The sequence below is a fragment of the Sulfitobacter sp. M05 genome (assembly GCF_029285175.1).
Lineage (GTDB): Bacteria > Pseudomonadota > Alphaproteobacteria > Rhodobacterales > Rhodobacteraceae > Sulfitobacter.
Genome location: NZ_JABEDH010000007.1, coordinates 1 through 57,671, shown reverse-complemented (window position 1 = coordinate 57,671; position 57,671 = coordinate 1). Strand labels below are relative to the sequence as shown.

The 57,671-nt window shown below is 55.9% G+C and carries 55 protein-coding genes and 4 pseudogenes; 22 read left to right on the top strand and 37 right to left on the bottom strand.

Translation table 11 applies throughout. From position 1 onward, the window contains the following. Positions 1-303: 303 nt before the first annotated feature. The 4 genes from HKX44_RS18380 to HKX44_RS18365 form a co-directional block, all read right to left on the bottom strand. A complete protein-coding gene (locus tag HKX44_RS18380; RefSeq protein WP_276152831.1) occupies positions 304-642 on the bottom strand; it encodes a single-stranded DNA-binding protein in 339 nt (112 codons plus the stop codon). Between the two features lie 26 nt (positions 643-668). Further along, positions 669-1,103 carry a thermonuclease family protein gene (locus tag HKX44_RS18375; RefSeq protein WP_276152830.1) on the bottom strand — a complete coding sequence of 145 codons (435 nt, stop codon included), beginning with the start codon at positions 1,101-1,103 and terminating at the stop codon, positions 669-671. Next, positions 1,088-1,537: a hypothetical protein gene (locus tag HKX44_RS18370; RefSeq protein ID WP_276152829.1), complete on the bottom strand. Its 450-nt coding sequence runs from the start codon at positions 1,535-1,537 to the stop codon at positions 1,088-1,090. The genes HKX44_RS18375 and HKX44_RS18370 overlap by 16 nt, the downstream gene beginning before the upstream one ends. Positions 1,538-1,654: 117 nt before the next feature. After that, positions 1,655-1,864, bottom strand: coding sequence for a hypothetical protein (locus HKX44_RS18365; protein WP_276152828.1), 210 nt, complete (start codon positions 1,862-1,864; stop codon positions 1,655-1,657). Positions 1,865-2,904: 1,040 nt separating this feature from the next. On the opposite strand from HKX44_RS18365, the gene HKX44_RS18360 reads away from it, so the two are divergent. Continuing rightward, entirely contained in the window at positions 2,905-4,185 is a 1,281-nt protein-coding gene (locus HKX44_RS18360) for a hypothetical protein (protein WP_276152827.1), read from the top strand. 1,068 nt (positions 4,186-5,253) lie between these two features. Here the strand turns inward: HKX44_RS18360 and HKX44_RS18355 are convergent. From HKX44_RS18355 to HKX44_RS18345, 3 genes are all read right to left on the bottom strand, one after another. Further along, complete coding sequence (locus tag HKX44_RS18355; protein ID WP_276152826.1) at positions 5,254-5,733, bottom strand: hypothetical protein; 480 nt, start codon at positions 5,731-5,733, stop codon at positions 5,254-5,256. 18 nt (positions 5,734-5,751) lie between these two features. Beyond that, entirely contained in the window at positions 5,752-6,060 is a 309-nt protein-coding gene (locus HKX44_RS18350; protein ID WP_276152825.1) for a hypothetical protein, read from the bottom strand. Between the two features lie 254 nt (positions 6,061-6,314). Continuing rightward, entirely contained in the window at positions 6,315-7,775 is a 1,461-nt protein-coding gene (locus HKX44_RS18345) for an endonuclease/exonuclease/phosphatase family protein (protein WP_276152824.1), read from the bottom strand. A 282-nt stretch (positions 7,776-8,057) separates the two neighbouring features. Here HKX44_RS18345 and HKX44_RS18340 point away from each other — a divergent pair, with 282 nt between their 5' ends. The 4 genes from HKX44_RS18340 to HKX44_RS18325 all read left to right on the top strand — a co-directional run bounded on the left by HKX44_RS18340 (position 8,058) and on the right by HKX44_RS18325 (position 12,293). Next, complete coding sequence (locus tag HKX44_RS18340; protein ID WP_276152823.1) at positions 8,058-8,966, top strand: tyrosine-type recombinase/integrase; 909 nt, start codon at positions 8,058-8,060, stop codon at positions 8,964-8,966. Between the two features lie 351 nt (positions 8,967-9,317). Next, positions 9,318-10,115: a substrate-binding domain-containing protein gene (locus tag HKX44_RS18335; protein ID WP_276152822.1), complete on the top strand. Its 798-nt coding sequence runs from the start codon at positions 9,318-9,320 to the stop codon at positions 10,113-10,115. 117 nt (positions 10,116-10,232) lie between these two features. After that, complete coding sequence (locus tag HKX44_RS18330; protein ID WP_276152821.1) at positions 10,233-11,528, top strand: sulfite oxidase; 1,296 nt, start codon at positions 10,233-10,235, stop codon at positions 11,526-11,528. A 54-nt stretch (positions 11,529-11,582) separates the two neighbouring features. Further along, complete coding sequence (locus HKX44_RS18325) at positions 11,583-12,293, top strand: cytochrome c family protein (RefSeq protein ID WP_276152820.1); 711 nt, start codon at positions 11,583-11,585, stop codon at positions 12,291-12,293. A gap of 55 nt (positions 12,294-12,348) precedes the next feature. On the opposite strand, the gene HKX44_RS18320 is transcribed toward HKX44_RS18325, so the two are convergent. The 3 genes from HKX44_RS18320 to HKX44_RS18310 all read right to left on the bottom strand — a co-directional run bounded on the left by HKX44_RS18320 (position 12,349) and on the right by HKX44_RS18310 (position 15,520). Continuing rightward, positions 12,349-13,062, bottom strand: a complete 714-nt coding sequence (locus HKX44_RS18320; protein WP_276152819.1) for a hypothetical protein — start codon at positions 13,060-13,062, stop codon at positions 12,349-12,351. Continuing rightward, positions 13,059-13,559, bottom strand: coding sequence for an RNA polymerase sigma factor (locus HKX44_RS18315; RefSeq protein ID WP_134015205.1), 501 nt, complete (start codon positions 13,557-13,559; stop codon positions 13,059-13,061). The genes HKX44_RS18320 and HKX44_RS18315 overlap by 4 nt, the downstream gene beginning before the upstream one ends. Before the next feature lie 509 nt (positions 13,560-14,068). Beyond that, positions 14,069-15,520 carry a GIY-YIG nuclease family protein gene (locus HKX44_RS18310; protein ID WP_276152818.1) on the bottom strand — a complete coding sequence of 484 codons (1,452 nt, stop codon included), beginning with the start codon at positions 15,518-15,520 and terminating at the stop codon, positions 14,069-14,071. Between the two features lie 446 nt (positions 15,521-15,966). On the opposite strand from HKX44_RS18310, the gene HKX44_RS18305 reads away from it, so the two are divergent. Next, complete coding sequence (locus tag HKX44_RS18305; RefSeq protein ID WP_276152817.1) at positions 15,967-17,376, top strand: hypothetical protein; 1,410 nt, start codon at positions 15,967-15,969, stop codon at positions 17,374-17,376. A gap of 284 nt (positions 17,377-17,660) precedes the next feature. On the opposite strand, the gene HKX44_RS18300 is transcribed toward HKX44_RS18305, so the two are convergent. The 5 genes from HKX44_RS18300 to HKX44_RS18280 all read right to left on the bottom strand — a co-directional run bounded on the left by HKX44_RS18300 (position 17,661) and on the right by HKX44_RS18280 (position 23,740). Beyond that, positions 17,661-18,734: a DUF3800 domain-containing protein gene (locus tag HKX44_RS18300; protein WP_276152816.1), complete on the bottom strand. Its 1,074-nt coding sequence runs from the start codon at positions 18,732-18,734 to the stop codon at positions 17,661-17,663. 153 nt (positions 18,735-18,887) lie between these two features. Further along, positions 18,888-19,994: a hypothetical protein gene (locus HKX44_RS18295; RefSeq protein ID WP_276152815.1), complete on the bottom strand. Its 1,107-nt coding sequence runs from the start codon at positions 19,992-19,994 to the stop codon at positions 18,888-18,890. Between the two features lie 140 nt (positions 19,995-20,134). After that, a complete protein-coding gene (locus HKX44_RS18290) occupies positions 20,135-22,063 on the bottom strand; it encodes an AAA family ATPase (protein ID WP_276152814.1) in 1,929 nt (642 codons plus the stop codon). 1 nt (position 22,064) lies between these two features. After that, the gene (locus HKX44_RS18285; protein WP_276152813.1) at positions 22,065-22,568 is read right to left on the bottom strand and encodes an ABC-three component system middle component 5; all 504 of its coding nucleotides are present in this window, start codon (positions 22,566-22,568) and stop codon (positions 22,065-22,067) included. Further along, on the bottom strand, positions 22,565-23,740 hold the full coding sequence (locus HKX44_RS18280; protein ID WP_276152812.1) for an ABC-three component system protein: 1,176 nt from the start codon (positions 23,738-23,740) through the stop codon (positions 22,565-22,567). Before HKX44_RS18280 ends, HKX44_RS18285 begins: the two co-directional genes overlap by 4 nt. A gap of 273 nt (positions 23,741-24,013) precedes the next feature. Between HKX44_RS18280 and HKX44_RS18275 the strand changes: the two genes are divergently transcribed. Further along, positions 24,014-24,610: a DUF6088 family protein gene (locus HKX44_RS18275; protein WP_276152811.1), complete on the top strand. Its 597-nt coding sequence runs from the start codon at positions 24,014-24,016 to the stop codon at positions 24,608-24,610. Positions 24,611-25,701: 1,091 nt separating this feature from the next. Here the strand turns inward: HKX44_RS18275 and HKX44_RS18270 are convergent. From HKX44_RS18270 to HKX44_RS18190, 17 genes are all read right to left on the bottom strand, one after another. Continuing rightward, positions 25,702-26,559, bottom strand: a complete 858-nt coding sequence (locus tag HKX44_RS18270) for a TniB family NTP-binding protein (protein WP_276153154.1) — start codon at positions 26,557-26,559, stop codon at positions 25,702-25,704. Continuing rightward, the gene (locus tag HKX44_RS18265) at positions 26,537-28,192 is read right to left on the bottom strand and encodes a transposase family protein (RefSeq protein ID WP_276153245.1); all 1,656 of its coding nucleotides are present in this window, start codon (positions 28,190-28,192) and stop codon (positions 26,537-26,539) included. Before HKX44_RS18265 ends, HKX44_RS18270 begins: the two co-directional genes overlap by 23 nt. 121 nt (positions 28,193-28,313) lie before the next feature. Further along, the gene (locus HKX44_RS18260) at positions 28,314-28,556 is read right to left on the bottom strand and encodes a hypothetical protein (protein WP_276152807.1); all 243 of its coding nucleotides are present in this window, start codon (positions 28,554-28,556) and stop codon (positions 28,314-28,316) included. Continuing rightward, complete coding sequence (locus HKX44_RS18255) at positions 28,553-29,518, bottom strand: glutathione S-transferase family protein (RefSeq protein ID WP_276152806.1); 966 nt, start codon at positions 29,516-29,518, stop codon at positions 28,553-28,555. The genes HKX44_RS18260 and HKX44_RS18255 overlap by 4 nt, the downstream gene beginning before the upstream one ends. A gap of 5 nt (positions 29,519-29,523) precedes the next feature. Continuing rightward, positions 29,524-30,393: a VOC family protein gene (locus tag HKX44_RS18250; protein WP_276152805.1), complete on the bottom strand. Its 870-nt coding sequence runs from the start codon at positions 30,391-30,393 to the stop codon at positions 29,524-29,526. A gap of 90 nt (positions 30,394-30,483) precedes the next feature. Further along, positions 30,484-31,266, bottom strand: a complete 783-nt coding sequence (locus tag HKX44_RS18245) for a (S)-acetoin forming diacetyl reductase (protein ID WP_276152804.1) — start codon at positions 31,264-31,266, stop codon at positions 30,484-30,486. 88 nt (positions 31,267-31,354) lie between these two features. Then, positions 31,355-31,798, bottom strand: a complete 444-nt coding sequence (locus HKX44_RS18240) for a DoxX family protein (RefSeq protein WP_276152803.1) — start codon at positions 31,796-31,798, stop codon at positions 31,355-31,357. Between the two features lie 123 nt (positions 31,799-31,921). Next, entirely contained in the window at positions 31,922-32,533 is a 612-nt protein-coding gene (locus HKX44_RS18235) for an ester cyclase (protein WP_276152802.1), read from the bottom strand. 38 nt (positions 32,534-32,571) lie between these two features. Continuing rightward, positions 32,572-33,204 carry an NADPH-dependent F420 reductase gene (locus HKX44_RS18230; protein ID WP_346348190.1) on the bottom strand — a complete coding sequence of 211 codons (633 nt, stop codon included), beginning with the start codon at positions 33,202-33,204 and terminating at the stop codon, positions 32,572-32,574. 102 nt (positions 33,205-33,306) lie between these two features. Next, positions 33,307-34,233, bottom strand: a complete 927-nt coding sequence (locus HKX44_RS18225; protein ID WP_276152800.1) for a LysR family transcriptional regulator — start codon at positions 34,231-34,233, stop codon at positions 33,307-33,309. A 119-nt stretch (positions 34,234-34,352) separates the two neighbouring features. Further along, positions 34,353-35,351, bottom strand: coding sequence for an NADP-dependent oxidoreductase (locus tag HKX44_RS18220; protein WP_276152799.1), 999 nt, complete (start codon positions 35,349-35,351; stop codon positions 34,353-34,355). A gap of 78 nt (positions 35,352-35,429) precedes the next feature. Beyond that, on the bottom strand, positions 35,430-35,804 hold the full coding sequence (locus tag HKX44_RS18215; RefSeq protein WP_276152798.1) for a hypothetical protein: 375 nt from the start codon (positions 35,802-35,804) through the stop codon (positions 35,430-35,432). Further along, positions 35,801-36,001: a hypothetical protein gene (locus HKX44_RS18210; protein ID WP_276152797.1), complete on the bottom strand. Its 201-nt coding sequence runs from the start codon at positions 35,999-36,001 to the stop codon at positions 35,801-35,803. Before HKX44_RS18210 ends, HKX44_RS18215 begins: the two co-directional genes overlap by 4 nt. 116 nt (positions 36,002-36,117) lie before the next feature. Beyond that, the gene (locus HKX44_RS18205) at positions 36,118-36,471 is read right to left on the bottom strand and encodes an antibiotic biosynthesis monooxygenase (RefSeq protein ID WP_276152796.1); all 354 of its coding nucleotides are present in this window, start codon (positions 36,469-36,471) and stop codon (positions 36,118-36,120) included. Between the two features lie 200 nt (positions 36,472-36,671). After that, positions 36,672-37,316 carry a glutaredoxin 2 gene (grxB, locus tag HKX44_RS18200; RefSeq protein ID WP_276152795.1) on the bottom strand — a complete coding sequence of 215 codons (645 nt, stop codon included), beginning with the start codon at positions 37,314-37,316 and terminating at the stop codon, positions 36,672-36,674. Positions 37,317-37,403: 87 nt separating this feature from the next. Further along, positions 37,404-38,384: an alpha/beta hydrolase gene (locus HKX44_RS18195; RefSeq protein ID WP_276152794.1), complete on the bottom strand. Its 981-nt coding sequence runs from the start codon at positions 38,382-38,384 to the stop codon at positions 37,404-37,406. A 53-nt stretch (positions 38,385-38,437) separates the two neighbouring features. Further along, positions 38,438-38,617, bottom strand: a complete 180-nt coding sequence (locus HKX44_RS18190) for a 4-oxalocrotonate tautomerase family protein (protein WP_276152793.1) — start codon at positions 38,615-38,617, stop codon at positions 38,438-38,440. 114 nt (positions 38,618-38,731) lie between these two features. Here HKX44_RS18190 and HKX44_RS18185 point away from each other — a divergent pair, with 114 nt between their 5' ends. After that, complete coding sequence (locus HKX44_RS18185; RefSeq protein ID WP_276152792.1) at positions 38,732-39,640, top strand: LysR family transcriptional regulator; 909 nt, start codon at positions 38,732-38,734, stop codon at positions 39,638-39,640. 91 nt (positions 39,641-39,731) lie between these two features. Here the strand turns inward: HKX44_RS18185 and HKX44_RS18180 are convergent, their stop codons facing one another. The 3 genes and pseudogenes from HKX44_RS18180 to HKX44_RS18170 all read right to left on the bottom strand — a co-directional run. Continuing rightward, positions 39,732-39,899: a GMC oxidoreductase gene (locus HKX44_RS18180; protein ID WP_276152791.1), complete on the bottom strand. Its 168-nt coding sequence runs from the start codon at positions 39,897-39,899 to the stop codon at positions 39,732-39,734. Next, entirely contained in the window at positions 39,860-40,303 is a 444-nt protein-coding gene (locus tag HKX44_RS18175; protein WP_276156038.1) for a LysR substrate-binding domain-containing protein, read from the bottom strand. Before HKX44_RS18175 ends, HKX44_RS18180 begins: the two co-directional genes overlap by 40 nt. Continuing rightward, a pseudogene (locus HKX44_RS18170) lies at positions 40,292-40,414 on the bottom strand (LysR family transcriptional regulator); the annotation flags it as partial. The gene HKX44_RS18175 and the pseudogene HKX44_RS18170, both read right to left, overlap by 12 nt. 326 nt (positions 40,415-40,740) lie before the next feature. On the opposite strand from HKX44_RS18170, the pseudogene HKX44_RS18165 reads away from it, so the two are divergent. Continuing rightward, positions 40,741-41,731, top strand: a pseudogene (locus tag HKX44_RS18165) (IS481 family transposase). Between the two features lie 4 nt (positions 41,732-41,735). Here the strand turns inward: HKX44_RS18165 and HKX44_RS18160 are convergent. Beyond that, a complete protein-coding gene (locus HKX44_RS18160) occupies positions 41,736-42,551 on the bottom strand; it encodes an IclR family transcriptional regulator (RefSeq protein ID WP_276152790.1) in 816 nt (271 codons plus the stop codon). Continuing rightward, on the bottom strand, positions 42,544-42,951 hold the full coding sequence (locus tag HKX44_RS18155) for an acyl-CoA thioesterase (RefSeq protein WP_276152789.1): 408 nt from the start codon (positions 42,949-42,951) through the stop codon (positions 42,544-42,546). Before HKX44_RS18155 ends, HKX44_RS18160 begins: the two co-directional genes overlap by 8 nt. Positions 42,952-43,037: 86 nt before the next feature. Here HKX44_RS18155 and HKX44_RS18150 point away from each other — a divergent pair, with 86 nt between their 5' ends. The 13 genes and pseudogenes from HKX44_RS18150 to HKX44_RS18090 form a co-directional block, all read left to right on the top strand. Continuing rightward, positions 43,038-44,180 carry an FAD-dependent monooxygenase gene (locus tag HKX44_RS18150; RefSeq protein WP_276152788.1) on the top strand — a complete coding sequence of 381 codons (1,143 nt, stop codon included), beginning with the start codon at positions 43,038-43,040 and terminating at the stop codon, positions 44,178-44,180. A gap of 324 nt (positions 44,181-44,504) precedes the next feature. Further along, positions 44,505-45,245, top strand: a pseudogene (locus tag HKX44_RS18145) (FAD-dependent monooxygenase); the annotation flags it as partial. Positions 45,246-45,392: 147 nt separating this feature from the next. Next, complete coding sequence (locus HKX44_RS18140) at positions 45,393-47,033, top strand: benzoate-CoA ligase family protein (RefSeq protein ID WP_276152883.1); 1,641 nt, start codon at positions 45,393-45,395, stop codon at positions 47,031-47,033. Next, a complete protein-coding gene (locus tag HKX44_RS18135; RefSeq protein ID WP_276152787.1) occupies positions 47,030-48,031 on the top strand; it encodes a TAXI family TRAP transporter solute-binding subunit in 1,002 nt (333 codons plus the stop codon). Before HKX44_RS18140 ends, HKX44_RS18135 begins: the two co-directional genes overlap by 4 nt. 114 nt (positions 48,032-48,145) lie before the next feature. After that, positions 48,146-50,053, top strand: a complete 1,908-nt coding sequence (locus HKX44_RS18130; RefSeq protein ID WP_276152882.1) for a TRAP transporter fused permease subunit — start codon at positions 48,146-48,148, stop codon at positions 50,051-50,053. Positions 50,054-50,088: 35 nt separating this feature from the next. Continuing rightward, complete coding sequence (locus HKX44_RS18125; protein ID WP_276152786.1) at positions 50,089-50,787, top strand: fumarylacetoacetate hydrolase family protein; 699 nt, start codon at positions 50,089-50,091, stop codon at positions 50,785-50,787. Positions 50,788-50,811: 24 nt separating this feature from the next. Further along, positions 50,812-51,636 (top strand): universal stress protein, encoded by an 825-nt coding sequence (locus HKX44_RS18120; RefSeq protein WP_276152785.1) that lies wholly within the window; start codon positions 50,812-50,814, stop codon positions 51,634-51,636. Between the two features lie 11 nt (positions 51,637-51,647). Then, a complete protein-coding gene (gene maiA, locus HKX44_RS18115; RefSeq protein WP_276152784.1) occupies positions 51,648-52,292 on the top strand; it encodes a maleylacetoacetate isomerase in 645 nt (214 codons plus the stop codon). Between the two features lie 23 nt (positions 52,293-52,315). Then, positions 52,316-53,392: a cupin domain-containing protein gene (locus HKX44_RS18110; protein ID WP_276153244.1), complete on the top strand. Its 1,077-nt coding sequence runs from the start codon at positions 52,316-52,318 to the stop codon at positions 53,390-53,392. Continuing rightward, positions 53,392-53,952: a maleylpyruvate isomerase N-terminal domain-containing protein gene (locus HKX44_RS18105; protein ID WP_276152782.1), complete on the top strand. Its 561-nt coding sequence runs from the start codon at positions 53,392-53,394 to the stop codon at positions 53,950-53,952. Before HKX44_RS18110 ends, HKX44_RS18105 begins: the two co-directional genes overlap by 1 nt. Positions 53,953-54,161: 209 nt before the next feature. Next, positions 54,162-55,694, top strand: coding sequence for an IS21 family transposase (istA, locus tag HKX44_RS18100; protein ID WP_276152781.1), 1,533 nt, complete (start codon positions 54,162-54,164; stop codon positions 55,692-55,694). After that, entirely contained in the window at positions 55,684-56,481 is a 798-nt protein-coding gene (istB, locus tag HKX44_RS18095; RefSeq protein ID WP_276152780.1) for an IS21-like element helper ATPase IstB, read from the top strand. The genes istA and istB overlap by 11 nt, the downstream gene beginning before the upstream one ends. Before the next feature lie 234 nt (positions 56,482-56,715). Beyond that, positions 56,716-57,671: pseudogene (locus tag HKX44_RS18090) on the top strand (IS481 family transposase); the annotation flags it as partial.

Sequence of the window (57,671 nt, the reverse complement as noted above, 5' to 3'; positions counted from 1 at the left end):
AGATCTTGGCCCCGTGCAAAGGCCCCTGGCGATTAGCGCCGCCTTGCTTCGCCGCTTGGTGCCCGATCGCGCTGACGCCGGAGACTTGCCATCTCCACCGGAAACAACTGGTCTGCGAAAATGGTGCTCCGACGGTGCCTTTGGTCACACGCCAAATTGTTTGAATGGGGGGATCGGTGTCGCGTCGCATGCTCCACCAGCTCTGGGCTGACCCACATCCCGGCAAACACCGGATGGTGCCGACCCTGAAGTCGGCTAGGCAACCACCTTCGGGGTCGTTTGATTATGCTATCAGGGGTCCGTTCAAGAGTCGGTGGGACCTTCGATGTGCTTGTGCAAAAGATCAAACCGCTGGATGACCAAATCCACGGCACGTCTTTTGGCGTCAGCATCATCCGTGAATGTACCGGTGCGGACATAGCCTTGGAAATGAACGAGATCGCCGGGGGTCAGGTGTTCTACAAGATCCGTTCGAAGGCTGTCCTTGAAACAAACAATGGTGTTCCATGCCGGTCGTTCCGGGCTGCGCGGCAGGGACTTCTGGCTGTCCAGGGTATGAAACACCGTCAGTACAAGCGCTTTTTCGTAAGGTTTGATGGTGCCGATGCGCACGATGGCGTCCCATGTGAAGGAACCGCTCATCGCTCATGCCTCACCGATTATGCCCATCACCGACACCATGGCGACGGGCCGCGCTGTCCAAAAGGCACTGCAAGCCCGGCGGCCACCATGGCGGGTCCAACTTCGCCTTCCCGAACCAATAGCGTCGCGAGATGGCGGCCATATCGGTCCTGCCCGTCATAGGTGATCCGGACTAAACCGGTGTTGAGGAGCCGGGTGAGCTCGAACGTTCCGGATTGCGCTAGTTGGCGTTCATTGACGCAATGCCCTTCAACCTCGGGTGCGTCGATGTCGAGCAGGCGAATTTTGATCCCCTGATACCAAAGCGTGTCACCGTCAACGACGCAAGTGATGCGGCGCTCGTACGGGTGACATTCCTGCCAGAGGACTTTGCTGTTGTCCGCTATGGCCGAGACAGGCCGGATCACGTCTGAGACTAATAACAAAGCCAACACGCATATATGGATCACGCCCTTTTGCATTCCGGCCGGAACTCGTAAAGATGCTGCAAATCCGTTAGGTGTCCATCTTGATGAAACGCCCCGTACACATCGGGCCCGTCGCCAATATCGCCGCTCGAAGAATTTACGTAATCTTCGATGTGGTCGCGATAACCCGGATCATCGACAGTATAGGGAAACGGTTCGGCAGCAACCACACGGCAGTCCTCGACTGCGACGATGTACCAGCCCGTGGTTCGGAAATCGAAGGCTTCGATCTCGGTCTTGCTTAGATGATTTGTGATTAGTGGCTGACAGAGGTCTTTGCCGACGGGCAGAGATGCGCGCGCATGAATGCTGATGACTTTTTGGCGGGAGCGTAGCCGGTTGGCGAGCATGAATACGAGGTCGTCGTAACGGTCCTCGTCGAGTGCTTGCAGCAGGCTTTCCTTGAAACTGTCCTCAAAGCGCTTCACATCACTGCTCCTCAGAAATCAGGCTTTGATATCGTAATATATACCGCTATTTACGCTAGCTGTCCTGCGCCAATGTAAAGACCGTACCATCATAGCGTGTATCCGCCGATTGTACCCTCAAGCTTTGATGAACAGCTCGCCCCGGTCTTTGACACAAGAGAACAGCTCGTCCCGAAGATAGATCCGGAAGACGTCGTCGGACAAGGTCAACTCATTGGACCTGAGATAGTCCGCCAACTGGGTGAAGGCGTGCTCCACGTCGCCGTTTTGCAGCGCTTGCGCGATGCTCTCGAGTGCGCTGTCACTGATAAATTCCGCCTGCGTCATGTCATGCCTCCTCAGAGTTGAGGCATGACCCAAGCCGGGTGTTAGAAACCTTCCGTAAGAAAGGCGCGCCGCTTTTAGGCGCGAGCGCCCTGTACATGGCAAACGCCACCCGGCCGTTAAGGCCGTTTGGAGTTCTTACGGACAGGTTTCTAAGCCTCACGCCCCGTGTGCGGAGCGCGTTTGCGTTATGCGCCCGAAGGGGGCGAATTGCAATGAAAACAACGTCGGGACACCTCATCGAATGCAGAAACGCTGCACCGTTTCCGGCGCAGCGTTCTGGTTACATATAGCGATATCGATATGTGGACCTGCACCGATGGCGTGTTGCCACGGTTCGGCGCGCGCGATCGTTACCGGATGGCGAAGACTGCGTCAGCAGGCTTCGGGAGCGCAGCGAGTAGAGCGCGGCCGGAACGGCGCGCAATTCCTCTTTTCCGAACCGGACATAACCTCAGACGGCGACAAACCAACACCTTCCATCAAACCAGCTAATCTCGTCGCTTGACTGTATTCAGCCGACGGTGCCGCTGATGCAAAAAGGTGTCTGCAGAGCTGCGTCGCTTCGCACCAAGGACAGTATCATCAGGCGCCAGCAAGATTCAGATTTGCCGCAAGAGGCACGCAACTGTGATGGAAATGACCATGATTTATGAATTTATGAGCAACGACCTAAGCGTTAAGCAGCCCTGCCGGCGAATAAGAGGGCTAATCTTGGTTCCAGAAGTCTATGCGGTTTCTGGTTTCTTAATCCGGCGGAACCAGTCTGGGTGATGATAATTCCTAGTTATCGTTACTTCTTCATTCTTTGAAGAATCGCTGATGAAAGGTGCTTCATCAAGTACAGATCGACTTTTGGCTTAAGCAGAATAGGAATGCCACCTATGCTTGGCGGCTTCTTACAGGATTTGACAAGTTTCAGCTGTAGCCTGCATTCTTCACCCCATATATTGAGGAGAGACATTTTGAACCGTTCACTTTGCAAAATTATACTCGCAGGCCTGTTTCCAATTCTGGTCGGAACGGAAATTTATGGGTAAACATTGACGCCGGAAGAAGCATTTCAAGAAGAAGCCATTAACCAAATCCAAACACCGTCGCGGTTTCGAGTGCCAGATAATTACTTACCAGGCTTTCAACTCTCGACTGCATTTCCGACGACGATCCCAGTCGACACCAACCCATGGGAGGCCGTGGATTTCAGGACGGATCCCAAAGACTATCTTGCGGCCGTTCTGACTTATGTCCTTGAAGGGAACATTGATGCTGATTGGCGTGTTGGAGAGAACGCCACTCGCATTTGGTATCACGCCCCCTGGATGCACTTTGGCCGCCGAGGACGTGAACCCATTCGTGGTCTGACGCTCGAACGAGGAGCGAGACCCTTTGAACTTCACGAAAATCAAACCGACCGGACGAGAAACTGGGCCGTGGGGTTCTACAACGCGGCCGGTGCAACGACACTGGGGTCTGTTTGGCAGAATCCGTCCGCCCCAGACACGCGAAATGTGGTCTTCCCGGTCGGCACAGTCTCCGCAAAACTCCTCTTTACGGATGCCAGTGTGGACCAAGTCCCATACCTAGCAGACTCTTTGGTCTGGGATGCGCAAATCAACCGAAATCGCACGCCCGTCAAAATGCGCCTCTTACAACTTGATATTGCGGTGCGTGACGCGCGCGCCGATTCCGCAACGGGCTGGGTCTTTGGCACTTTTGTCTATCGCGCCGATGCAGACGGAGAGGAGATCTGGGACCGATTGGTGCCCGTGGGGCTCCACTGGGGCAATGATCCAATGCGCACCTTGGTTGACCACAACAATTCACTTCCCCTCACAGAAGGATGGATGAATGCCGTTATCTCGCAAGAGTTCTACGCCCTACCCCGCAAATGGCTGGGGCTTTGGGGGCGTATGAATGGCCCTGTCGACAATTCAGGATCAGCCTGCTTGGCATGCCATAGCCGTGCTATGGATCTCGGCGAAACTCGCGATAGACCGCCATTCGCGCCCGATAGTAGTGATGCGGCAGAAGTCTTGCATTATTTTGCCAACCGAGGATCAACCGAGCCCTTCTTCGAAGGGTTCAGATCATTGGATTATTCTCTACAGCTTGCAGACGGAGTCGCAAATTACAGAGAATGGGTGCGTAGCAATCATCCCGATTTCGTAGATGACATCTATGGCACAGCCGCCGCGGCAATCACGTTCAACACGATGTCAGCACTGGAACGCGATCTTCCAGAATATTTGCAACGTGTCGCACCCATGTTGGTCGAAGAAGTCTACGAATCCCCCTTCTCACGTTCGGACGTTGGCGACGAATAGAGGTCTGTCTAACAACGCTCGACTGAGGAATTCGGCATAACCCATCCACTGTTTTGCCAACCAGCGGACTAAGAGACGTGATTTGCTAACTCGGCGTTAGCAAGAAGATACTTTTGTCCTGTGAAGGATCGCCCATTTCCCCCATTCCCGCCACCAAGACAACGCGACCGGACGGATCAATGTCCCCTGGATAGCTCCAGTCCCAACCGTTTGGATGTATGTCCACCTCACCTGCAATTGATGCCCAATGAAATGCTCGCTTCGCGCCTGAGCCATCCTTCACCCCGACCACTGAACCGCTGCTTGTACTCGTGGCAAAAGAGTTATCCCCTACGCCGATATCCTCGGCTTCAGTCGCCCCCGGTGCCCATTGCATAGCCCTTGGTGGACCCCCTGAAACAGAAAACCATCCCGCAGACCAACCGCCATTGGTGTTTTCAACGCCCCCAGAGACATCGGCATGTGCGACGCCGTTTGGCGGCGGCAACGGCGCAGACGTCCACGGTGATCCACTTGTCCACTTCACGGGATACCAGCGCGGCCGATCCAAAACGTTGCCAATCACTGACGACCCATCACCATCCGGCAACCCATTCCCGAAAGCACGCACGTCCGGTCGCGGAAGAACCATCACGTCCCAGCTACCTCCGTTGCGTGTCCAAACCGCCGCCGCATTGTCGAATTCTCCGAAATGCAATTCGCCAGTTACAACCTCCCCGTTAGGCGAAATCTTACTGGCCCAACTACCGAGAGCGCCTGCCGGCAAGGTCAACGTGGTTGGCGTCCATGTCCCCGCAACGTCATCCCAAACCGCCGCGCGGCCAAAAGTCTCCAAACCGGGAACCACAAACCCACCGCAGATCCGTATTGGGGTCCCCCCCGTGGCAACAGATGAGACGACCCCAGCCGCTGGATCGGGCAGAAGCGTCCAACTCCCATCCCAGAACGCCGCATGAACATTGTAGTCGCCAAGAGCTGCACGATCGCGCGCTGCATAGACAACACCATCGCGCAGACGAACAGCATACGAATACTTCTTGTAAGGGCCCAAATCAGTTGCTGTGAAACTCACTCTGACATCCCCAAGAGCACCGGGAGGCTCACATCATAAGCCTCAAAACCAAAAGGACCCAACGCGCCTTGTTTTTCAACTATGTCCGAGGTGTCTTCCCACGTGTTAGGCCCGTCCAAACCCGTTTGTGAACGCGATGCAAACATATCAAACCGTACTCGTCTCGCATCAGTACCCGGAAACGCTAGATATGTAGCATTGCCATCAGAATTTAGACCGGTTGTCCAGTTTGCCCCCTGCCCCACGTCTTCTACGAGGCCACCAAGAAACTCTGGGATATCATAGGCCAGCCAATGCACGATTTCATCACCGCCGGACGCCAGCCAAGATCGCACAATGATTATGAGATATGGCCTGCCTGGGGGCGGGCGTCGCCATTTCAACGCAGGAGAAACACCCGCACCTTGAGCCGTGTGTGCGACAGGGATCAATCCGCCAGATTGGATAGTGGGCGAACGAAGTGTTGGAATGGCCATAATACAAGTCCTGATCAGTTAAGGCAGAGTCCCCTGGCTACTGATCCGGATCCCTTCAGGATTATTTTCATCAATGATGACCTGCGCACCACCATTTGCCATCAGAATTTCGACCGACTTCAAGAAGCCTTCATATTGGTCCAACGGGAAAAACCCCTTGGCGAGCGTTGGAGAGTCGATTTGAACGGCACCATCGCCCGTCGACGAAAAATACATTTGCGCCGCTTCACCCGCCCCTCCTGTCACCGTAACCAAGTGGCTCTGCTCTTTCGATGCGCCGATGTAGTGGAGAACAACAGAGTACTGTGTCGAGCTAAATGTTGCCATTGAGAAAATCCCACTCTTCAAATTATTTCTCAATAGTACCTTCAAATGATCTGGTTTGCAATTTTAGGCAGCAAGTCATTGGCTACTCTTCAGCTGGAGCAGAACGTTCCAAGGCGGTTATCTGGCGCAACCAATCTCACTGGGTTGGGAAAATACTGTTTTGCTGCGTTGCGTTTACACGCAACTTCTAAGGGCAAAATCTGATACAAATTTCAAGTCGCATCCAAACAGATAAATGTTGAATTGAGGCTCAATCAGGCTTCACCGCGCTCCAGCAGACTTGCCAAATAGGCATCAGCAAAATCGGTTTCAATCTCGACCCACATTGGGAGATGGTCGGAGATCTGATGCGTTCGCCAGGCACTGTAATCGGTGTAGGTGCGGCCCACATCCTCCATCCGCGCCCTGAAATGCTCTTCATCCTCACCGTTTGAGTCATCCTCGCCATGTCGGTATACATGCTTAAACACATCAAAGATGCCAGCATCTACAATCTTGATCTCTGTATAATCTTTTGGCCCTCGACCATGGTCATTCGTGCCCTGCCAGAATGCAATCTGATCGTAATACATGTCCCGCTTGACGTTCGTACCCGCAGGTATAGCTTGAATTTGCTCGGGGATTTCAAAGTCGTTTGACCGCAATGCCGCCATTGTCTGGTGATCGTGCCCCTTAATGTTGAAGTCGCCAAGAGCGATGAAGTAGCTGTTGGCATCAGAATCTGTCTTTTCCGACGCTTTTTTGGCTAAGACCTCGGTCAGCGCTTCGATCTCTGCACGCCGACGCGCCATTTGCGGTGATCCATCCGAGTTCGATCCATAATAAATATGCACCGTACATAGCGCGAGCTTCATCCATTCTGACTGGAAATACGCAATGAAAGGCGTTCGGGCGAACTGTTGTGAACCGAGCTCCATCTGCTGAGCAGGAAAACGAACCCTCACCTCTTCTGAGAAGCTGCGAGTATCTCCTTCCTTAAGGTCCAATCTTTTGTTGGCAATGCGCCCATTCTCAATGTCAAAGGAGAACTCGTCAGGACGGCCTTTGAACGCAAGCTGACTTCCTTCCGGCACGTTTATTCTGGTTCCTTCGGGCAGATCAACAACGGTCGCAGGCGTTATACGGTAGTCGCCGTCACTGACTTTCTCACTGTTCACTTTCTCTGGATGCCGCAACTCCGAACCTGGTGGCAGTTCAATCTCAACGCCCCTATCGAGCCGAAGATCATAGCTGTCTGAAAGTTGGAGGCGGTCGCCCCCCGACAAATTGATCTCCCCTGCTGTTCCCCGAAACTGAACCCGCCGAGTATCGTAGACAAAAACCATGCGTTCATTGTGCGCTGCACTGCTCTCATCAGCATCAGTCATCACATAAGCCCAATCCCGTCCTAGGATGCGCAGCAAACGATCGAAGGGAGCCAGATCACCTTTGACTTCCTGCAGGGCCACGAGATCGAATGCTGAGATCACTTCGGCTAGATAATAGTATGCCTCGTCCAGACGATGGGCATAGTTTGGCGTGTCAAACTCTCTGATGTTCCAAGTCGCTATGCGCAAACGCCGTTCATCAATCCCAGGTGCACGCGAAATGTCCGCTGTTTCGTTGGGGGCCCGTAAGGCTGCCCGCAACCGTAAGAGGTCGGTAACGGCTTTTCGTTTCCACCGCTTTGTGACGTCTGTGTCATTCCCGTAAATTCTTAGACCTACATAATTCATATTGCTAACAACGCCTCCCCAGAATTATCGAACTTGTAAACCCTCACACTAAGCCAACGACCTGTTTTGTCTATGTCGACAAACTCACATATTCCAAAGACTTAAAGAAACGCATTGAGCGCCACTAACTCATAGCGAGTTCGAGGAAAGACAAATGGTAAGCAGCTATGAACCAAATATATGACGATAAGGAGGGCCATTATCGTTACTGCGCACGCAGCCCAATTTCGACCCATTCAGAAGCTGTGATGCACTGCCTGGACACCGCAACAGGAGTCCACCATGCCCCATCTCGATCACACCGCCTTCGTCCATGCCTGCCGCGATGAACGCGGCGTCGGCCATCATACCTTGCGCGCCTATGCCCAGGATCTGCGCACCTTCGCGCGCTTCACCAAGGAACGGAAACTCACCGAGCCGCTGTCGAAAGACGACATCCTCGCCTACCACCGTCATTTACGCGATGAGCTGAACGCCAAGCCCGCAACCATCGAACGGCGGCTCGTCACCCTCAAGTCCTACTTTGCTTGGCGCGCGGATCGGAACGGCGCCCTGCCCTCGCCGTTTGCGGATGTCCGCATCTCGGTCCGGATTCCGCGACGCCTACCCCGCCCGATCGACCGGGCGACCCTGAAAGCCTTCTTGCAGTGGGAAGCCGGGTCGGCAAATGCACAGCCCGCAGATCAGGAAATCACACACCTGATCATCAAGCTGCTGATTGTAACCGGGTTGCGGATCAGCGAACTCACCACCCTGAAGATCCGCGATGTCTCTGCTGATGCGTCGCAGATGATCGTCCGCGGCAAAGGCAACAAAGAACGCATTGTGTTTGTACCGAATGCGGAGCTGCAGGACGCGTTTCTACGATACTGCATAGATCGCTCCAAGCACGGCTCCCCGAAATCGCCGCTGTTCCTGAATGCGGTTGGTCGTCGGCTGCGGTCGCAAACCTTCCGGAAACGGCTGCGAGTTTTATCACATCGCTTGGGGATCGTGCCGCATCTAACACCGCACCGGTTCCGCCATTCGGCCGCAACGCTGTTGATCGAGGAAGGCATCGATATTCGGATGGTGCAGGCATTGCTGGGGCATGCCAGTCTCAGGACCACAGAGATTTATGTGCGGGTTTCGAACACTGCGCTGCAAAGAGCGTTAGAGCGGGCGGATATTCTTAGTGCTCTTGAGCAATGAGGGCGGATACCAGACATTCGCTGCATATGCGTGATCTGAACCGCGGACGTGAACAAGCCGACGTCCGTGTGTCGATTGAACTCAAAAATGCTGCGACCGATCTAATGGCGGCAGTGAACCCATACCGTTGAAAAAGCAGTGCCGAATTCTGCTTATTACTTCTTCACGCAGCCGCTCAAGACACTACCATTTTCCCTCACTTTGGCTATGGAAGCGGCGTCGAAACACCAGCTGGAATTACGCTTTTCTCGTACAGTTGACATTTCTTTTGGAAGAATTCAGGGCGCTCGCACGTTAATATTGCAAGCGACACCAACAAGTGCTGCCTCAACCTTTCGGAAGGAACACAAAATGCGAACAATAGCCATTCTTGCAACAACTGCATTGATTGCGAACTCAGCGCTGGCCCAAGATACCCAGCTTTATGATTCAGCGATCAAACACATGCCAAAGGACGGCATCGTTAAGCTCTATGGTGCTGGGGGTCCACATACCGCATTCAAGAAAGTCGCCGAAGTTTGGGAGGCGCAGACTGGCAACAAAGTTGAAATTATTGCAGGCCCAGAATCCAAATGGTCCGCAGCGGCTCAGGCGGATGCTGATATTCTTTGGGGTACATCCGAACAGTCGATGACAGCGTTTTTGCAGACGTACCTGACATTTTCGCCCGATCAGGTTGATCCGATCTATATTCGTCCGACAGTGATCGCTGTGAAGGCGGGCAATCCCAAAGGTATCGACGGTTTCGATGACTTGCTGAAAGACGGGATCAAGATTGTGGTGACTGAAGGCTCTGGTGTCTACAATACCTCCGGCACCGGCACATGGGAAGACGTGGCTGGCCGTACAGGCAACCTTGAAGATGTGCGCGCGTTTCGGAAGAACATTGTGAGTTATGGCCTCGGTTCCGGCGCAAGTTTCAAGGCATTCAAAGAGATGGATGCTGACGCCTGGATCACTTGGCCAAATTGGCCGATCACACATCCGGACGTACTGGACATGGTACAAATCGACGATGACCGCCAGATTTGGCGCGATGTGAATGTGGCCGTCGCACCCGATGCCGACCCTGAAGCGCAAATGTTCCTTGATTTCCTGATAACAGACGAGGCCCAAAGTCTCATGAAAACAGAGGGATGGGTTCGTTAAGAAGCGTTTTTTAAGAAAAGGTGTAGGGCTGCGGGAATAAAACCCGCGGCCCGTACGTCAATATCGAAAGACCTTGGGTGCGCGATTGCATACCGAGGCACTGCCAGGGAGGAACATATGGCACTCGATGATGACAAAAACAAAACGGTCCACGGATTTTTTTCGAAAGATCCTGAAAAAGCGGACAAGGAATTTTTTGGCCGCGTCGCCAATCCTGACCGTCGCGGATTTCTGAAACGCACCGGCTATGCCACGATGGCGGCTATGGTTGGGACATCAATCCCGTTTTCAGATAAGATGCCCATCGGGTTTGTCCCTGCTGCCTTCGCACAGGACGACATTTTGATGGGTAAGGATGGTCTGACATTGCTAAACGATCGACCGATCAATGCCGAAACACCCCCTGAATTTCTCGACGATGCAATAACGCCAACCGCGCGGCACTTTGTGCGCAACAATGGCATTCCACCCGAAGACGTCGATCCAGCGACTTGGACGCTGACCATCGACGGTTTTGTTGATGCACCGATGGAACTGACCATCGCCGATCTGCGTGATCAATTTGAAGTCGTAACAATGGCTTTGACGCTCGAATGTGGAGGCAATGGTCGGGGATATTTCAATCCGCCTGCCAAAGGCAACCAGTGGACCTATGGTGCAGTTGCTTGCTCTGAATGGACAGGTGTGCGTCTGAAAGATGTGCTGGAGAAGGCTGGCGTGCAGGCAGGCGCGATCTATACTGCGCATTACGGTGCAGACGCGCATTTATCAGGCGATCCTGACAAACTGCCTATTTCTCGCGGGATGCCTATCGATAAGGCGATGACTGACAACATCTTGATTGCGTTCGAGATGAACGGCGATGCACTCCACCCGTTGAACGGCGCACCCTTGCGTCTTGTTGTACCGGGCTGGCCTGCGTCTACAGCGCAGAAATGGCTGACACGCATCCAGCTGCGCGACATCGTTCACGATGGACCGAAAATGACCGGCACCGCCTACCGTGTGCCCAATCGTCCGGTCGAGCCAGGTGAGGACGTGGACAAAAAAGACTTCGTTATCATTGAGCGGATGCCTGTGAAGTCGCTGGTTACATTCCCCGCCAACGGTGCTGCATCCGGAATGGAGACTGAAGTACGTGGCCATGCATGGTCAGGTGACAGGACCGTCGATAAGCTCGAAATTTCCATCGACTTTGGCGCGACTTGGCAGGATGCCGATATGGACGCACCGGTCAATTCAGGCGCATGGCAAAACTGGCGGTCAAACGTGACCTTCCCCATTGCAGGATATTACGAGGTTTGGGCGCGCGCCACAGACAGCGAAGACGACATGCAGCCATTTGCGATTGATTGGAACCCCAAAGGGTATCTCAACAACACCATGCACCGCGTCGGCCTGCGGGTGAGTTAATCTAATCAGGCGGGCGCTTTGTTGTGCCCGCCGAATTAAATTCTGGAGATTTCTATGTTTCGTAAGATGAACCTGGGCGCGCTGGCCCTTGGTGCTACGCTTTTGTCACCCCTTCCTGCCTTTGCTGATCTCACCGATGCGCTTGCTTCGGCGGATGTGTCGCAAGGGGAGAGCGTTTTTCGCAAATGCAAAGCCTGCCACGTTGCCGCAGCAGATGGCAAAAACAAGGTTGGTCCGAACCTCTACAATATCGTTGGCGCATCTGTCGCGACAGTTGACGGATTTAAGTATTCAGCCGCGCTGACCGAATATGGTGGCGATTGGACACCCGAGCGATTGGACGCCTTCCTCGCCAAACCCAAGGCCGAGGTCAAAGGCACAAAAATGGGGTTCGCAGGGCTGAGAAAAGATGATGATCGCGCCAACTTGATCGCCTATCTGAATACATTGTCCGATACCTCAATGGAATTTGGTGCGACGCCAGCCGCCGCTGAAGCCACGCTACCAGAAGAAGATCCTGAATTCGGGGTTTTGAAAGTTGCGCCGGGTGTTGAGGAAACGTTTTATGCATGTACGGCCTGTCACTCCGAGATGATCGTCGCCCAACAAGGATTAACGCGCGAGCATTGGGACGAATCCTTTGAATGGATGGTCGAAGAACAGGGCATGTCAGAAATAGACGAACCCGATCGCACAATCATCCTCGACTATCTTGCCAAGCACTATAACGAAGATCGTCCCAATTTCCCTCGACCCTTAAATTAACTGTCCTGCGCGCGCCCAAGGTAATCGCTCCTGCTATGATAAGTAGGAGCGAAAATTATGCGCAGGGTGTTGCGCCACGTACTGCACCCAATAGTGCAAGCACAGTCGCAGGTTTACGTTGGTCTTGGGTGGATTGCTGTAAATATACGGTCAACGCATCAAATTTCACTTGATCCATGCCAGTTGCCAAAGATTGATACCACTGCTCACCTACAGTCCATTCTGCAGACTGCAGGGTCTGGATGGGCTGCGGGGGAGCGCCAATCCCACGCAAAAGAGTCAAACGGCATCCATTCTCTCCAACGTAGTGAGCTGAAGCTGTTGCATCAGCTGTACTTGTAACCACCAACACCATGTTCGCATCCCGCAAACTGGGGAAGCCATCTGTCTCAGCGTTGGATACAGAACGGAGGTCATTCAGCGTTGGCGCCGGAAAAGTCTGGGCCGTGTAGGCATTGTGAATGTCCAACGGGTCTTGGACACTTTGCTGAGGGGCCAGAAACACCGCCACCGCAATCGAAGCAGCGACAGCCGCGCCAGCGATCCAGCGATACGGACGCCGATTTGAGTTTGCGGGTTGTGACGTATTATTTTGGCCTGGCTTCAAGGTAGACAGTGCCTGTGACATCTCGGTGATTGACGCAAGTGCCGCCTGTAATTCCGGTTCGTTGCGGAGCCGTTGTTCAAGGCGTGCAGCATCATCACCTCGCAATTCACCATCTGCAAAGGCACTCACCAATTCCCAGTCTTGTTCCGTTATCTGTGTCATCGTCCATTACTCTTGCGGTCCTCGGAGGGCCCTTCCACCAGTTCTAACAGCGCGCGTCGTGCCCTGCTTAACCGGCTCATCACCGTGCCGTTGGGCACATCCATCACCTTTGCCGCTTCAGCGTATTTCAAACCCATAATATCCACCAGAAAAAGCACTTCGCGGGTGTCTGGCGGCAGTTTTTCGAATGCACGGCGGATCAGCACGTCCCGCGCATGATCTCCCGTTTGCATGCTTTCCTCAGATAGACGTCCCATACCGGCAGAATATTCCCGGCGCACACGTAATTTTCTCAATTCATCGTAATGCAGATTACGGATGACCCGAAACATCCATGGTCGAAGTTGATCCAAAACGTCTGGCTTATTATTGCTGCGCAAGGCACGCTCTATGGCGTCTTGAACGAGATCTTCCGCACTATCAGAGGCAGACGTTATCGATCGGGCATATGCCAGAAATTCGGGCATGAGTTGTTGAAGATGAGCGGAAACGATCATATCAGCGAACTTGCTCTAATTCCAAGCAATCGTCAAAGTGAAGCTGTAGATTTAAGATCGCTCGTTTGAACAGTATTTTGGATTGATAGATTAGAGACTACTTCGCACCTCTTTCCTTGGCTCACTGTAGCATTGGGTACGTATCCAAAAACTGAAATTGTTGCTGGAAGTTCTGAGCAATTTCTCGCCGTTCATACATTGCGTCGTTATGCCGAACTTCTGCTTTTTCCATACAAGACTCTGAGATTCGCATTTGCAGCGAAAGTTGACTTTGTCCGCACTGTGTGAATTCACCCATCACTCGATTTCGCAGTTGCAGCGAAAGTCTGGTCTGACGGGCCGCACCGCAGCGACGGCGGGTGGTAGCCAATGGCCGTTAAGGGCCGCTCCGCCCATTTAGATTCTGCACCGATATTTAGAAGCGTTTATAGTGCCGCAGTCCTAGCACTCAGGTGAGCAGGCAATGAGGACGGAGTCAGTCCTGTGTTGTTGGGGCATCTGATCAAATTTTATAGCTCATGTAAGCGCCCAAAGTTCGGCCAAGCGTCGTCGTCGATACGCTTCTTAATCTCAGCCCGGGCGATACCGGTAGCTTGATACGCAGCGTTCACCGATTTGTATGTGATGCCATAGATAACCACTTGAATCTTTGCGGGCCGTCCGTCTTTGGGTTGGACAACTGCCAAGTCGGGATCAGGGGATGAATACTCAGGTTCCGAAGGGCTTCTACATCTCTTCTTGAGCGTACTAATGTCAATTCGATCAGCTCGGCTAGCTTCTGAAAGAGTATTATATAAGACACCGCGGATAGTTACAGGCACAGCAAGTTTGGCCAATGCCGCGTTCCTGACTTGTTTCGTTACGCCTTCACCGATCCGATCTGGAAAGTTCGAAGACTTGAGCTGAGCAATCAGAGTTCCGGGTTCAATACCGAGATGCCTAGCAGCTTCGCTCGCTGTGTCGAACTCCTCACCAGCGATCCAGGTTCTCACGTGGTTAAAAGGGTTTCGAGCAGTTTTGGGAATGGTTCCGGTAGTATCCAAATAGTTTGGGTAGTTGGTACTTCTAATCCGCACTGCGAAAGCTGCGGTCGAGATGTCTATAGACTGGGCTGCAGCTTGATGGCTATGAAAATCATGGCCGTTAACGCGACACGGTTTGAAACGACTTACTCTCGGACGTTGTCCTTCCTCGGTATAGTAGTAGCTTGGCCAGCCGTAGTTGATGCGTTTGTAGATCCTTCTGAACGGCTCGCCAGTCGCCTCAGCGGCCGCTGAAAGTGACTCGTATTCGCCTTCCGGCACTCGCACGCGCTTTTTGTAGCGGAAGAGTAGGCCTTCTTTTGTAGGTTGCTGCCCTTCATCTTGAAAGAAATGACCCGGCCAGCCAAATCTTATCCTCTGCGCCAGTGCGCCTCCCGTCACGCCGGTAGCATCTTCGGCTTCAGTCAAGCTTCCATAGGGAAATCCCTCGATAACCACTGGGCGTGCAGAAGCGCTCTCACCGCCGCGTTTCGCAACGTGGCCTCGAGTTCCGTCTCCGCCGTCGGTTCGGTTCGCCAAAGGGCCCGCACCAAGATCTTTCCGCCCAATAAGGTCGATCAATTCTGCTTCGGCGTCATATGCATCCTCTTCAACTTCGAATGTGTCTGCAATCGATGTAAATACTTCAAGTTCCTGAGCTTTGTGACTTTTAAGGATGTTCCATTTGCGGTTGTTATGGTTTTCGGACGGTGCGGTGTGCTGGGCCGCACGTCGATTGACTCCTTTACCAACGTAGAATGGAACAGGTTTTCCCAAATCGCTTCGCCACAGAATGTAGGTGTAGTACTTGCGTTCATTCAAAGCACCTCGGATCTGAAATAGCTGGTTGAACTCAAGCCTCGTCAATAGCTTCGCGTCCAGGACTGTAACCCAGTCTACTTTCAACCATTCTTGGTGATGTGGCTTCAACTTCGACATGGTGTCCGCTTGGTACTGTTCGCTGAGTGTTTACACGACTGTCGTACTCGAGGCGATAGACTGCGATCACAGCAACTCAAGCCGCGAACGTCGGCAATGCGCGCTGCAATTGCAGCATTTGCCAAACGGAGCCAAGGTCCGGAATGGGCCGAACACGCTCGGTCACCAACGGCCCAAAGCCGACCTCTAGCAACTTCAACTAATGCTGCGACGGCAGCCCGCATAGCGGCCATTCATTGACAGTCTCCAGCGATGCTGTCTGAGCCAACGATCTATGTTCAAAAAGATAGACAGGGCCACTGTTTTCACCGACAACAACTGGGTTGCTCTAGCGATGGTCCTGAATTTCTGATAGTCTTTGAGAAAATCGAAAACACCAAAATACCCTGAGCACTTGCGCAGTACATGCCGGCAACCATTTAAGTTGCCGGAAGCGGAGACTTTGAATGAATATGTGGAGCATTTTGGACTATCCCCATGCGCTTGCTGGCGACTTGGTCTTTACGACGAATAAGATGCGGTCACTTCCGATTGAGGGCTATCAACGGTTGCGGCGTTTCCCTCACCCAGAGAAGGCGCATGTTGCCTGTATTGTAAGCCCCACAGATATCATGGAAGCGATGTTAGGCGAAGAGTCGTATAGTTTGACTTTCGCAGAATGGCTTGCGACACGACCTGAAGATGAACAACGCTTCGTCCTTCGGAACCCCAACATGCGACACGAAGATGCTGGCAAAATCATTGATGCCGCGCTCTTCTACTTAGACGAGAAATATGCCCTCAAGGACGCTTTAAGGGATACGATACAGGACACACCGGAGCGCTTGGGCTATTCGATATGCTCTGTGACAGCAGGCAAGATATTGAAACGTACAGGACTGGTCGATCAGTCTCTAATTCCAGCTGGACGGCAGATTTTTCCAGGCCCCCTGTACGCGCTTCTGTTGGAGAACGGTTGGCAACAGCTAATCCTTGGTCCGACGTACTTCACTAGCGATGTGGCTACATCGATGCCCTCAATTGTTCAGCAACGCCTTTCAACTGAAAAGTCTTCGGCGATGATGCGAAAGACAATGGCCGTTGCCGACGATATCATCAGTACGTTTGATGGCTTCTTGGATGTACTTCCGACGCAAGACACGTTCTTCTCAATCGCGGCATCTGAAGCGGCCTCGGTACTGGATATTATCAGTGACCAAATTTTAGATGTCGTAAACAACCATGCTCGCGCTTGGCTTAGAATCAAACAAGGTGTTGGAAACTGGAAGGACACCTCAACTTACCGACAGGAGCTCAATGTTCTGATCAATACGACACGGAAAAAAGAGCTTCTGGTCTGCAAACTGATGTCGAGCCTACTCGAGAGCGTTGAAAAAGGATTTCCCATAAAGAGTATCGGTTCAAGCATTCGCGCCATACATGATGATATTTCCGACGGCGGCACTCTGACTTCAGACCAGTTGGATGATGTTCTAAATCTGTACTATCAGTGCGAGTTAAACTTTTTAGCGGTCGTTGGCATGAGAGCAGCGGCGTACAGCTCCCAACCTGTTTTCTTTGATGACAGCACGCTTGAATCGCTTGGTGAAGAGGACCGCGCAGCGATACTGGAGGTCTTCAATTCTTTACATGATTATTTCGATAGTACTCGGATTGCTTTGGGGCGATATGCCAAGCAAGTCGGCAACATACGAGGAATCGTAGCAACGCTTGTTACCCCTGAATCGATGATCACAATCGACGACCTTGTACAAAACCAGATGGAGAACATTTTGTTCGAGAAGGTCCGGTCAACAAGTAGCTACGCAATGACTGAGGAGTTACGGAAAACAGGTTCGCAAACCATTCCAAGGTGAGAAGAAAGGGCCCTCGCTTGCCGGTACACTTCTTTGATCGGATCGCGAACCGACAACGAATTTAGGTCATAGGGGATTTAGACGTTAATGCCGCATCGCCAAACTGCGACTGATCCAGTCTATTCAGTCCGGCCCATTGCGGACATTAGCCCTACCTGCGTGATGCTACGGTGGCAGCCCGCATAGCTGCCGTTCGCTGCGAGAGTAAAAAGTGCAGACTTCGGTAGCGCCTCTGAATGCCCGTCTCGGGTATTCAATCGCCTTTATGCATTCTTGCAGGTGTTTCAGCGCCTCTTTCCGAAGATATTTGAGGCTAGATAATCAATGGCCTGACTGTTCTGACTCCCTGAGCGAAACCGCCGTTGTTCCTCAAAATCTATCGATGGCAACATATGGATGAACTGATCCTCGCGATAAAGTAGCATTAAAGCCTCTGGATCTAACCCACCAGCCCGCAAGCCCGTGAGGGTGTTGCCAGCTTCGATTGCAGCGCCGATCATGACATCGGCGAGTTGAACCGCGGGACTTGATTTCGAGTCAACTTGCACGACTTCATCGAGCTTGAGTGGAAACCGCAGCGATGTGATTTCAGTAGCGCGGAATTCCACCTCTTCGTCGTTCTCGATGTACCGCTGCAGGAGATTGTGATAGGTCAAGAGGTTCTTGGACTGATCATGCTCAACCCGATAGACTCCCTTGGCCATGACCTCCATACGTGTAATCAGCGATATCAGGACTACAATGGCAATATCGGTAGATACGCCGGGTGTGGAAATGGCCGAAAGGCAGTCGCGGTCTGCATATTGTGCGAGCGGGCCCAGAACTTCTGGAAGCTCTCGCCAATTGGTGGCCTCGGCAGCTTCAACCAATTTCTGGAGCGATTGCGGGTTCTTCTCTTTCATCGCAAGTTGAAACGCATCCATCAGCGCCGCAAACTCTGTCTCTCCCAGTAGGGCGGGCCCTGCCATGTGAAGCATGGCGGCCATCGCGTAATTCTGGCCATTCTCGTACAGGTCAACACCGCGCTCGTAGTAAAAGGGCTCGACCGAATAATCGACAAACATGAGCGTCAGCATAAATCGCTTGTCGGCCACATAGGTTACACAATCGAAATCGCTCAAAAGGTCTTTCAGCAGACCAAGCAGACGCGGATGATTGGAAGCGCGCCGTGACAGGGCATTATACTTGAGCTCTGGTGCCTGCAGGCGTGGAAAATGCTCTTTGATCAGCCGCTCAGCGTCGTCGTTATTGATGGCAATAGCGCTCGCGCCCTGAAACCGCTGATCGGCGTTGAGCAGGTCAAATCCGGTATAGCCGCTTTCGTCGATACGGAAGCAAGTCATGTACACATCATCCATCCTAGGCGAAGGTACTTTACTTACCATGGTTCCTTGCGATTACCATGCCTTGGCCATGGGCACATGAACAGCCGGTCTTCCCTCTACGCCACGAGACTTTCCTCTCTGATTCGAAGTAGGCTCGACGAGAGCCAAATGTGGCATCAAGCCCGACTAGGAATTGAATATTGCTGCGAGCCGACTTTGGTCTTCCAAGGAGTTAACATATTGAACAAACGCCGGGCACTCTTCGGTCGATCGATCTACTAGGCCAATTAGTGTATCGAGGGCGGCGCGCTGATGACTGTTTAATCGTGAAAGAGAAACGAAAATCTCGTCGAGATCGTTATTACTCGCGAAAATAAATAGCTTGCCGAGCAGCCCTGCAAGCACATCGGAGACTTGGACCCAAGGTGCGGACCGAGAGTCCACGAAACTAAAATTCGAAAGCGAAGCGTCATCGTCCTTCAGTTCGAGGCCAGCCAAAAAGTCTTGAATGGAAGGTTCAATGTCGAGGATGTGATTGGAGTGTTTGAACAGGGCTAGCCGGTGCAGATAGAAGCTGCCGAAACCGTCGATTAGGACATTGGGGCGCTCATCCTCCAGGTAAGGTAAGCTTTCAAGGCGTGCCGCAATCTTTAGTAAGCCTTTCAACATTTGGAAGTTAAATTCGGGAAACAAATTTTGGCGCGCATCGAGGATAACCTGCAGTTCCACGATGAACTCAGCGCGTCTGTCGCGGCCTACGTCCGGATAAGTATAGCGACCAAGGATTTCTGCGGTCTCAGCAGGGTCATTGCGGAGAAGCCAGTAGAGGTCGTTCTTTAGCAGCGGTGCGATCCCGATCAACTCATTGCTTCCATGCTCGGTTATGATTGAGTCGATCACATCAACCAGTGACCAGTACATCGGATCGAGTACCTGAAAGTGGATGAAGGCGTTGGAGTTGTTCAGCCAGTTGAGGAAGGTGCCGACCTTGGGAGCATTAAGCAGTGCAAGAAAATCGCCTTTGCCGAGTTGCTTTAGCTTTAGTTCTACGGACGATCTCTGCAGATGAAATGCAGCTCGTAGGTCTTCGAAATCAAGCGCTGGTGCAAGTCCGGCGTGCGCGATGCCACCCAATACGAAACACTGTGGCGCCCTGACGTTAAGGCCGTTTGGAGTCAGATGCAGTCGACGGATGTTGTTGGTTTCGTCATAGTGAAAGGTGAACACGCGATCTAAGCCAGTGAGCCCGCCTAAGGCGATTGCTGGATTGCGGAGAGCATTTACGTCGACCATATTGTGTTCGGGCCATCATTAGTAGGTTGCTGTTTGTCTGGGGAACCAATTTGAACGCCACGCTATGAGCGGTCCTATGGGCTTTCGAGTTTTTCAGTGCAGCTAGTTGTCTATTGTTCTCGATCCGAAATCAGATTTTGCTAATCTAGTGAGGTCAAACCGTCTGCAACTGGAATACCCAGATCAAGCGAGCGATTTTCATGGGTATATGCTGGGCCCACGACGTAATCCTGGAGCTCTAGCGCAGGGTTCATCATCGACGTTGTGAAAATGATTTGGAACGGTGCTTCAAACGCTGTTGCATATTCAACGATCAGCTTTTGAAAGAGATGGCTGCGTTCCTCTTGCATGCCCTTGTCCTCGATGTTGTCAAACAAAAGGAACCTCGGATGATAGAACGTATCGTCCTTCATGGCCGCGAGAAACAAAGCAAAAATCGTTGCATTCTTGAGAAAGACGTTGCTGCTTTCCGCGAAATTGTAAGTGCCATCGACGGAGTTCGCGTCATTCTTGAAGTTAACCGAAACGTCCTGTGCTGCAATAAATTCATCTTGTCTTGGAAGATCTGATCTCAAGATCGCAGCAGCAATCCGCGATACACTGGATAGCGCCACCGTCCGCCTCTTTCCGGCCGCAGTGCGCAACGCTGCCGCGCGCGCGTTCTTGATGTCCAATTCCTTCTGAACGTAAGCTTTCTCTGCACTCAGCGCTTCGATCTCTTCTGCAACTTGCAGGTTTGACAGCAGATAGGCCTCTTCCGCATCGATGTGACCAATTCGATTGGTGCGTGCGGCCAAAAAGGCTTCCCGTGGCCCATTTGGACCAGAGTATTTGACTTGGTATTGCGTAAGGTCGCGCTTGTGCTCGCTGCGCTTCTTCCGAATTTCAGTCAGTTTTTCGGTCAGAGATCCATTTTTTTGGCTCAACAGTTGACTGGTTTCACGCGACTGAATCTCCAGATCAAGTCTGATTTGGTTGTAGCGTGCCTTCTCAATGTCCGGATCTAGATCCTCTTTGCAGACGTGGCACTGACCTTCGACATCTGGAGCGACAATTTCTTTGCCACAAGCTGGGCAATGGCTGAATGCGATGGCTCCGACAACATCAAAAGACAGTTGTGCGGCTGCCAACTTTGCCGTTTGCTCTTCAAGGAAGTTTTGGAACTGGGCTATTTCCCTCAGTTCAAATTCTGCTTCGCTGATGTCATCCTCAAGGGCAGTGATGGTATCTCGTTGTTTGGACAGCCGCGTGCGCGCTGTCTTCCGCTCCGTCAAGAAATCCCCGACTTCTCCGGTATCGACATAGCGGTCAACGTTCCCGATCTCAGCGTGTAGACGTGCTTTTTCGGTCGTCAGTTCTTGAAGCTTAGCATTGATAGAGGCAGGCGTTGCGAGGGCATTTTCGAGCTTGAGTGCGCCCAAAAGACTGGAGAGCTTGGCATCGATCTTTGCGAACGCTTTCTCTTTGTTGCGAATTTCCAATCCAAGTTCGTAGAGCTCATATCCACTGATACCGCAGATCAGATCGCCAACAGCCTCACGAATGCTTTGGGTGTCGAATGACTCGTACCTGAATATCCGCATCGCTGGGGTGCGTTGATCAGAATAACAGAGCCTCAGGAGCTGGTGCATCGTGATGTTGGACGCTCCGTCACTTTGGGCCTCGGGGATTCCGAGCGTCCGGAACATAACCTGGGAGAAGCTTTCCTTGCTTCCGGAGCGCCGGAGTGGGAAGGACTCCCATCTGTCCAAAGCACTTTTTATGGCGTCTTCGAAACCCCCAAAAAAGACAGCGACAGGCTGTTGGGCAGACGATGTGGCCCGTTTCAGAACCAGTTTTCCCTTTGACGTCTCAATCTCAGCTTGTACCTCGTCACAACGACTGGCCACGTCCTTCCAATCATCAAACTCTCCGCCCAGAACGAAGAAGATAAAGTCTGAGATCGTGGATTTACCGGAGCCGTTTTCACCGCGGATAATATTGACGCCGGGATGGAAGTTCTGGTCGTAGGCAGCGTGACCCCGCCGCATGATGCGTAGTCGATTGATTTGGAGATAACGGCTGGCCATATCAGACGCTCCTGCGCAATCCGCAGCTTGAGCGTAGGCTGCTCATACCGTTGTCATGGCTAGCTGAATATTGATTGACAAGAAAACGCGCCAAACCGATCTCTTGAGCACTATCGGCACGGTTTTTGATGTCTACAAACAGAGACGATCCGAGCGTACTTAACTCGGCGGATTTGTCTGCAAAGCTCTCAGTATTCAGAAGACCTTTGCCCGCAAGGGCCCGCAGAGCTGATGTTTGAGCGCTCTCCATTTGGTGAAAGAGAAGAGGTGAAGCAGGGTAGGACAAAAAGACCTTATCTGGTTTTGGAATTGCCAAATCGCGGAACGCACTTCTAACATTAGCCGTCATGGTAACACGGTGGAGCAGGGGCGCGTTGGCAAAAAAGAAGTCCAGAATATAGAGCCGCTCAAGATGAACTGGTTGCTGCCATTCGAGCAGCAATCCACCCAAACGTCGGACACAATCATAAACATCAAACTGGGAGTACCAAAGCCGCGCACTCATGCCGGCTTATCCCATCGAATATGGCATTGTTCGGTCAAAAAATATAATCCGGACAGGACCGCTGAGGCTGGAAACTTCGTCTCACCAAAGCCCTTTGCCGTAAGAGGGTCTAGAACGTTGTCCTGAAGGGCTTTTCGCACATCATCTTCTGGTGCGTCCTTGCAGATATGCGGATGGAACACGTGGGTCACAAACCGCGTCTCTATCTCGGCAAGGAGCGCATCGTGGTCTTCTTTCGCTGCAGTAAATAGTCCCGTTTTAGCGTAACTACGCGCGAACTTATTCTGGGCATCATTAGCGTAATCGTATTCGCCCTCTCGGTCGGCATCAATCAGCTTTTGGAGGAGATCGCGCCGGTCCCGCTCGGATTTCTCGCCATAAACGGAGAAAGCCATCATACCGTTTGAGGCAGTCGCGGTGCTCTGTGTCTTTTCGATATGCCGCTTGATGCCACGATACACGACATCGTCGCGATCCTTGGGTTTGCAAATCGAAATATGATCTCGATCGACAGCCACAGGGTTTGCACCTGGGATCCCTGGATCGGCAGACTCTCTTGAAACGACGAGGACAGATTTGTAGGTAGTGTGTTTCTCGTAGTAGACCTTTGTCACATGATCGGCGTTTGCGGCGCAGAACTTCCGGTAAGCTTTGTTGAGATCTTCCAGCATACCCGTTTCATTGCCCAATAGTTTTATGTGCTTTGATGCGCCTGGTACAACGTCCACGATTTTGGCAATGGATGCACCAATGTGTGGTGTTGATAGGAAAATCACGAGCTTGGTTGCGCTTGATACGGCCGCCCAGTCCTCGTCGTCAGCGTCCTTTGATGCGCGCAAGATCATCTTGGCAAGAATGCCACCAAGACTGTGAGTGACGAACACCAGTGGGCGTTTGCCGAGCCCCTTACCGGCAAATTGTTCAAGAACGTTGTCGGCGCGCTCGAACATATCCATCTCTTTCTTTGCCCACTTTTCGAACACAGCCGCACCGAAACCTAAGCAATAGGCGTTGCACGGACCAATGTCGTTGGTAAGCCATTGTGGCCAAAAGCCGTCCGCCCCACCGCAATCCCATGTTGAGTGGGCATCTCCTGAAAGCCCATGGACAAACACAATATCGATAAGTGCGTCAGCAGTACTATGGATTTGTTTGAATAACGTTTCGCCCACTTACCGCTCTCTCAAAATTTGTTTTTTGGGGCAGATCCTGCCCTGATTATCTCGTTTGAAATATGCCGCATCGTCGCCTCGCGGTCCACACCTTTAAGGTGATTGGTTTCTACTAGACCAGTGACCGCAAACGATTCTGAAAGACTGCTTTTGACAAGACGTGACTAAATTCTCGCATCTGCAGCGAACTTCCGGTTCCCGCCCTCCCTGCCGAAACCTCTCCATCTTGACGTTCAGAAAAACATACCCTATTTTCTGACAAGGAGTTGAACCATGATCACGTCGAAAATCAAACAACGCATTGTTGGAAAAGGCCGGGGCGCCATCTTCGCGCCGTCGGACTTCCTCGATATCGGCTCGCGCGCAAGCGTGGATCAGGCGCTGTCGCGTCTGGCGGATCAAGACCTGATCCGGAGACTGACACGTGGGCTCTACGACTATCCCAAGCACAGCCCCCGTTTCGGTGCCTTGGCACCCTCTGTTAACGACATCGCACACGCCGTTGCCCGGAAGGACAACCAGGTTCTGCAGCCCTCCCCGGCCATGGCGGCGAACCAGTTGGGTCTGTCTACCCAAGTCCCATCCAACCCGACTTACATGACCAACGGGCCGACTCGAACCAAGAAGGTCGGACGGCAGGTGATCCAGTTTCGCAATGCCGCCCCGAAGACCTTGGTCGGCGCCGGGTCTAAAACGGGCACTGTGTTTCAGGCGCTTCGCTATGTCGGCAAGGATCGCGTCGACGATCAGGTGATCGGAAAGATCGCGCGCGTGCTGGATGCCAAGGATCGTGTGCAGCTTGCAAAGCAAAGCCGATATGTCCCGGCCTGGATGCACCCGGTCGTCCAGCAGATCGTGGCACACGCCTGATTATGGACCCCTTCGCGAACGACACCCCCGAACACCGAGATGAAGCCTTCCGCCAGGCCGCTGCTGTCACTGTACCCTAATTAATCAGATTCTGCGGTTTCAGGGCATTTTGGAGCAATTCTGTACCCTTAATTGCAATATATCCACAGGCTGCTCGCTTCAGGATTTGACCCCTTTTGAGCGTTTCCAGATTTCATCGGCGCGCATCAGAAGCGCTTGACGATTTGCGTCGTGTCCGAGCTCGGAGATGGCCTTACGAGCTGCCTGCAAAGCGCTCTCCGATGCATTTGGGCGACACGATCCATGCGTTTCCTGCCTAGTCGGATGCCCTGTTTCACTCAGTCTAGGAAGCCGTCGATCGAGGTCCTGCGACAATCCACGGATCCTCTCGATCACCCGACGATGCTGAGGAAAGACGCGGCGCAACTCCCGAGCCGCCCGGTCGTTTCCTCGCAGGACGACGGCGGCACCTAACAAGGGACGGGTCGTGCCGACATTGACTGCGGCAAGAGCAAGTAGCCTTTCGTGCTCGTTCCTGGAGGTGAGTGAACCCAAATGCCCGGTCCCCAGCACTGTCATGAGATGCAGGGTCAAATCTATCCGACGCAATCGTCTGTAATCGTTGCTCGCCACAGCTGCTTTTAGAGTTGCCGAGCCGCGTACAGCTTGAGCACGAAGTCTGCCTGATACGTATTTGGCTGGTTTTTTGGCTGCGAGGGTCCGACCGCAGGCTTCGCATGTCAGCGACCAGACAAAGCGCCAATGGCGAAGAACCAGATTTGGCGTTTTCTCAACACACCCCAAGCAATACTGGAAGTCATCCAGCGACATGTATCGCGCGGAATGATACATCGTACTAGGAAAAGTCATGGCAGCGATCTCAATCTGGGGTCGCTGAAGTGCCGCACAAGTCCGCGACCAGTTCACGACCCCTAGGTCACTCGTACATTCCGGCACCCTGCCCTGCCCCAAACCCAGATAGCCACAAAACTCTTCAACTGAACAATGGTTGGCGTTCGCCAATCGACTGATCCAGCTAGACAAAAGCTCATCATGAATGGGTGGAGGTCGAAACGGTAGTGGTCTGACCGTCATCCGAATGCAGCGGCGGGCTGGCGAGGAATGTTCCAGGCGTGCTTCGTCCAAACCGGTTGCCAGGCCTGAACTGCTTCGTCCGTGACCCGCTCTTCTCCGGTTTCGATCGCATCGATAGCCAGAGACTTGATCATGATGAACACACGCGAAGTCACTCCCCCGGTAACCTTCAGGATCGTCCGAAGCGACGCGACCGTCAGGCCTGAACGCTGTTCGAGCGCCATCGCGGCGATTAACGTTTGGATTAGCCGGGAGAACTCTACGTCATCTTCCCAAAGCGGCAGGTAGTGTTCGTCCAGACGTCGGGCCAGTTGGTCGTCTCCACGAACGGCCTCCAGAGCTTCGTTCACTCCGAAGACGACGAGCGAGGCACGGAGATCGTTGGCAAGGAACCGGAGCATGTTCAGGAACCGGCGTTGCTCCCGATAGCTGCCAGCAAGCAGATTGTGCACCTCGTCGATCATCAACATCCTAAGGTCCATGTCCCGAAGATGACTAAGCGCGCGGACCTCGAGCTCGGACACGGTATGCCGGCCCCACATCGGCGCCCCGATCGTCGCCAGGATGTGCTGATAGAACCGTCTTTCGTCCGGCGCGGGCGGAGCCTGAACCAGTAGTATGGGTGTCTTCGTGGCACCCAGCTGGGCGTTGTACTGCGTTGGATATTTGCTCGCCATGCGCTTGGCGATCATCGTCTTTCCGATGCCAGAGCTGCCATAGACCATCAGCCCTGGCATCCGGCTTTGCTGTGGCATTTCCATCAGGGATGTCAATCGGTTGAGTACGATGGTGGCACGGTCAAACGCGATCCAATGGTCGCCACGGATACGGTCAATTCTTTCGTCTGGGGTCATTAAACTCATCAATCTCATAGGTTGGCAGATCAGGATTCCCCGTGTCGATCGCGAACATCTCGCGCGACGGATCGCGGCGCGCTTTATGGCGGGGAAGTCGCGCGTCTCTTTCGTTTTCCAACCGGGCAGTCTTTGTCTTTTGACGCGCCGCTTCGGCTAGCCGCCGTTGCGCGTCAATCAATTGGAATAGGACCCGCTCGTTGATCCGGCCACCATGTTTATCCTGCCATTCTTTCCTGGCCCGCCGACTTTCCCAAAGCGATATCCGCGGGTGGCTGAGATCCCGGTAGCGTGCCGGGATCACGCGGCCATCACCGGTGATGACCCAGACCTGCGACAAGTCTCGCGGATCGTATTTCACCTGTACCTTGCCATGCCTGCGCCCGACCAACGACGCAAAGACATCACTCCAGTAATGGACCCCGAAGAGCGTGATCCCGGTGCGCCCGAGCTGACGCCACTCAAATGGCAGGAAGCTTGTCCGAAAGGCATCGACATCGACAACCTGCCGTCCCGCAGTATCGCCGCCCATGTCCGCCCATGCTGCAAGCGGCGTTCGCCCGAGGGCTTCGTGAACTGTGTTGTGGTAGCGGCATATTTCCAGGTGAAGCCAGTCCTCAAACTCGACCAGGGTCAAGGCTGCATGCTTCTCACTGTCATAGTCGCCCTTCTCGACGATTGAAGACTGCGTAGTCCCCGGCAGCACATGAACGGCCCCCATGGTCGTTCCGATCAGCCGTTCGACATGGCCGCCATAGTGTTTGCCGCCAAGCGGACGATACTCGACAGCAATGCCCCAATCTTCGCAGGCCATGCTGAAGGCATCGCTGTGGAACTCCTGCGCATTGTCGACGTGGATCGCCTTCGGGATGCCGGCCGTTGGCCAAACCACCTCTTCTAGTGTTTCTGGGAGGTGCACCGATTTCCGGCGCACGCAGTGATCAAGACATAGGGCGATCGACAAGACAGATGGCTCGTCGAAAGTGACATAGGCCCCGAGAACGATCCGGGTCGCGACATCAATGGCAACCGTCAGATAGGGGCGCGCAAGCGGCCGTCTATTGACGTGGTCGACCAACGTGATGTCCGAAGTTGTATGATCGATCTGAACGACTTCCAGCGGGACTGAAACTTCAAGGCGGCCAGGACGCGCAGCAAAGACCTTGTCAGCCTCCTCTGCCCCACGCCGTTTCCGGAAGACCTCTCGCTGATCCATAGCGTCTAGACGGGCTTTCACCGTTCTCCGGGTCGGCCGCTGAAACCCCTTCGCCTCGCACTCGGCACGGATCTCACGCCAGATGCGAAGAAAGCTCGAACGCTCGCGGACCAGATAGTATTTTCGCAGACTCTCATCGATGATGATTTCGACGTCTTGGGCAATCCGTTTCGAACCACGTTTCGGCCCGCGACGGTCCAACTCCAACGCCGTGGCGCGTGCATCGTTCTCTCTCAGACGCCGGTAGAGCGACCATGTGTGGCTTTTCGCCAAGCCCAGTTCCCAAGCTGCATCTCCGATAGCAGTGCTGATCGGCTCACCTCTCTTCTCAAGCTCCAAGATCGGCCGAAGAACCGCTGCTCGGTGTTTCGCAAGACGCTCGTTTACCACACACTCCCCCGCCCAATAGTCCGACATTTATCCACAGCTCCGACCGTACTGCAATTAAGGGTACAGTATGGTAATTAACGGTACAATATGAAAATTAAGGGTACATGCGGCCATTGATAATACGGGATAATTTCAGACCCAATTCTGACTAATTAGGGTACAGTGACATAAAGGCTGGCAAGGCCTCGGTCACGCGTGCAGGGCGGTTTGTTTCGGTCACGCCGTTGACCGAGAACCATTGCCGCCCAGCACCCATGTCAAATGCCTGAGGGCCGTCCGGGCAATGCGCCTCAAAAGCGAGGTCCAGTTGTTGGGCCAAGGGGTGTATTGAATCACCGCTCCCACCGACCCCATGCAGGAATACGATGCGCTTTGCGGGCCCGATAGTCATTTCATCTCCTCCAGAAGTGCAGTGACATGACCCGGTCCGACAGGCACGATCTCGCCCGGATTCAGCGCCTTGATCGAGTAATATCCGGCCTTTATGTGGTCGATGTTGACCGTCCCGCGCACGCCGGGAATGCGCAGCACGCGCTCCAAATAGGCCGACAGGCGCGGATAGTCGGCAATGCGCTTGATATTGGTCTTGAAGAGCCCGTGGTAGGCGGCATCGAATCGGATCAATGTCACGAACAGTCGAATATCGGCTTCGGTGAAGCGGTTCCCGAACAGAAAGTCACCAGTCAGCTGATCCTCGAGGCGATCCAGCATGGCAAAGACACCAGCCACCGCTTCGTCATAAGCGGCTTGGGTCGAGGCGAACCCGGCCTTGTAGACGCCGTTATTCAAACTGTCATAGATATCGGCGTTCAGCACATCTATGGCGTCGCGCAGATTGGCGGGGTAGAGGTCAGGCTTGCCCGGCACCAGTTCGGCAAAGGCAGTGTTGAGCATCCGCACGATATCGGCACTTTCGTTGCTGACCATCGTGTCGGTCTTTTCGTCCCACAGCACTGGCACGGTGGCGCGCCCCGAAAAGCTGTCATCGGCGTGGGTGTAAAGCTGATGCATGTGCTGCGCACCGTGAAGCGGATCCTCCCCGGCACCGGGATAGCCGCCAAAGACCCAGCCCTGATCGGTCAGCACCGGATTTACCACGGTCACGGCGATCAGCCCCTCCAGCCCTTTCAACTTGCGCGCAATCAGCGTGCGCGAAGCCCAAGGGCAGATGAGCGCCACATAGAGCCGATAGCGCCCCGCCTCGGCCTTGAAACCGGCGGATCCGGTTGGGCCAGCAGTCCCGTCCGCAGTGATCCAGTTGCGGAACGACGAGACCTGCCGCACGAAGCGGCCCTGGTCATCCGATGCCTGCACCGGTTGCCAATTTGCGACCCATTTCCCGTTCACGAGCATTTCTCTTATCCTTCGTTCTTCAATGTGATGGCAGTGCCCCATGGGTCGCACAGCATCACGCCACCCCGGTCCGCATCGATTTCCATACCCGCGCTTTCAGCGCGATTTGTGATTGTCGCAAGGGTCAGAGCGTCACGGACCATGATTTCGACGGCATCAAGCCCAGCCATACCTTCCGCCCGTTTGCCCACCCTGCGGCTATTCCAGACGTTGCCTGCAAGCTGGTGGTGATAACCGCCGCTGCCATAAAAGCTGGCACCGGGGTAGCGGGTGGTTACGCCATAGCCGAGCACGTCGCGATAGAAACGATCGGCTTCTGCTGTATCCCCGACTTGCAGGTGGATGTGGCCGATCATGCCGCCCTCGGGGAAGCCCGCCCACTGCGTACCCTCGGCGGCGGCAAGGAGACCCTGGGCATCGAGCGGATCGGTGGACATGCGGATCGCGCCGCTCTGATCGTGCCAGCGCGCGACGGGGCGGTCGACATAGACTTCAATGCCATTTCCTTCGGGGTCGGCGAGGTAGATCGCCTCGCTGACGATATGGTCGGAAGCGCCTTGCAGTGGTACCCCGGTGGCGACGGCATGGGTAAGCCAGCGGGCGAGATCGGCACGCGTAGGCATCAGGAAAGCGGTGTGGAACAGGCCCGCCTGCCGCCGGTCATTCGCATCCAGACCGGGGTCTCCCACCAGCTCCAGAAGCTGCAAGCCTTGAGTGCCAAGCGTGATGCGCCCGGCTGTGCCGGTGACTTGGATAAGGCCGAGGACAGCTTTGTACCAGGATGCGACCATGTCCAGATCGCGCACCTTGAGCGATACCTGCGCAATCCGCATCGGTGCCAGATGCATGTCGAAGAATTCGGTTACCGTCGCCATTGTATCGGTCCCTTCTTGATCTTATAGAGGCGGAGCAGTCCGGCCCCCTCCATCCTTCGATGGCGGGAGGCCGGGCAAGTTGTGGTTAGCTCAGTTAAAGACCATCCCACCATCAACGACGATGGATTGGCCCGTGATGTAATCGGAGTCGGGACCGGCGAGGAACGAAACGACTGCCGCGACGTCGCTGGCTTCGGACATGCGCTTGAGCGTGATGTTCTTGGCGAACTGCTCCATGCCCCAGTCGAAGGACTCACCGGCATTCTCGGCGACATCCTGGGCGACCTTCTGCATCATCGGCGTGTTCACGATCCCTGGTGCGTAAGCATTGACGGTGATCCCGAGGCCAGCAAGGTCTCGCGCCGCGCTCTGGGTGATCCCTCGCACCGCGAACTTGGTCCCGGAATAGACCGCCAGCTCGGGGTTCCCGACATGACCTGCCTGTGAGGCCGCGCTGATGATCTTGCCGCCGTGGCCCAGTTCCTTGAAGGTTTTAACGGCAGCCTGGATACCCCACAGAACGCCACCGACATTGATGTCGAACGCACGGCGATAGGTCTCGGGAGTAATGTCTTCGATCGGGGTGATCGGGGCGATGCCGGCGTTGTTGACAATGACGTCAAGGCCGCCCAACTCGGCCGCGGCCCTTTCGACGGCCGCAAAGACGGAATCGCGGTCGGCGACATTGACCTCGACCACCGTGGCTTTGCCCCCTGCCGCCACGATCCTGTCAGCCACGGACTGGGCCGACGTCGTGTTCATGTCGGCAACGGCAATCGCGAAACCGTCCTCCGCCAGGCGCAGGGCGATCGCTTCGCCGATGCCCTGACCTGCACCCGTGATGAAGGCGACCTTTCCGGAAATCTTGCTCATGTTCTTCTCCTGAGTTGTTCGGTTTCGATTGGCATCTCGTCGGGAGGAGTGCGGCCGCGGGGGGTGGTCCCGCGGCCAGCAGGTGGGGTCAGGCGCGTGCCCGCTTCAGGGCGTAGGCGCCGTCGCCGAGCAGCGACTGAACCACGAGCGCGATTGCCCAGAAGGCGGGGAATTCCCAGCCGCCGCCTTCGTTCGAGAAGAAGAATCCGGCAGCGCCGTGCGGCGCGTAGATCGATCCGAGCAGGATGGGCACGAGTGCCAGGGACACCCAGCGGCTGTAGACGCCGAGGATCAGGGCGATGCCACCGAAGAGCTCGGCGGCGATGACGAGATAGGCGAGCGGTCCAGGAAGCCCGAGGCTGGCAAAGTACCCGGCCGTCCCTGCGGGCGTGAAGACGAACAGCTTCAGCCCGGCATGGGCCAGAAACAGACCACCCAGCGAGACGCGCAGGATGGTGGCCGCAAGATCGGCATTGGCAATGCCGTAGATCAGGGTCGGTCGGGCGGCGGAAGGGGTGGTTGCGTAGGTCATTTCATTGGTCCTTCGATTGAGTTCGTGGCAAAGCATTGGCAGAATGTTCAGGTGCGAGCGGTCTGCCCCCAGGGTCGCGCGCCGAACCGGACTGGGTCCGGTCCGACAAGCCTGAAGATCAGATCAGTTGGCCAGGCCGAGATGCGCCATGTAGGTCGCGTTGTCCCAGAACAGCCACTCGTGGACCATCCGACCGTCCTGCCAGTAGGCGATGGTGGCCATGGGCAGCTCAAAGCGATTGCCCGTGGGCTCGATTGAGCCGCCGTCTGCAGTCGCCATGGGCTCGGTAAAGGTGCCGGTCATCACGCCCATGCTCGCCGTCCAGTTATCCGTGCCGATGCGGATCGGGTGGAGCTTGATCTCGGTGTCGGGCGCGTGGACGAACAAGTTTTTCAGGTCGGCGATGTGGCGATCGATGCCGACAGTCGAATGGCCGTCGGGCCAGGTCACGACGATGTCCTCGTTGTGACTCTCGTGGAGCCGCTCCCATTCCTCATTGCTGAAAACTTCGAAGTCGAGTTCGTCGAAGGTCTGGAGATTCTGGGCGGCAAGCGCACCGATGATCGCGCCGCCATCATAGTATTGCTCGGCCGTGATCTTACCGTCGCCGAATGCCGGCGGCAGTTCCAGAACCGTGAGAGGCGACGCCGCAGGTGCAATATCCTGCGCCAGGATGGCGCTTGCGGCAAAGGCAAGAGCGGCCGAGGCCATTAGAGTTTTCATGACGTTACGCATGGTGTATGCTTCCTTGATGTTGTGGGGTTGTCTGGCAGTCAGGCGTTGCGCTGCCAGGTGGGGGCGATATCGGTGCCGTGCCCAAGGCCGTAGGCGAGCGCGATGTTCAGGCCACCGACGGGCTCGAGGTAGCGGGCGGATGCCAGGCCACCCGTTTCCAGGGTCTTGAAGCCGGCGCTTGTCGCGAGGGCCACGACCTTTTCGCGGGCCTCGGCATCGTCGCTGGCCACAAAGACAGTTGTCGGCTGGCCGGCGACCAAGCCGCCGTTCTGCAGGACCGACGCGAAGACGGTGTTGAAGGCCTTGACCACGCGGGCTTGCGGCGCGAGCTTCTGGATTTCCTCGGCAGCGCTGGTCGTGTGGCCGACGGTGAGCGCCGAAAAATCGGCCGTCATCGGATTGGTGATGTCGATGACGATCTTGCCGACCAGACCGCCCGCGGCCTTGATGACGTCCGCAGCCGCGCCGAACGGCACCGCCAGAACGACAATCTCGGCAGAATCTGAAGCACCGTCGAGAGGGCCGCCTTGGATGTTGTTGCCCAGATTGGTCGCGACGGAGCGGGCTTCGGAGGCATCGCGCGAGGCGAGAGTAACCTGATGACCGGCCTTTGCGAAAAGAACGGCAAGGCCACTGGCCATGTTGCCCGTTCCGAGAATGGAAATGTTCATGATCGTTCTCCTGGTTGTGACGCATCTGCGTCTTTGTCCAGCAGAACATGGCCTCATTCATTCAGAATGATAATCCGTCCAATCGGAAGATCATTGCATCCATTATGGAAGGAATAGCACCCAGCCCTGTTCCCAATGGGGCTTGCCGCGATAGCGATCGGCAAGGAAGTCGACGAGCGCCCGGACCTTGGCAGCGAGATGCCGGCTGTGAGGATAGAGCGCGTGAACGACGAAGGGTGTGGTCTCGTGGGCCTGCAGAATGCGAAGAACCCGTCCCGCCCGAATCGAGGGCCCGGCCACGAAGCTAGGGACGCAGGCCAAACCCAGCCCGGCCTCCGCGGCCCGGAGGCAGGCCTCGGCGTTGGAGTATCGAATTCGACCGCTGATCGGTGTCGCAAGGACTTCGCCGGCGAGCGATCGGAGCGGCCAGCGGTCCGGCTCCCGGAAGTTCGTGTCGATGATGCAGTCGTGCGCTGCAAGTTCCTCTGGCGCGGCCGGTGCGCTCATCCGCTCGAAGTAGGCGGGGGCGCCGACAACCACGATCCGCACATCGCAAAGCTTTCGAGCAACCAGGCTCGAATCTGCAGGACGTCCGATGCGGACCGCCATGTCGAAGCCTTCATCCACGAGGTTCGTCACCCGGTCGGAAAAGGTCACATCAAGCTCGATCTCTGGATAGCGCAGCGCGAAGTCGTTGAGCGCAGGCGCGAGCTCGATCACGCCGAACGAAAGTGGCGCCGTCAGTCGAAGCCTGCCTCGCGGTGCCTGAGACGCGTCGCGGACGGCCAGGTCGAGATGATCGTAGTCATCAAGCAGCGGCCGGAGCCGCTCGAAATACGCCTTGCCCGCCTCCGTTGCCGATATCGACCGGGTCGTGCGGTTGAGCAGTCGCACGCCGAGTTCCGTCTCCAGTCGGGAGACGAGCTTGGACGCTTGGCCCGAACTTGTACCGAGGCGTTCGGCCCCGCCGGTGAAGCTGCCCGTTTCCATCACGGCGACGAACATCCTGTCGCAGTCAAGTCGATCCAACAATCAATCCCTTTCGGAAGAAATACCCACCACGTGAGGGAGTTTAACATCTTGCCGGAAGAAATGTAACGAGGCAGCTGTGACAGCTTTTCGATGGGCGGCTATAGGCGTGAGGCCCTTTAAGGGATCAGGAGTACGCGTCCGCTCACGCCGCGGCTCTCCAGCATGGCGTGCGCCCGGGCCGCCTCTGCCAAGGGGACCGTCGTGTACCGGGGCGCGGCAATGCTTCCATCCTTGATCCATCCAGTGAGCGCAGCCATTGCACCGCGGAGGGCCGGGCCATCGAGACTTTCGGAAGAGTATCCCGTCAGGGTCACCGGTCGGATCAGGTCCCAAAGATCGAAGCGCACGTCACTCCCGCCCACAGCGCCGACAAGCGACAGGACGCCACCAGGCTTCAGGGCCCGGAGAGACATCTCGAACACGGGTGCGCCGACCGTGTCGAGGATGCCGTCAATGCTCGCGGCCTCAAAATCCGGCGGCGCGTCGCGGGCGGAGAGAGCGATCTCGTCTGCCCCGAGACCACGCACGTAGTCCGACTGCTCGACTCGCGACACGACGCCCACCACAGTCGCGCCCTGGGCTTTAGCGATGGCAACGGCTGCCGAACCGACGCCGCCAGCCGCCCCCGTTACGAGGATGCGGTTGCCTGCGAGGCTGCCAATCCTGCGTAGGCCCTCGTAGGCTGTCACCCCGCCCAGTCCGATGGCGGCCATCACGTAGGGGTCGGTCGCGGAGCCGATCGGGGCAACGGAGTCGGCGGCGACGGTGACAAGCTCGGCGTAGCCGCCTGGCCGCTCACCGCGCACGCCACCGAGCCCCTGCATCATGGTGATCACCCGATCACCGGGAGAAATGCCGTGAACGGAGGCACCGATCTCCGCAATCTCGCCGACAACCTCGACGCCGGGAACGTAGGGAAACGGCTCTTGGTTCCGGATGGGCCAATTGCCCGAGCGTATCTCCAGATCCGTGTGGTTCACGGCGGCGGCGATTGTCCTGATCCGCACCTCGTCGGGCCGAAGCGGCGCGAGTGCCATCGGGGCGAGGACAAGCCCCTCGGGGGGGCCATAGGCGCTGATCTGAATGGCATTGGTGACCTCATTGCTTGTAGTCATTCCGCGCGCTCCGTCCTCCCTATGCGGCTGCGAACGCCAATCGTCGAACGAATGGCGTTCCCGTCCTAAGCCCTTGATCTAGCTTCCATCGACCTGCGCGTCTATGGAAATATCGAAGGTCTGCAGGTAGCTGGACACCATGCGGTAATATCCAAGTACGCTGGTGGCATCGCTCAGTTCCTGAACGGAGAAATGCCTCAAGGCATGTTTGAACAAGAATCCCGAAGCCTTTCCCTTGTCGAGGATGGCTTTCCCGAAGCGTAACAGGACGCGTTCATTTTCCGCGAAGGCCTCTGCATCATCCAGCCGATCCTCGGCGATCGCGATGAACTGACCCTGGCGAACGCCAGCCGTCTGGGCAATGGAGACATGCTGCTCCCATTCGTAGGCGGCGCCTTCATGCGCCGCCACCATCAGAACGACCAGCTCCTTGTGATAGTCTGAGATGGTCAAGTCCGGAAGATCGCATTGGTAAAATCTATAAACGGGATGAACGCGCCGGAGCTGTGACCCAGCATCCGAAAGAAATTCACCTTCGTCGGCAGACTCTCGAATTTTTCCCGGACTTCGTCGGGCAGCTTCGCAAAATCGAAGTACGTGACCTCTATCTTGGAGCTGATCTTGTCATTGTCTTGGAGTGAAACGGTCAACGTCCTGATCCTTCTCGCAGATGGAATGAAATTCGCCCTTGGGTTTCGGGCGGTCGCGGGTGGCGTGGCGCATGCCGGGCCCGGCATCCGGGTTCATCGCAGGCGGCGAAGCCGCCTTATTTCGTGAAGCCGTTGAACTGTTTGAAGTAGCTCGCGCCGAAGCCATCGAGTTTCGTACGGATTTCCGGGGTTGGATCGCCGTAGACGAATACTTTCTCGATCCGGGCAAGGGACAGAAACTTCTCGGCGTAAGGGGCGAATGTCTCCTCGACATGCGGCAGCACACCCGCCATCAGATACCGCTCGACGATATGCACCTCGGTGTGGTCGGCATTCACGACGTATTCGTAGGTCAGCGTGTCCGGCTCATGGCTGGCAGCCTCGACAATCTTGGCGACGAGGGCCTCGAACTCGGCAAAGTGCTCCGGTTTGATGGTCATGTGGTAGATGGAATATAGCTCGCCCTTCATGGCGTGTCCTTTCCGGCTGAGTGTGTAAGTTGGTTTCTGTCCAGATCCAGCCCCGGGGCCGTGAACACGACGATCCTTCTGTCGGTGCCCCCCGCCTCGCATCGGGCAATGCGCCGCGACGGTCCGAAACCGCCCGATCGCGGGCGATTGGTCTTCCCTTTGGGTGGGGGCTTGGAAAAGGGGATGAGAGGCTTCCCCTGTCAGAGGGCGATCTGATCATGCAGTTGCACGCCGGTCCGTCGGGCCATCCGGTTCCGATAGTCCTCTACCCGCGGCGGATAGATAATGCCCTTCACGATCGAAAGCGCCCGCAAGGCCGCGAATAGATGGACATCGTCTTCCGAAATATAGCTATTCACGGCATCGGGTGACTGGATAAGCGCGTCCAACACTGGCAGGTGACGGTTCATCTTCGCTACTCGGGCACCGCTTTCGGCCTTCCTGTCGGAAAAGTCGCCGATCATGGCCTCTTTGTTGCGCGTGAAATATGCACGCGCCTCGGGAGTGGAGAACTCGTCGAACGGTGAAGCGGCCCATCTGGGAATGGCAAGGGAATACAGCATGTCGGCGGTGCCGCTTATCCATTCCACGACACGCGGATTGCGCGGTCCGTCAAGGACCCTGTCCTCTGACATCCCGTCGACATGGCCAACGATATCCATGCTTTCCGGTATGAACCGTTCTCCGTCTTCCAGGATCGGTGCCATTTTCTTGCCGATCATGCGGGTCGGAGTCGCCTCGTCGTCATTCAGCATGATCACCAGTTCGAAAGGTCTATTCGCCAGCCCGAATATCGCGCGCGCCTTCACGCAGAAGGGACAGTGATCGTATACATAGAGCTTCATATCGCAGGTCCTTGAACGAGAGATCTGTTGAGTCGGCGAGAGTGGGGAAGCGGTTGAACTGTGCGAAATCCTCATCAGTCCGGCCTGTCACTCGGTGAGGAATGCCCGCAGATCCGCCACGAACCGCACCGGGTTCTTGAGCATCAGGAAATGGTCGCCGTCGTCCCCGTCGCCGTAGTTGAACAGCCGCCCGTCGGGAGCCGTGTCCGCGATCCATTCCTGGCTGGGAAGGTTGTTGCTCTGCTCGCCTGAGAAGACTGCGACCGGGATGTCGAGCTTGTGCTCGATGACGTCGCGCCAGTCGTTCAGCGCATGATCGAACAGGACCAACATCGTGAAGTCGGGATCCGAACCCACCCGCTCCGCGAGCCCCAGCGCGTTCCGCGCATAGGGCGAGTCCAGCATCTGGGAGCGGTGCACGACCTTCATGTCGACGATCTGCTGGTTGGTCGGAGCGCCGCGATAGGCCGCGATCATGCGCTCCGGCGAGGTGGTCATGCCGCCCGCGTTCAGACGCTCTTCCTCCGACCAGTCGGCATGAGTGTAGATTGAGACGGGTTCGTCAACGAAAACTGCCTTGGAGATGCGGGCAGTGCCGAAGAGGTCGATGTAACCCCAGATAACCGAAGCGCCCATCGACCAACCCGCCAGCACCGTCTTGTCAGTGCCGATATGATCGAGGAACTCGTGGAGATCCATGGAGTACCGGGCGATGCGCTGGCCCTTCAAGGTTTTCTCGGATGTGCCCTGATTGCGCTGATCCAGGACGTACACATGATTGGTCTTGGCCAGCAGCCACAGCTGGTTGATCATTTCCGCGCCGCTCGCGCCCCATGCGGGCACGAATACAATCGGGTCGCCTGAGCCGGCCTCCCAATAGTTCAGACGAACACCGTCATTCGTCTTGAAGCTGTTGATGTCCAGCCCCGCGAAGGCGGAAAGTTTTCCGGGCATGCCCACGATTTCATTCGGGAACGTGTAGTCGCCGATCACCGATGCGGCGGGATCCGCAAGCGTCGGACCGCTGATCGTCAGCGACAGGAACAGGGCGGCAGTCAGGTGTTTCATCAAACGTCTCACATGAGAGGAGGACGCGCCCGAACGCGTCGGGCGCGCCACTGTCAACCGAACAGCTTGCCGCTGCCAGCCCAGTCAGACGCCTTCACGTCTTCAAATATCACGTAGATATAACTGGCTTCGGTTCCGGTATTCTTCACGATGCTTTCCGTGATCTCCTGGGCGACCTTGGCCTTTTCCTCGGCGGTTTTTCCATCAAACCAACTCACGCGAACGACTGGCATAATCCTTGATCCTTTTTCTTGGGTGCTCCACGGATATGCGCTGTCCCCTAGTGATTGACAATTCTCTACAAGATATCTTCAGTGTGGACATGAATTCTACAATCGGGAGCCAGCATGGCAGAGAGCGACACCTTTTCCGGTCTGGTCGTCTTCGTCACGGCGGCCCGGGCGGGCAATTTCACCACCGCCGCCGATCAGTTGGGAGTTTCGAAATCTGCGGTTGGCAAGAGCATCAGCCGCCTCGAGGATCGCCTTGGCGTGAAATTGTTCAACCGGACGACGCGACGTACGAGCCTGACCGCTGACGGGGAGGCATATTTCGCGACCTGCGCTGCCGCATATGACGAAATCGCGGCGGCAGAGGTCGCCCTGACATCCAGCAACCGGGTCATCGGCGGCAGGCTGCGGCTCGACATGCCGGTGGCGTTCGGGCGCCGGATCCTGTTGCCGATCCTGCTCGAAATCGCAAAACCGCATCCGCGGCTGAGCCTGACGCTGTCCTTCACGGATGCCATCGTCGATCCGCTTCACGACGACGTAGATCTGGTGATCCGTTTCGGCACATTGCCAGACACGCACGGGCTGATCGCACGAAAACTGACGAGCCAGAAGCTCCTGATCTGCGCCGCACCTTCTTATCTGAGTGAACATGGTGTGCCCCGTTCACTTGCAGACATCGGAGACCACTGGAACATCGTGGGGATGCCCAAGCGACCCCCGGTGAATTGGCTGGTGCAGGACAGTGGCAACTCCCGGCGGTTCACACCTGCGCCCACGCACCAACTCAGCGATGGCGAGGCCATCATTGCGGCAGCGGTCGCCGGTTTCGGGATCTGCCAGATGCCGTCATCTGTGCTGCGCGAACACCTCGACGCAGGGCGGCTGGTGTCCATCCTGGAAGACCTGTCGCACACGTCCGTCGACATCCATGCGGTCTGGGCGCGGCAAGGACAGCTGAGCCCAAAAGTCCGCTATGTCGTTGACCAGATTGTTGAATATGCCGCCAGCGGGGCGCTGAACTGAGCCAAAACGGACGTACACTCTAGTTGAGGGGGCGCCGGTTGCGGCGTCCCTCCCTTTTATTTGCTGGTATAGGCGCCGGTTCTCTGCCGGATCAGCCTTTGGACAGCAGATCGGCCGCCCGGACGCCGATCACGGCGCAGATTGGCATCGTGGGCACGGAAACGATCCTGGGCATGATCGAGCTGTCGGCGATGCGCAGGTTGCGGATACCGTTGACCCTCAGTTGCCGATCGACGACGGCAGCGTCGTCCGCGCCCATTCTACATGCGCCGGAGGCGTGCCCAGCCAGTTCGTTCGGCTCGCCCATACGATCAAAGTAAGCGGGGGCGCCAACGACCACGATCCGCACATAGCAGAGCTTTCGAGCGCCAGCCTCGAATCCGCCGGCCGACCGTTACGAATTGCCATGTCGAAGCCTTCGTCTACAAGGTTCGTTATCCGGTCGGAAAAGATCACATCAAGCTTGATCTCGGGATAGCGCAGGGCGAAGTCATTGAGCGCAGGGGCGAACTCGATCACGCCGAACGAAAGTGGCTCTGTCAGACGAAGCCTTCCTCGCAGCGTCTGAGACGCAACGCGGTCCGCGAGGTCGAGATGATCGTATTCGTCGAGCAGCGGACGAAGTCGCTCGAAATATGCCTTACCTGCCTCGGTTGCCGAAATCGAGCGTGTCGTGCGATTCAGCAATCGCACGCCGAGTTCTGTCTCCAGTCGGGAGACAAGCTTGGACGCTTGACCCGAACTTGTGCCGACGTGATCGGCACCGCCGGTGAAACTGCCCGCTTCATTGGGCGGATGGCGGCGCGTGACCCTTTACGGAATCAGGAGTACGCGTCCGCTCACGCCACGACTCTCCAGCACAGCATGCGCCCGGGCCGCCTCGGCCAAAGGCACGGTCGTATACCGAGGTGGGGCTGCTCCCGGCCTTGACTCATCCTGTAATCGCCGCGACGGCGGCGCGGTGGGCAGGACTATCCAGGCATTCGGATGAATATTCTGTCACGGTAACCGGCCCGGATTGTAGTGCTATTTGTTTAGGCTAGGTGTTTGATCCCGGGGTTTGATGGTGTGATCCTTTCGAAGGAATGGAAGGATGCCCTATGGGACAAGTTCGTCACGGGAGCGCCACGACCACGTACGCCGTCAGAGCAGCAATACAGCGATCGCAAGCTTCGTTCGCGACGTTGAGCCGGGAGCTCGGGATCAATCCCAAAACGGTTGCGAAGTGGCGCAAACGACAGACGGTTGATGATCTCAAGACCGGCCCAAAGGAGCCACGTTCGACGGTCCTCACGGAGGCTGAGGAGGCGGCTATCGTCGCGTTCCAGCGCCATACGCTGCTGCCGCTTGATGACTGCCTTTATGCCCTCCAGTCGTCCATCCCGCACCTGACACACTCAGCACTGCACCGCTGTCTACCGCGACATGGCATCTCGCGCCTGCCTGACGTCGAGGGCGACAAGCCAAAGCGGTCGAAGTTCAATCGCTACCCTATCGGCTTCTTCCACATCCACTGCCCGGCAGTGCATGTCCACATGCACGAGAGGGGACATCGCCGAGGTGCAGACCGCTGAAGGAAAGCTGTTCGTCGGCATCGACCGCACGAGCAAGTTTGCTGTGACCCAGCTTGTCGAGAAGGCGGACAGAAAAACGGCTTGGGAGTTTCTACAATACATGCTCGAAGCCGTGCCGTATCAGGTCCACACCATTCTAACCGACAACGGCATTCAGTTCGCCGAGCAGCCTCGGAACCGGAGCACCGCGTATTCACGGCCGATGCGCTTTGACATGATCTGTGAGGCAAACGGCATTGAGCACGGACTGACCAAACCCAACCATCCCTGGACCAACGGACAGGTCGAACGGATGAACCGCACGATCAAGGAGGCCGCTGTAAAACGCTACCACTACGACAGCCATGATCAACTGCGAACGCACCTCACAGACTTCATGGCAGCATACAACTTCGCGCGTCGGCTCAAGACCGTCAACGGGCTCACACCCTACGAATACATCTGCAAGATCTGGACATCAGAGCCGGAAAGATTCATCTTGAACCCGATCCACCAGATGCCGGGACTGAACACCTAGCTTATCAAGCAGTAGCTTTGGCCGATTGTGCATTGGCGGTTAGGCGGACAACCGATTTTCTCTTGCAATACGCAACCAAACTGTTGATTTCCTTGGCGCCAGATGAAATCAGTGTTGGGTCCGTTCCTACCAAAGTTACTGCGGCTTGGACTTCACCTTGCCAATCGAGCACAGGTGCAGCGGCTGCAACGAGACCAGGTATGTAACGCCCTTCGACAGTCGCGTAGCCACGCTCGCGAGTGGCAGCAATTAGGGCTTCTACACCAACTTTTGTGGGCTCGAGGTCGAGAACAAATGGTGGTAATCGCCTGAGACGGCGAAGTTGTTCGTCGCGGACGGGGTCAATGGCATGCCGAGCACCCCACGCAAGAAAAACGCGTCCTGTTGCGGAATTGAGTAGCGGCAGAGTGGTGCCTAGTCCCATAGACGTATCAGTCGGTGTGGCTCCCCTTTCCCATCGGACGACTGTGGCACCCTGATTGGCCCAAACCGACAGCAAAACGGTCATCCCTGTTTCGGCGGAAAGCTCAGCCAATTCGTCGGCGGCAGAATTTATGAAATCATGACGAGATAGAGCCGCCAGTCCAAGCTGCATCGCAGCAGGGCCCAGATCATATCGTCCAGATTTTCCCTTTTGAGCTACCAGACCCGCTGCGACAAAAGAAGCTAGGTAACGATGAACCTTGCTCGGCGGCATCCCGCATGCGCGCCCTATATCTGTTAAAGTTTGAGGTCCGGCCTGTCGCGTCAAATGCGCCAGAACACTAAGGGCAGTGTCCAAGGATTTGAGACCCTGACCATGGCCGTTTTCGTCAGACATTCGGACCCTCCAAAAGCTCTCGCAACTGCGCGAGATCAGCGGCAACAATACTGTTTTGCGATCGTTTGAAAAGGCACCTTACTTCGCGCCCGGTAAAAGCAAGTTTGCCCTGGACACGCCCTTCATAGCCTAGGGTAACCGTGCGTTGGGACCACTCAACAACTTGGGTGCGCAGGTCCAAGGTGTCACCGTCGCGCATCGGATGCTTGAACTGAGCGGACGCATCAACGAGCCCAAGCCCAACCGCTTCCAACTGCTTGCAGACTTGGGAATGTCCACCATAGCGGCGAAGCAGCGTGTGGAAGGTGGCATCCATCCAGCGAAAGGCATTGGGATAAAAGACAATTCCTACGGGATCGCAGTCTCCGAAAGAGATGTCGAAGGTCTGAGTCTGGGACATGAAGTTTTCCATATTATAAAAACGATTGCGCTATGGAGAATTATGGACTATTTAATCTGGAACGTCGAGAGGTTTAGGGAGGAATCATGGCACGTCTTTCAAGCGTTGAAATTCTTGGAGCGGGCCCCGCTGGCCTCTACACCGCCATTCTCATTCGTCGGCTGATGCCGGACGTCCGCATCCGCGTGACAGAGCAAAACCCGGAAGGGGCCACATTTGGTTTCGGGGTTGTCTTTTCAGATCAGGCTTTGGAGTTCCTGAAATCGGACGATCCAGAGACGCATGACCTTGTTATTCCGCACATGGAGCGCTGGAAAAACATGACCCTGAACCTGCCGGACGGTTCGGTTACGCTGGACGGGGTTGGCTTCACGGCGATTGGGCGCCTGCATCTGATCGAAATCCTGAAAGAGCGCGCCCGCGCTTTGGGTATCGATATCCGTTTCGATACGTTGATTGACAATGTCGATCAATTGGATGCTGATCTTGTCGTGGGGGCCGATGGGCTCAATTCATTGGTTCGCCGAACGTTAGAAGATCAGTTCAAACCCACGGTGGAGTATTTCGACAACCATTTCGCGTGGTTTGGTGCGACGATCCCATTTGACACTCTGACGCAAACATTCATCGAAACTGAATTCGGTCCGATGAATGCGCACCATTATCGGTTCGAGCCGGGCATGAGCACATTCATTGTCGAATGCGACGCCGCAACCTTCAAGAAAGGTGGCTTCGAAGGGCTTAGCGAAGAAGAAAGCGCCAAGCGCTGTAGCGCGCTTTTCTCGGAAGTGTTGCAGGGGACCGACCTTGTTACCAACAAATCGATGTGGCGGCAGTTTCCGAAGCTTTGGTGCGAAAGTTGGGTTGCCGGGAAATATGCGATTTTGGGTGATGCGGTTCATACAGCCCATTTTTCTATCGGGTCGGGGACGCGTCTGGCGATGGAGGATGCGATAGCTCTGGTACATGCACTTGCCGAAAGCAGCTCTGTCGAGGAGGCTTTGGCCGCCTATCAAAGCCAACGTCCGCCAATCGCTCGCAAGATCGTCGATGCGGCCAATACATCTGCGACCTGGTACGAAAGCTTTGGGGAAAAAATGCAGTTGCCGCCAATGGATTTCGCGCGTGATTACCTTATGCGTTCGGGTCGGATGACCGAAGAACGACTGCGCCAGATTGCGCCAGAGTTTGCTGCTAATTACGAACGCGAAAAAGCCAACGCGATCTAGAAAGTTTATCGGCTTTGGGGCCTTTGACCCGGCCTTCTGGGTGGCGCTATCTAGCTCCGCCTCCAAAGAAGTCTTGCCGAACAGAATGCGACTGAGGAGGAGAAGCACGTGCCACGTTTGTCGACTGTGGAAATTCTTGGAGCTGGACCTGCGGGTCTCTACACCGCTCTTCTTTTGCGGCGCTATTTGCCGTCGGTTTCGGTCAAGGTGACCGAAAGGAACTCGAGAGATGCTACCTTTGGGTTCGGTGTGGTTTTCTCAGACAGGGTTCTCGAAGCCTTAAAGGCCGACGATCCCGATACTTACGATCTAATTGAGCCGCATATGGAGCGGTGGCGCGACATGGAACTTGCGACCCCGTCCGGCCGTGAAATCATCGATGGCATGGGCTATAGCGCCATTGGCCGCCTGAAGTTGAACGATCTACTGGCCGCCCGCGCTGAAGAAATGGGGGCAGTCTTAAGGTTCGAACAGGAAATTCATTCGCCTCATGAGTCAAAGGCGGATCTTGTGATTGGCGCGGACGGCATCAATTCCGTGACCCGGGCTGCTGATGAGCAGGTCTATCAGACCACTCTGGGTTATTATGGAAATCACTTTGCCTGGTTTGGGGCCGCAATTCCTTTTGATCGGCTGACCCAAACCTTCGTGGAAACCGAAAAGGGGGCATTCAACGCGCACCACTATCGATACTCCAAAGACCGCAGCACATTTATCGTGGAGTGTGACGAGGCAACTTTCCAATCCTATGGATTTACCGATCTGGGCGAAGTTGAAAGTGCCCAAGTATGTAGCGAGATTTTTGCAGAAACACTTCAGGGCACCGCGTTGCAGACTAATATGTCGGTATGGCGGCAGTTCCCACGCCTTTGGTGCGACAAATGGGTATCTGGCCGGCATGTTATTTTGGGGGACGCGGCCCATACGGCGCATTTCTCAATCGGCTCGGGAACCCGGCTGGCCATGGAAGACGCCTTTTCGTTGGTCGCGAACTTGCGCACCCACGGCGACTTGGATGTCGCGCTGTCGTCTTTTCAACGAGAGCGTCCGCAAGAGGCAAAGAAAATCGTTGAGGCCGCCAACACGTCGGCCAGTTGGTATGAAGGGTTTGCCGAAAAATTGGCGCACCCATCCCATGACTTCGCTTTCGATTACCTGACGCGGTCGGGACGCATGGATATGGATCGCCTGAGGCAAGAGGCGCCGAATTTCATGGCGCGATACGAAGATCTCAAGGCCACATCGCCGGATGCAATCGCGGACCCCGTTGCCACAGAGGTGCCAGGCGCAGCGGAAATCGGCTTTGACAAAGCGCAGCATGCCAACTGTTCCGAAATGCTTTGGCAGAACCTTGCGCGCAATCCCGACAATATGGCGGTTACGGGGCCGGTGGGAACCCTGTCCTATCGCGAACTTGTCGTGCAAGCGTCTCGTTGGGGGAATGCTTTCCTGCGCGCCGGCATCAAAAGAGGCGAGAGGATCGCTTTCTTTCTGGACGATACGCCGGTTTATCCGGCGGCTTTCTATGGGGCAGTTCGCGCAGGCCTTGTGCCGGTTTTATTGAACGTTCAGACGAAGCCAGACGTGCTGAATTATTTCCTTAAGGACAGCGGTGCCCGCTTTGCGCTGGTCGAGGCTGACCTTGCAGAGGTGTTCGATGACGAAACCCAGGAAGGCACGGACCTGGAAACCGTTGTCATCGCGAATGGGTCATCGGACGCCGCCAAAGCGATTTCGGCATCTGATTTTCTGGTAGACACGGCAGACACGCTTGGGGCGGCTGATACCGGCCCTGACGATATGGCGTTCTGGATGTATTCCTCGGGCTCTACTGGCAGGCCAAAGGGCATTGTCCACCTGCATCACGATATGGCGTATATCCAGCAAAGCTTTGGATCTCATGTCCTTAAACTGCGCGAGAGCGACATCTGTTATTCCGTTCCCAAGGCCTATTTCGCCTATGGCTTCGGCAATTCGATGGTCTTTCCTTTTGCCTGCGGTGCAACAGCGCTATTGGTTCCGAACCAACCCCGCCCTGAAGCGGTGTTGGATGCGATTGAGACATACGAGCCTACTGTCCTGTTTGGACTACCGACGCTCTATACCGCTTTGGCGCGCGCCAAGGACATCGACAGCCGTAACCTTTCGTCACTGCGTCAGTCGATGTCGGCCGCCGAAATCTTGTCCGAGGACGTCTATAAGGCATGGAAGGCTAAGGTCGGCCATGGCCCGACCGAAGGGCTCGGCTCGACCGAGATGCTTCACATCTACCTAAGTAACAAGCTGGACGATCATAGGCTGGGCGCGGCGGGTGCAAGGGTTCCGGGCTATGAGATCCGGCTGGAAACTCCTGAAGGTCAGCCCCCTTCTGAAGGCGAGGAAGGTGTGATGTTCGTACGAGGGCACTCTTCGTCGCCAACATACTGGAACCGTCCCGACAAGACGCGTGACACAATGCGCGGCGATTGGATTTACACCGGTGACCGCTTCATTGAGCGGGATGGATATTACTACTTTCAGGGCCGGGCCGACGATCTTGTCAAAGTGTCTGGCCAGTGGGTCTGGCCGCTCGAAGTGGAGCGCTGCCTGAACGAACACCCCGATGTCCATGAATGCGCGGTTCTTGCTGAGCAGCTTGCCGACAAGCGCACCGCCTTGCGGGCGATCGTAAGTCTTGTCTCCGGCAGACGCCCCGACGAGGCGCAGACCGTTGCACTACGCGATCATATCAAGGCGCATCTAACGCCATACAAGGCACCGCGCATTTTCGATTACGTCGAAGAACTGCCCAAGACAGGCACCGGGAAAATCGACAGGCAAGCATTGGTACGAAAACCCGAAACCGCAGCTTGAGCACCAACAACTTCAAGGGAGGAAGACTTATGAAACCACTTAAGAAACTCGTGATGGCCGGTCTGTTCGCAGCGTGCACGGCACCTGCGGCGCAAGCGCAGGTCCTTTCGTTCTCGACCCCGCCACAAGGCTCTGTCTGGAACACGATGGCATCGGTTATTTCTGGCGAGGCGCGTAGCAGCGCCGGAATGAAAATGGTTGTTCAACCATATGGCGGGAACGCCCAGATGATGCAGGCCGTGAATGACTCTCTGGCCGAATTCTCGTTGAATGATGTGAACGACGTTATCACGGCATTTTCCGGAACGGGCGAATATAGCAGTTCAATGCTTAACCTAAGGGTTGTAGCGCGCATCAATCCGTTCCCGGTCGGTCTTTATGTCAAGGAAAGCTCGGGAATGGAAACCGTTGGTGATCTGAAAGGGCGCAGCGTTCCGTCTGGATGGGATGCCTTTCCAATCGCGCGGTCGCATATTTCGGCCATCCTTGCGGCCGGTGGGCTTGATTGGGACGACGTCAAACAAGTTCCGGTACCCGAATTGATCAGGGGCTCGGATGACATGGCGTCGGGTCGTGTAGACAGCGCATTCTTTGCCGTCGGTGGCCCAAAAGTCGCCGAAATTGACGCCTCCGTCGGGGGCGTGCGCTTCCTGTCGGTCGAAGCGAATGAAAAGACGTTGACCAGAATTCGCCAAATCCGGCCGGCTTTCTACTTTTCCGAAGTAACTCCCGCACCGGTCCGTGTCGGTGTGGCCGAACCGATGATGTTTGTTACTTGGGACAACGTGCTGGTTGCCGGAGCGCATGTCTCCGACGAAGCGGTCGAACAGCTGCTTGCTGTACTCTTTGACCAACGCGAGGCAATCGGGGGTGCATATCCGCCGCTGCGGGCGTTGAACCTCGAAACAGCCTACAAAGAATACCCAGGTATCGACTACCACCCCGGCGCCGTGGCGTTCTTTGAAGAGCGTGGCGTGGAATTGACTCCAAATCAGTAACTCTGGTGCGGGCGAAACAAGGCGGGGCGGCAATGTCGCCCCGATCATTTCATGAAAGGGCGTGGCGTGGAACATGATGTCAATCCCCCCAGTAGGGACCGCAGTTTGAAGGGTATGCTTGTCAACGGTTTGGCTGGAACGCTGACGCTGACTGCTGTTGTGCAGGCTGCAAGCTTACCGTCACGACTTGGCTATTCCTACTATACCGAACAGTTTCTTGCGCTGGTTCTAGGTCTGAGCTTGTCCATCATTTTCCTGGTGTCGGGTCGTGGGGAACGCGATGGGGAAGACGCTGGCCAGCCTCGAGTTATTGATTGGCTCCTGTCGTCAATTGGCTTGGGAATGGGGCTCTATCTAATGTTCGCCTATCCGAGTCTTGTTTCGACCTCCATGTCCCTTCCGTTGGATGCCCTGATTGTCGGAGTGGCACTCTTTTTGCTTGTCCTTGAAGGTTTAAGGCGAGCCGTCGGGTGGACGCTTGTTCTTGTTGTGATCGTGATCACCGCATACGGAATGATAGGTCATCTTGTCCCAGGCGCTCTCCAAACCCGCGAAGTCGCGCCGCAGAGGCTGGCGGTATATCTGGCTTTTGATCCGAACGGGCTTCTCGGACTGACTCTTAATGTTGCAGCAACCGTGGTCGTGGCTTTCGTATTCTTTGGCCAGCTTTTGCTTCGATCTGGCGGGGCGGATTTTTTCAACGATATCGCGATGGCGACGATGGGCCGAAAGCGTGGTGGCGCCGCAAAGATATCGATTGTGGCATCGGGGCTGTTCGGGTCGATTTCGGGTGTGGTTGTTTCGAATATTGTCGCGACCGGCGTGGTAACGATCAGACTGATGATCCAATCGGGATTCCGCCGGACAACCGCTGGTGCCGTCGAGGCCGTGGCGTCAACCGGCGGGCAGATCGCGCCGCCTGTTATGGGGGCTGTTGCCTTCCTGATGGCAGATATCCTGCAAAAGCCGTACTCGGAAATCGTCGTTGCTGCCATCGTGCCAGCTTTGCTGTATTATGTCGCGCTTTTTGTGCAGGCCGACTTGCTTGCCGCCAAGCAAAACATCCAGCCGCTTGAACTGGATGACATTCCGGCGACGCGCAGCGTGATGTCGCGTGGTTGGGTGTTCATCCTGCCATTTGCCGCAATCGTAATCGCCTTGTTCTGGTTCAACCAACCTGCAGAAACATCGGCGCTTTGGGGCGCCTCTGCAGCACTTTTGATCGGATTGACCGTCGGTTACGGCAAGACCCGTATGGTCCTGTACGACCTGTGGTCCGCCGCTGTTGAAGCTGGTCGATCGATTACGGAAATCATAATGATCTCGGCCGCTGCAGGTTTTATCATTGGCGTCCTGAATGTAACTGGCCTTGGGTTTGCAGCGACATTCGCGTTGGTCGATCTGGGACAGGGCAACGTTTTCTTGCTGCTGCTTATCTCGGCTGTGGTTTGTCTGATCCTTGGTATGGGGATGCCGACCGTCGGGGTGTACTTGCTTTTGGCCGTACTGATCGCGCCGTCGCTAGTACAGTCCGGCATAGAGCCAATCGCAGCGCATCTGTTCATCTTTTACCTTGGGATGATGTCGATGGTCACGCCGCCAATTGGAATCGGCGCATTTTTTGCAGCGGCGATCGCCAAAGCTTCGCCCATGGCGACTGCTTGGGAATCCATGCGATTTGGCTGGACGGCCTATATCGTGCCTTTCCTGTTCGTTTTCTCGCCGGCCTTGCTCCTCATCGGAGAGCCTACCGAGATCGCCTTGGCCGTGATTACAGCCGTGATCGGCGTCTACGCGATTTCTGCGGCCTTCGTGGGATGGCTACACGGACCGATGGGTCCCCTTCGCCGGGTGTTTACCGGCTTGGCAGGAATCGCGCTGCTTCTACCGCCCGGAGTTGGGGGGGCGCAGACCCTATGGATCAACGGCGCAGGATTCGTCGCATTGTCCGCTCTTTGGGTGTTGGGGCGGCGCGACAATTCTGCTCCTCAAACTGATGCGGATAGTAAAGTTCAGGGCTGAATGCCCCTGTGAGAAAAGCAATGAAAGGAATACCAATGGCACTAGTTTTCAAAGCTCCGGCCCAGCCAACAGTGGCTGTCTATGGCACAGAGGATCGCTTGCCGGTTCGCCGGATTTTCTGTGTTGGACGCAACTATGCGGCACATGCGCGCGAAATGGGAAAAGACCCGGATCGCGATCCACCCTTCTTCTTCACCAAACCTGCAGATGCCGTTGTGATGGATGGCGAAACGGTTGCCTATCCGCCCGAGACCGAAAATTTCCATTACGAGGCTGAGCTGGTAGCGGTTATTGGGACCGCTGGCAAAAACATTGCGGAAGCAAGCAGTCTGAACCACGTTTGGGGCTATGCCGTTGGCAATGACCTGACCCGCCGCGATCTTCAATTGAAGGCACGCGAGCAGGGCCGCCCTTGGGACTGGGGAAAGGCATTCGACCGCTCTGCCGTAATTGGCCCGGTACATCCAGTCGGTATAGTCGGCCACCTCGACAAAGGCTCCATCAAATTGACGGTGAACGGCGAGGCCAAACAGGATGCCGATCTTGCCGAGCTGATCTGGTCGGTACCCGAGATTATCTCGATCCTGTCGCATTCCATCGCGTTGGAGCCGGGCGATCTGATCATGACCGGCACACCGGCCGGCGTTGGCGCCATGCTGCCTGGCGATGTCTGTGTGGTGTCCATCGAGGGACTCGGTTCCATCGAAACGCCGATTGGCCCGCGCGAAACCTAACGTACATCAACAAGGGAGAGGCACATGAGTTTCAAGAACCTGCTTTTGGCTTTCAGCGGCGAGAAGGCTTTTGCCAGCAGCCTCTCTCACGCAATAAAGTTGGCCAAGCATCATGATGCTTGGCTGACAGTGATAATGCGCAATGGGCGCTCGTATTTCGATCGCTATGGCGGGGGACTTTCCTCTGCATTGCGGGACAAACTTCGAGAAGTTGACGACGCGGATACTAACGCCGCGATTGCACAATTTGAAACAGTCGTACGCGATGCCGGTTTAACAGATCGGGCGGAATTCATCCCTCCGGAGGTACTGGGAAAAACTCTGCCAAGTGAGTACGCGAGATCCTATGACTTGGTGATCACCGGGTTCCAATCCGATCTGATCGGTGAAGAACATCATGTTGTCAGTCCCGACCTTATTGCATTGCGCAGTGGCCGTCCGGTGCTGGTTGTGCCTGAAAGCTATTCGGCACCCGCCTTATCAGATCATGTACTGGTGGCCTGGGACGGTAAACGCGCCGCTGCCCGCGCACTTGGCGATGCCATGCACATTATCGAAGGGAAACGCCAGGTCACGATTTTGACGATTGGAACTGACGCAGAGGACTCGACTACAGATGCTAGGATTCTCCGTCATCTCGAACGCCACGGCATCACCGCGACACGTCTTCAGCGACCGGCGCAAGGACGCAGTGTCGCTTCTGTCATCGAAGATACCGCAGACGAAGTCGGTGCCAAGCTCATTGTTATGGGGGCTTACGAGCACAGCAAGTTTTCGCAGGACGTATTCGGTGGTGTCACACATGACGTCCTCAAGACCGCGCGTGTGCCGGTCTTCATGTCACATTGAAGGAGCATCCTATGACCCTCCGCCTTCACAACTTTTTTCGATCCTCGACCTCAACACGCCTTCGTGCGGCACTAAACGTAAAGGGTCTGGAGTATGACTACATCGCGTACGTTCTGCGCGATGGCGAAACTCGAACGCCCTCCTATTTGTCGAGGAACCCACAGGGGCTCGTTCCTACATTGGAACTGGAGGACGGGACCAACCTTACACAATCGCTGGCGATCATCGAATATCTTGAAGAGATTTGCCCCGCCCCCACGCTTTTGCCGACGGACCCGCTTGGCCGTGCACGCGTGCGTGCTCTTTCCTACATGATTGCCTGCGAAATCCATCCCCTGAACAACCTACGCGTTCTCTTCCGTCTTCGTGACCAGTTCGATGCCGACGAAACTGCCCAGAAAGATTGGTTCACCCATTGGGTCGAAACAACATTCGATGCGTTGGAGGCAGCCCTGCAAAGCCCTGAAACGGGCCGCTTTTGCCATGGCAATACGCCTGGCCTGGCGGATGTGTGTCTGTACGCGCAGGTCTGGAACAACAAGCGCTTCGGCATTCCGCTCGAAAAATGGCCAACCATCGCACGGATATTTGCCGAACTTCATGGGATGCCGGAATTTGCCAATGCCGCGCCACCCAATCAGCCCGACGCTGCCTAAAAAAATTTTTGGAGGAGAGAGACATGGATAACGCTATGCAACCCGACGACACACCAGAACTTCGGGCACTTTACAAGGGGTTCGAAGAAAACCATCTCAATCCCCTGTGGACCCAAACAGGCGACTTGATGCCCTTGCACCCCAAGTCCAAGGCGGTGCCGCATGTCTGGAAATGGTCGGATTTGCTGCCCTTAGCTGAACGGTCCGGTGATCTGGTTCCCGTAGGCCGTGGCGGTGAACGCCGGGCGATCGGTCTGGCCAACCCCGGCCTCGGCGGGCGTGCCTACGTCAGTCCGACGCTGTGGTGCGCGATCCAGTACCTTTGTCCCGGCGAAAACGCGCCTGAGCATCGCCATTCGCAAAACGCGTTCCGCTTTGTTGTTGAAGGCGAGGGTGTGTGGACAGTGGTCAATGGCGATCCGGTGCGCATGTCGCGCGGTGATCTGCTGCTGACACCTGGTTGGAACTTTCATGGGCACCACAACGTGGCGTCCGAGCCGATGGCCTGGATTGACGGTCTGGACATCCCTTTTAGCCAGCAGATGGATGTCGGTTTTTTCGAGTTCGGTTCCGAGCGTGTGACCGACAACGCGACACCGAACTACTCGCAGGGCGAACGGCTCTGGTGCCACCCTGGCTTGCGCCCGCTGTCGCAACTTCAAGATACTGTATCTTCACCGATTGGCGCATACCGATGGGAATTTACCGATCAGGCACTGACGCAGCAATTGCTGCTGGAAGATGAAGGAAATCCCGCAACGGTCGAACAAGGACATGCGGCGATCCGCTATGTCAACCCGACAACCGGCCGCGATGTAATGCCAACCATCCGCTGTGAATTCCACCGGCTGCGCCCGGGCGTGGAAACACCCGCACGGCAAGAAGTCGGTTCTAGCGTTTTCCAGGTGTTCGAAGGCTCGGGCTCGGTCGTATTGAACGGTGAAACCAAGAAACTGACAAAGGGTGACTTGTTTGTTGTGCCAAGCTGGGTTGCGTGGTCGCTTCAGGCGGAGTCGCAGTTCGATCTGTTCCGCTTTTCAGATGCCCCGATCATGGAGGCCCTTTCCTTCATGCGCTCCAAGGTCGAGGGGCTGCAATAATGCCCTTTAGCGAAGCAGAAGAGGCCGCCCGCGCGGCGCTTCGCGATCGACAGGGCAAAGGGGCGCGTTATGACGCAGCCTCTGCGCCGCACGAAGATCTGTTGCTTGCGCGCCGGGGGACCGCCTTTTTTGCGCGCAAGCTAATGGAACTTAGCGACACTGATTTGTACTGCCCGTCAGCTGTCGAGGGCCATTCTCGTGCCCATGTCGTGACAAGCATCAGTTTCAGCGCTCGCCGGCAGGCCTTGATGCTCGAAGCTTTTCATAACGGTGACATAGGGACGATTTCGGCGGATCAGGAACAGCACTTCTCGGACCTCGATCTTGCGGCAACTCTACCGCCACGTGCGATCCGCCATTTGTTTCGCCATTCCGAAGTTCATCTGAATGTATGCTGGCGCGATCTGTCCGAGGCGGAATGGGACATGCCCTTGGCTCAGGTTCACACCCCAGGCTTGACGCCAAGGCAACTGCCTAGGCTTAGAGCTACACAGATCTGGCAGGCAGCTATCTCTCTTGGGAACGGTGCGAGCGCGCGTGACATGCCTGTCGGATTGTGAGGTGCGGGCGCAAAGAGACAAAATATATTTCTACATAATGAAATCTATTGCAGAATACAGAAACGATTCGCGCGTCCTCCTTTACTACTCGGGAGCTGTTGATTTGCACCCAGAACTGAGCCGGTAAGGCGCATAATTTTCACTGAGAACTGAGCCATGTGAACCTACCCCCAAAGCAGAAAGCAGCGGGGGGCAACGGAGTGATCCACATGGGACTTTTGAATATCATCCATCGGATGCATAAGCGGCAGAAGCTTTCGATCCGCGAGATCGCGCGGCTGACAGGCGTGTCGCGGAATACAGTGACCAAACATCTGGCGGCGAACACCATCGAGCCAAAATTCGCGACGCCGGAACGGGCGAGCAAGCTTGATCCCTTTGCCGAGAAGCTGGCGGGTTGGCTGAAGACCGAAGCCGGAAAGTCGCGTAAACAGCGGCGCACAGTGAAGCAGTTGCACGCCGATCTCGTGACGCTTGGCTTCACCGGGTCCTATGCCCGGGTGGCGGCTTTTGCGCGATCGTGGCGGGCAGATCGGCAGCGTGAACAGCAGACGACGGGGCGCGGGACCTTTGTGCCGCTGCATTTTGATCCTGGCGAAGCCTTCCAGTTTGACTGGAGCGAAGACTTTGCGGTTCTGGGCGGCGAGCGCACGAAGTTGCAGATGGCGCATATCAAGCTGTCACACAGCCGGGCCTTTTTGCTGCGTGCCTATCCGTTGCAAACGCATGAGATGCTGTTCGATGCCCACTGGCACGCGTTCCGGGTCTTTGGCGGCGTGCCGTGTCGTGGGATTTACGACAACATGCGCACGGCGGTGGATCGTGTCGGCCGCGGCAAGGAGCGGCAGATCAACATGCGCTTCCTCGCCATGACGAACCACTATGTCTATGAGCCCGACTTCTGCAATCCGGCGGCTGGATGGGAGAAGGGGCAAGTCGAGAAGAACGTTCGCGATGCCCGCCATCAGATGCTGCAAGGTATGCCCGACTTTCCAGACCTCGCTGCGCTGAATGCTTGGTTGGAGCAGCGTTGCCTTGAGTTGTGGCGGCAGACCCCGCATGGCAAACTGCTTGGCACGATTGCTGACGTCTGGGCCGAAGAGCAGACGGCGCTGATGCCGCTGCCCGTGGCCTTTGACGGCTTTGTCGAACTGAGCAAGCGCGTCTCGCCCACCTGTCTGATCAGCTTCGAGCGTAATCGCTATAGCGTTCCAGCGTCATTTGCGAACCGCCCCGTCAGCCTTCGGATCTATCCGGACAGACTGGTGGTGGCGGCTGAGGGCAACATCCTGTGCGAACATGCCCGCGTGATCGAGCGCAGTCACAAGTTGCCACCAAAGACGATTTACGACTGGCGGCACTATCTGGCGGTCGTCCAACGCAAGCCCGGGGCTCTTCGGAACGGCGCCCCGTTCCTGGAATTGCCACCTGCCTTCCGGCAGTTGCAGGATCACATGCTTCGCAAGCCCGGCGGTGATCGCGAGATGGTGGATATTCTCGCCCTCGTCTTGCACCACGATGAACAGGCCGTTCTCACCGCGGTGGAGCTGTCGCTGTCCGAGGGCGTGCCGACCAAGACCCACGTGCTGAACCTCTTGCACCGGCTGGTCGATGGCAAGGTGATCGGCGGACCACCCTTGGATACCCCGCAAGCATTGGCCTTGCGCCATGAACCCAAGGCCAATGTCGAACGCTATGACGGTCTGCGCTCCCAGATCGCTGGAGGCCACCATGCGTCATGATCCCGCCGCTGGTGCCATCGTCATAATGCTGCGCAGCCTCAAAATGTATGGCATGGCACAGGCTGTCACCGATCTGATCGAGCAAGGCGCGCCGGCCTTTGAAGCCGCCATCCCGATCCTGTCGCAACTTCTCAAGGCCGAATTGGCCGAACGCGAGGTCCGGTCAATCGCGTATCACATGAAGTCGGCTCGCTTCCCGGCCTACAAGGACATCTCTGGCTTCGACTTCGCCGCCAGCGAGATCAACGAAGCCACTGTCAGGACCCTGCACCGCTGCGAGTTTATGGACGGCGCCCAGAACGTGGTCCTGATCGGTGGCCCAGGCACAGGAAAGACCCACGTCGCAACGGCACTCGGTATCCAGGCGATCGAGCATCACCGCCGCAAGGTCCGCTTCTTCTCGACCATCGAACTGGTCAACACCCTCGAACAGGAAAAGATCAAGGGCAAGGCCGGGCAGATTGCGGAAGCCATGACCAAGCTCGACCTCGTTATCCTCGACGAGTTGGGATACCTGCCGTTCAGTGCGTCAGGCGGGGCATTGCTCTTCCACCTGCTCAGCAAACTTTACGAGCGCACCAGCGTCGTGATCACCACCAACCTCAGCTTCAGCGAATGGGCCACGGTCTTTGGCGACGCCAAGATGACAACCGCCTTGCTCGATCGCCTGACCCACCGCTGTCACATCCTTGAAACCGGAAACGACAGCTTCCGCTTCAAAGCAAGCTCAGCTGCGGCATCTGCTGCAAAGAAGAAGGAAACAACACACAGCTTGACCCCAGCATGAACCAATATCCATAATCAGAGGTGGCTCACTTCTCGGTGAAAAAACCGGCTCAGTTCTGGGTGCAAATCAACACCTCGCTGATGTAGATAATGAGGCTTCTCAGCTGCAGGTCGGGTAATCCCTGACGCGCCAAGGGCCCGCAAACGGCCTCCCATGCGATTGTGTAGCCTTGCTTAGGTGTTTGATCCCGGGGTTTGATGGTGTGATCCTTTCGAAGGAATGGAAGGATGCCCTATGGGACAAGTTCGTCACGGGAGCGCCACGACCACGTACGCCGTCAGAGCAGCAATACAGCGATCGCAAGCTTCGTTCGCGACGTTGAGCCGGGAGCTCGGGATCAATCCCAAAACGGTTGCGAAGTGGCGCAAACGACAGACGGTTGATGATCTCAAGACCGGCCCAAAGGAGCCACGTTCGACGGTCCTCACGGAGGCTGAGGAGGCGGCTATCGTCGCGTTCCAGCGCCATACGCTGCTGCCGCTTGATGACTGCCTTTATGCCCTCCAGTCGTCCATCCCGCACCTGACACACTCAGCACTGCACCGCTGTCTACCGCGACATGGCATCTCGCGCCTGCCTGACGTCGAGGGCGACAAGCCAAAGCGGTCGAAGTTCAATCGCTACCCTATCGGCTTCTTCCACATCCACTGCCCGGCAGTGCATGTCCACATGCACGAGAGGGGACATCGCCGAGGTGCAGACCGCTGAAGGAAAGCTGTTCGTCGGCATCGACCGCACGAGCAAGTTTGCTGTGACCCAGCTTGTCGAGAAGGCGGACAGAAAAACGGCTTGGGAGTTTCTACAATACATGCTCGAAGCCGTGCCGTATCAGGTCCACACCATTCTAACCGACAACGGCATTCAGTTCGCCGAGCAGCCTCGGAACCGGAGCACCGCGTATTCACGGCCGATGCGCTTTGACATGATCTGTGAGGCAAACGGCATTGAGCACGGACTGACCAAACCCAACCATCCCTGGACCAACGGACAGGTCGAACGGATGAACCGCACGATCAAGGAGGCCGCTGTAAAACGCTACCACTACGACAGCCATGATCAACTGCGAACGCACCTCACAGACTTCATGGCAGCATACAACTTCGCGCGTCGGCTCAAGACCGTCAACGGGCTCACACCCTACGAATACATCTGCAAGATCTGGACATCAGAGCCGGAAAGATTCATCTTGA

Bases quoted from the DNA above. Each gene is read 5' to 3' on its own strand.
- HKX44_RS18380 (WP_276152831.1), bottom strand. From the start codon at position 642: ATGAGCGGTTCCTTCACATGGGACGCCATCGTGCGCATCGGCACCATC.
- HKX44_RS18375 (WP_276152830.1), bottom strand. From the start codon at position 1,103: ATGCAAAAGGGCGTGATCCATATATGCGTGTTGGCTTTGTTATTAGTC.
- HKX44_RS18365 (WP_276152828.1), bottom strand. From the start codon at position 1,864: ATGACGCAGGCGGAATTTATCAGTGACAGCGCACTCGAGAGCATCGCG.
- HKX44_RS18355 (WP_276152826.1), bottom strand. From the start codon at position 5,733: ATGGCCATTCCAACACTTCGTTCGCCCACTATCCAATCTGGCGGATTG.
- HKX44_RS18350 (WP_276152825.1), bottom strand. From the start codon at position 6,060: ATGGCAACATTTAGCTCGACACAGTACTCTGTTGTTCTCCACTACATC.
- HKX44_RS18345 (WP_276152824.1), bottom strand. From the start codon at position 7,775: ATGAATTATGTAGGTCTAAGAATTTACGGGAATGACACAGACGTCACA.
- HKX44_RS18340 (WP_276152823.1), top strand. From the start codon at position 8,058: ATGCCCCATCTCGATCACACCGCCTTCGTCCATGCCTGCCGCGATGAA.
- HKX44_RS18335 (WP_276152822.1), top strand. From the start codon at position 9,318: ATGCGAACAATAGCCATTCTTGCAACAACTGCATTGATTGCGAACTCA.
- HKX44_RS18330 (WP_276152821.1), top strand. From the start codon at position 10,233: ATGGCACTCGATGATGACAAAAACAAAACGGTCCACGGATTTTTTTCG.
- HKX44_RS18325 (WP_276152820.1), top strand. From the start codon at position 11,583: ATGTTTCGTAAGATGAACCTGGGCGCGCTGGCCCTTGGTGCTACGCTT.
- HKX44_RS18320 (WP_276152819.1), bottom strand. From the start codon at position 13,062: ATGACACAGATAACGGAACAAGACTGGGAATTGGTGAGTGCCTTTGCA.
- HKX44_RS18315 (WP_134015205.1), bottom strand. From the start codon at position 13,559: ATGATCGTTTCCGCTCATCTTCAACAACTCATGCCCGAATTTCTGGCA.
- HKX44_RS18310 (WP_276152818.1), bottom strand. From the start codon at position 15,520: ATGTCGAAGTTGAAGCCACATCACCAAGAATGGTTGAAAGTAGACTGG.
- HKX44_RS18305 (WP_276152817.1), top strand. From the start codon at position 15,967: ATGAATATGTGGAGCATTTTGGACTATCCCCATGCGCTTGCTGGCGAC.
- HKX44_RS18300 (WP_276152816.1), bottom strand. From the start codon at position 18,734: ATGGATGATGTGTACATGACTTGCTTCCGTATCGACGAAAGCGGCTAT.
- HKX44_RS18295 (WP_276152815.1), bottom strand. From the start codon at position 19,994: ATGGTCGACGTAAATGCTCTCCGCAATCCAGCAATCGCCTTAGGCGGG.
- HKX44_RS18290 (WP_276152814.1), bottom strand. From the start codon at position 22,063: ATGGCCAGCCGTTATCTCCAAATCAATCGACTACGCATCATGCGGCGG.
- HKX44_RS18285 (WP_276152813.1), bottom strand. From the start codon at position 22,568: ATGAGTGCGCGGCTTTGGTACTCCCAGTTTGATGTTTATGATTGTGTC.
- HKX44_RS18275 (WP_276152811.1), top strand. From the start codon at position 24,014: ATGATCACGTCGAAAATCAAACAACGCATTGTTGGAAAAGGCCGGGGC.
- HKX44_RS18270 (WP_276153154.1), bottom strand. From the start codon at position 26,559: ATGACCCCAGACGAAAGAATTGACCGTATCCGTGGCGACCATTGGATC.
- HKX44_RS18265 (WP_276153245.1), bottom strand. From the start codon at position 28,192: ATGTCGGACTATTGGGCGGGGGAGTGTGTGGTAAACGAGCGTCTTGCG.
- HKX44_RS18260 (WP_276152807.1), bottom strand. From the start codon at position 28,556: ATGACTATCGGGCCCGCAAAGCGCATCGTATTCCTGCATGGGGTCGGT.
- HKX44_RS18255 (WP_276152806.1), bottom strand. From the start codon at position 29,518: ATGCTCGTGAACGGGAAATGGGTCGCAAATTGGCAACCGGTGCAGGCA.
- HKX44_RS18250 (WP_276152805.1), bottom strand. From the start codon at position 30,393: ATGGCGACGGTAACCGAATTCTTCGACATGCATCTGGCACCGATGCGG.
- HKX44_RS18245 (WP_276152804.1), bottom strand. From the start codon at position 31,266: ATGAGCAAGATTTCCGGAAAGGTCGCCTTCATCACGGGTGCAGGTCAG.
- HKX44_RS18240 (WP_276152803.1), bottom strand. From the start codon at position 31,798: ATGACCTACGCAACCACCCCTTCCGCCGCCCGACCGACCCTGATCTAC.
- HKX44_RS18235 (WP_276152802.1), bottom strand. From the start codon at position 32,533: ATGCGTAACGTCATGAAAACTCTAATGGCCTCGGCCGCTCTTGCCTTT.
- HKX44_RS18230 (WP_346348190.1), bottom strand. From the start codon at position 33,204: ATGAACATTTCCATTCTCGGAACGGGCAACATGGCCAGTGGCCTTGCC.
- HKX44_RS18220 (WP_276152799.1), bottom strand. From the start codon at position 35,351: ATGACTACAAGCAATGAGGTCACCAATGCCATTCAGATCAGCGCCTAT.
- HKX44_RS18205 (WP_276152796.1), bottom strand. From the start codon at position 36,471: ATGAAGGGCGAGCTATATTCCATCTACCACATGACCATCAAACCGGAG.
- grxB (WP_276152795.1), bottom strand. From the start codon at position 37,316: ATGAAGCTCTATGTATACGATCACTGTCCCTTCTGCGTGAAGGCGCGC.
- HKX44_RS18195 (WP_276152794.1), bottom strand. From the start codon at position 38,384: ATGAAACACCTGACTGCCGCCCTGTTCCTGTCGCTGACGATCAGCGGT.
- HKX44_RS18190 (WP_276152793.1), bottom strand. From the start codon at position 38,617: ATGCCAGTCGTTCGCGTGAGTTGGTTTGATGGAAAAACCGCCGAGGAA.
- HKX44_RS18185 (WP_276152792.1), top strand. From the start codon at position 38,732: ATGGCAGAGAGCGACACCTTTTCCGGTCTGGTCGTCTTCGTCACGGCG.
- HKX44_RS18180 (WP_276152791.1), bottom strand. From the start codon at position 39,899: ATGGGCGCGGACGACGCTGCCGTCGTCGATCGGCAACTGAGGGTCAAC.
- HKX44_RS18160 (WP_276152790.1), bottom strand. From the start codon at position 42,551: ATGTCTGACGAAAACGGCCATGGTCAGGGTCTCAAATCCTTGGACACT.
- HKX44_RS18155 (WP_276152789.1), bottom strand. From the start codon at position 42,951: ATGTCCCAGACTCAGACCTTCGACATCTCTTTCGGAGACTGCGATCCC.
- HKX44_RS18150 (WP_276152788.1), top strand. From the start codon at position 43,038: ATGGCACGTCTTTCAAGCGTTGAAATTCTTGGAGCGGGCCCCGCTGGC.
- HKX44_RS18140 (WP_276152883.1), top strand. From the start codon at position 45,393: ATGGCGCGATACGAAGATCTCAAGGCCACATCGCCGGATGCAATCGCG.
- HKX44_RS18130 (WP_276152882.1), top strand. From the start codon at position 48,146: ATGCTTGTCAACGGTTTGGCTGGAACGCTGACGCTGACTGCTGTTGTG.
- HKX44_RS18125 (WP_276152786.1), top strand. From the start codon at position 50,089: ATGGCACTAGTTTTCAAAGCTCCGGCCCAGCCAACAGTGGCTGTCTAT.
- HKX44_RS18120 (WP_276152785.1), top strand. From the start codon at position 50,812: ATGAGTTTCAAGAACCTGCTTTTGGCTTTCAGCGGCGAGAAGGCTTTT.
- maiA (WP_276152784.1), top strand. From the start codon at position 51,648: ATGACCCTCCGCCTTCACAACTTTTTTCGATCCTCGACCTCAACACGC.
- HKX44_RS18110 (WP_276153244.1), top strand. From the start codon at position 52,316: ATGGATAACGCTATGCAACCCGACGACACACCAGAACTTCGGGCACTT.
- HKX44_RS18105 (WP_276152782.1), top strand. From the start codon at position 53,392: ATGCCCTTTAGCGAAGCAGAAGAGGCCGCCCGCGCGGCGCTTCGCGAT.
- istA (WP_276152781.1), top strand. From the start codon at position 54,162: ATGGGACTTTTGAATATCATCCATCGGATGCATAAGCGGCAGAAGCTT.
- istB (WP_276152780.1), top strand. From the start codon at position 55,684: ATGCGTCATGATCCCGCCGCTGGTGCCATCGTCATAATGCTGCGCAGC.